The sequence below is a fragment of the Ruegeria sp. A3M17 genome, assembly GCF_003318255.1.
In the GTDB taxonomy this organism is placed as follows: domain Bacteria; phylum Pseudomonadota; class Alphaproteobacteria; order Rhodobacterales; family Rhodobacteraceae; genus Ruegeria.
In genome coordinates, this window is record NZ_QOCF01000035.1 from 286,621 (window position 1) to 341,739 (window position 55,119).

62 protein-coding genes (2 of these 62 cut by a window edge) are annotated in these 55,119 nt (G+C 58.0%); 20 read left to right on the forward strand and 42 right to left on the reverse strand.

Annotated elements, in window-relative coordinates; all coding sequences use genetic code 11:
- Positions 1-445, reverse strand: the 5' portion of a protein-coding gene (locus DS906_RS19920) for a ribonuclease HII (protein WP_113791866.1). Its footprint begins 173 nt before the window's first position; the window shows 445 of its 618 coding nt (coding positions 1-445); its start codon is at positions 443-445; its stop codon lies off the left edge, out of view.
- A 111-nt stretch (positions 446-556) separates the two neighbouring features.
- Positions 557-1,024: a hypothetical protein gene (locus DS906_RS19925; RefSeq protein WP_113791791.1), complete on the reverse strand. Its 468-nt coding sequence runs from the start codon at positions 1,022-1,024 to the stop codon at positions 557-559.
- 177 nt (positions 1,025-1,201) lie between these two features.
- On the opposite strand from DS906_RS19925, the gene DS906_RS19930 reads away from it, so the two are divergent.
- The 3 genes from DS906_RS19930 to DS906_RS19940 all read left to right on the forward strand — a co-directional run bounded on the left by DS906_RS19930 (position 1,202) and on the right by DS906_RS19940 (position 3,838).
- A complete protein-coding gene (locus tag DS906_RS19930) occupies positions 1,202-1,486 on the forward strand; it encodes a hypothetical protein (protein WP_058272591.1) in 285 nt (94 codons plus the stop codon).
- Entirely contained in the window at positions 1,458-2,159 is a 702-nt protein-coding gene (locus DS906_RS19935) for a helix-turn-helix domain-containing protein (RefSeq protein WP_113791792.1), read from the forward strand. The genes DS906_RS19930 and DS906_RS19935 overlap by 29 nt, the downstream gene beginning before the upstream one ends.
- 107 nt (positions 2,160-2,266) lie before the next feature.
- Entirely contained in the window at positions 2,267-3,838 is a 1,572-nt protein-coding gene (locus tag DS906_RS19940; protein ID WP_113791793.1) for a DUF427 domain-containing protein, read from the forward strand.
- An 87-nt stretch (positions 3,839-3,925) separates the two neighbouring features.
- Here DS906_RS19940 and DS906_RS19945 read toward each other — a convergent pair whose 3' ends face one another.
- The 6 genes from DS906_RS19945 to DS906_RS19970 form a co-directional block, all read right to left on the reverse strand.
- Entirely contained in the window at positions 3,926-4,717 is a 792-nt protein-coding gene (locus DS906_RS19945) for a DUF1217 domain-containing protein (RefSeq protein ID WP_113791794.1), read from the reverse strand.
- Positions 4,717-5,115, reverse strand: a complete 399-nt coding sequence (flbT, locus tag DS906_RS19950) for a flagellar biosynthesis repressor FlbT (RefSeq protein WP_113791795.1) — start codon at positions 5,113-5,115, stop codon at positions 4,717-4,719. Before flbT ends, DS906_RS19945 begins: the two co-directional genes overlap by 1 nt.
- Entirely contained in the window at positions 5,115-5,489 is a 375-nt protein-coding gene (gene flaF, locus DS906_RS19955) for a flagellar biosynthesis regulator FlaF (protein ID WP_113791796.1), read from the reverse strand. The genes flbT and flaF overlap by 1 nt, the downstream gene beginning before the upstream one ends.
- A gap of 77 nt (positions 5,490-5,566) precedes the next feature.
- Positions 5,567-6,778 (reverse strand): flagellin, encoded by a 1,212-nt coding sequence (locus DS906_RS19960; protein WP_113791867.1) that lies wholly within the window; start codon positions 6,776-6,778, stop codon positions 5,567-5,569.
- A gap of 211 nt (positions 6,779-6,989) precedes the next feature.
- Positions 6,990-7,349: a flagellar biosynthesis protein FlgN gene (locus tag DS906_RS19965; protein ID WP_113791797.1), complete on the reverse strand. Its 360-nt coding sequence runs from the start codon at positions 7,347-7,349 to the stop codon at positions 6,990-6,992.
- Complete coding sequence (locus DS906_RS19970; protein WP_113791798.1) at positions 7,333-7,614, reverse strand: rod-binding protein; 282 nt, start codon at positions 7,612-7,614, stop codon at positions 7,333-7,335. The genes DS906_RS19965 and DS906_RS19970 overlap by 17 nt, the downstream gene beginning before the upstream one ends.
- 111 nt (positions 7,615-7,725) lie before the next feature.
- Here DS906_RS19970 and DS906_RS19975 point away from each other — a divergent pair, with 111 nt between their 5' ends.
- The 3 genes from DS906_RS19975 to DS906_RS19985 are packed head-to-tail and all read left to right on the forward strand — an operon-like array spanning position 7,726 to position 10,526.
- On the forward strand, positions 7,726-8,937 hold the full coding sequence (locus DS906_RS19975; protein ID WP_113791799.1) for a flagellar hook-length control protein FliK: 1,212 nt from the start codon (positions 7,726-7,728) through the stop codon (positions 8,935-8,937).
- A complete protein-coding gene (locus DS906_RS19980) occupies positions 8,934-9,605 on the forward strand; it encodes a flagellar hook capping FlgD N-terminal domain-containing protein (RefSeq protein WP_233494850.1) in 672 nt (223 codons plus the stop codon). The genes DS906_RS19975 and DS906_RS19980 overlap by 4 nt, the downstream gene beginning before the upstream one ends.
- A 54-nt stretch (positions 9,606-9,659) precedes the next feature.
- Positions 9,660-10,526 (forward strand): aminoglycoside phosphotransferase family protein, encoded by an 867-nt coding sequence (locus DS906_RS19985; protein WP_233494851.1) that lies wholly within the window; start codon positions 9,660-9,662, stop codon positions 10,524-10,526.
- On the opposite strand, the gene DS906_RS19990 is transcribed toward DS906_RS19985, so the two are convergent.
- The 5 genes from DS906_RS19990 to DS906_RS20010 all read right to left on the reverse strand — a co-directional run bounded on the left by DS906_RS19990 (position 10,523) and on the right by DS906_RS20010 (position 15,817).
- Positions 10,523-11,833, reverse strand: a complete 1,311-nt coding sequence (locus tag DS906_RS19990; protein ID WP_113791800.1) for an FAD-binding oxidoreductase — start codon at positions 11,831-11,833, stop codon at positions 10,523-10,525. The two genes, DS906_RS19985 and DS906_RS19990, sit on opposite strands and share 4 nt — an antisense overlap.
- Positions 11,830-12,648, reverse strand: coding sequence for an ABC transporter permease (locus DS906_RS19995; RefSeq protein WP_058272596.1), 819 nt, complete (start codon positions 12,646-12,648; stop codon positions 11,830-11,832). Before DS906_RS19995 ends, DS906_RS19990 begins: the two co-directional genes overlap by 4 nt.
- Complete coding sequence (locus DS906_RS20000) at positions 12,645-13,535, reverse strand: ABC transporter permease subunit (protein ID WP_113791870.1); 891 nt, start codon at positions 13,533-13,535, stop codon at positions 12,645-12,647. The genes DS906_RS19995 and DS906_RS20000 overlap by 4 nt, the downstream gene beginning before the upstream one ends.
- Positions 13,535-14,662, reverse strand: a complete 1,128-nt coding sequence (locus DS906_RS20005; RefSeq protein WP_113791801.1) for an ABC transporter ATP-binding protein — start codon at positions 14,660-14,662, stop codon at positions 13,535-13,537. The genes DS906_RS20000 and DS906_RS20005 overlap by 1 nt, the downstream gene beginning before the upstream one ends.
- Before the next feature lie 69 nt (positions 14,663-14,731).
- The gene (locus DS906_RS20010; protein ID WP_113791802.1) at positions 14,732-15,817 is read right to left on the reverse strand and encodes a polyamine ABC transporter substrate-binding protein; all 1,086 of its coding nucleotides are present in this window, start codon (positions 15,815-15,817) and stop codon (positions 14,732-14,734) included.
- A gap of 140 nt (positions 15,818-15,957) precedes the next feature.
- Between DS906_RS20010 and DS906_RS20015 the strand changes: the two genes are divergently transcribed.
- Together DS906_RS20015 and DS906_RS20020 are read left to right on the forward strand one after the other, a co-directional pair.
- The gene (locus tag DS906_RS20015) at positions 15,958-16,641 is read left to right on the forward strand and encodes a GntR family transcriptional regulator (RefSeq protein WP_113791803.1); all 684 of its coding nucleotides are present in this window, start codon (positions 15,958-15,960) and stop codon (positions 16,639-16,641) included.
- Positions 16,642-16,717: 76 nt separating this feature from the next.
- On the forward strand, positions 16,718-18,115 hold the full coding sequence (locus DS906_RS20020) for an aspartate aminotransferase family protein (RefSeq protein ID WP_113791804.1): 1,398 nt from the start codon (positions 16,718-16,720) through the stop codon (positions 18,113-18,115).
- Between the two features lie 390 nt (positions 18,116-18,505).
- Here DS906_RS20020 and DS906_RS20025 read toward each other — a convergent pair whose 3' ends face one another.
- The 3 genes from DS906_RS20025 to DS906_RS20030 form a co-directional block, all read right to left on the reverse strand.
- Positions 18,506-19,690 carry a lytic murein transglycosylase gene (locus DS906_RS20025; protein ID WP_233494855.1) on the reverse strand — a complete coding sequence of 395 codons (1,185 nt, stop codon included), beginning with the start codon at positions 19,688-19,690 and terminating at the stop codon, positions 18,506-18,508.
- Positions 19,650-19,796: a hypothetical protein gene (locus DS906_RS22560; protein WP_233494856.1), complete on the reverse strand. Its 147-nt coding sequence runs from the start codon at positions 19,794-19,796 to the stop codon at positions 19,650-19,652. Before DS906_RS22560 ends, DS906_RS20025 begins: the two co-directional genes overlap by 41 nt.
- Before the next feature lie 71 nt (positions 19,797-19,867).
- Positions 19,868-20,581, reverse strand: coding sequence for a YafY family protein (locus DS906_RS20030; protein ID WP_113791806.1), 714 nt, complete (start codon positions 20,579-20,581; stop codon positions 19,868-19,870).
- A 1-nt stretch (position 20,582) separates the two neighbouring features.
- Between DS906_RS20030 and DS906_RS20035 the strand changes: the two genes are divergently transcribed.
- Both DS906_RS20035 and DS906_RS20040 read left to right on the forward strand, forming a co-directional pair.
- Positions 20,583-21,362: a glutathione S-transferase family protein gene (locus DS906_RS20035; RefSeq protein ID WP_369935437.1), complete on the forward strand. Its 780-nt coding sequence runs from the start codon at positions 20,583-20,585 to the stop codon at positions 21,360-21,362.
- The gene (locus DS906_RS20040) at positions 21,359-21,745 is read left to right on the forward strand and encodes a DUF1801 domain-containing protein (protein ID WP_113791807.1); all 387 of its coding nucleotides are present in this window, start codon (positions 21,359-21,361) and stop codon (positions 21,743-21,745) included. The genes DS906_RS20035 and DS906_RS20040 overlap by 4 nt, the downstream gene beginning before the upstream one ends.
- On the opposite strand, the gene rnr is transcribed toward DS906_RS20040, so the two are convergent.
- Genes rnr through dapE form a run of 3 tightly spaced genes read right to left on the reverse strand, consistent with a single transcriptional unit; the run spans position 21,736 to position 25,762 of the window.
- Complete coding sequence (gene rnr / locus DS906_RS20045) at positions 21,736-23,997, reverse strand: ribonuclease R (protein WP_113791808.1); 2,262 nt, start codon at positions 23,995-23,997, stop codon at positions 21,736-21,738. The genes DS906_RS20040 and rnr overlap by 10 nt on opposite strands.
- A gap of 46 nt (positions 23,998-24,043) precedes the next feature.
- Positions 24,044-24,619: a TIGR04282 family arsenosugar biosynthesis glycosyltransferase gene (locus DS906_RS20050; RefSeq protein ID WP_113791809.1), complete on the reverse strand. Its 576-nt coding sequence runs from the start codon at positions 24,617-24,619 to the stop codon at positions 24,044-24,046.
- Between the two features lie 3 nt (positions 24,620-24,622).
- On the reverse strand, positions 24,623-25,762 hold the full coding sequence (gene dapE, locus DS906_RS20055) for a succinyl-diaminopimelate desuccinylase (protein ID WP_113791810.1): 1,140 nt from the start codon (positions 25,760-25,762) through the stop codon (positions 24,623-24,625).
- A 209-nt stretch (positions 25,763-25,971) separates the two neighbouring features.
- Here dapE and DS906_RS20060 point away from each other — a divergent pair, with 209 nt between their 5' ends.
- A complete protein-coding gene (locus DS906_RS20060) occupies positions 25,972-27,030 on the forward strand; it encodes a transporter substrate-binding domain-containing protein (RefSeq protein WP_113791872.1) in 1,059 nt (352 codons plus the stop codon).
- Here the strand turns inward: DS906_RS20060 and DS906_RS20065 are convergent.
- The gene (locus DS906_RS20065; RefSeq protein WP_058279829.1) at positions 27,027-27,371 is read right to left on the reverse strand and encodes a hypothetical protein; all 345 of its coding nucleotides are present in this window, start codon (positions 27,369-27,371) and stop codon (positions 27,027-27,029) included. The genes DS906_RS20060 and DS906_RS20065 overlap by 4 nt on opposite strands.
- Positions 27,372-27,485: 114 nt before the next feature.
- Between DS906_RS20065 and DS906_RS20070 the strand changes: the two genes are divergently transcribed.
- Positions 27,486-27,821: a cupin domain-containing protein gene (locus DS906_RS20070; protein WP_113791811.1), complete on the forward strand. Its 336-nt coding sequence runs from the start codon at positions 27,486-27,488 to the stop codon at positions 27,819-27,821.
- Positions 27,822-27,877: 56 nt separating this feature from the next.
- On the opposite strand, the gene dapD is transcribed toward DS906_RS20070, so the two are convergent.
- From dapD to DS906_RS20085, 3 genes are all read right to left on the reverse strand, one after another.
- Positions 27,878-28,705, reverse strand: a complete 828-nt coding sequence (dapD, locus tag DS906_RS20075) for a 2,3,4,5-tetrahydropyridine-2,6-dicarboxylate N-succinyltransferase (RefSeq protein ID WP_113791812.1) — start codon at positions 28,703-28,705, stop codon at positions 27,878-27,880.
- Positions 28,706-28,814: 109 nt separating this feature from the next.
- Positions 28,815-29,414, reverse strand: coding sequence for a GntR family transcriptional regulator (locus tag DS906_RS20080; protein ID WP_058279708.1), 600 nt, complete (start codon positions 29,412-29,414; stop codon positions 28,815-28,817).
- Positions 29,415-29,458: 44 nt separating this feature from the next.
- A complete protein-coding gene (locus DS906_RS20085) occupies positions 29,459-30,376 on the reverse strand; it encodes a threonine/serine dehydratase (RefSeq protein WP_113791813.1) in 918 nt (305 codons plus the stop codon).
- A 79-nt stretch (positions 30,377-30,455) separates the two neighbouring features.
- On the opposite strand from DS906_RS20085, the gene DS906_RS20090 reads away from it, so the two are divergent.
- Both DS906_RS20090 and DS906_RS20095 read left to right on the forward strand, forming a co-directional pair.
- Positions 30,456-31,298, forward strand: coding sequence for a TIGR00730 family Rossman fold protein (locus DS906_RS20090; protein ID WP_113791814.1), 843 nt, complete (start codon positions 30,456-30,458; stop codon positions 31,296-31,298).
- 3 nt (positions 31,299-31,301) lie between these two features.
- Entirely contained in the window at positions 31,302-32,402 is a 1,101-nt protein-coding gene (locus DS906_RS20095) for a cystathionine gamma-lyase (RefSeq protein ID WP_113791815.1), read from the forward strand.
- Here DS906_RS20095 and DS906_RS20100 read toward each other — a convergent pair.
- Positions 32,397-32,786, reverse strand: a complete 390-nt coding sequence (locus tag DS906_RS20100) for a hypothetical protein (protein ID WP_113791816.1) — start codon at positions 32,784-32,786, stop codon at positions 32,397-32,399. The two genes, DS906_RS20095 and DS906_RS20100, sit on opposite strands and share 6 nt — an antisense overlap.
- A gap of 152 nt (positions 32,787-32,938) precedes the next feature.
- On the opposite strand from DS906_RS20100, the gene DS906_RS20105 reads away from it, so the two are divergent.
- Entirely contained in the window at positions 32,939-33,856 is a 918-nt protein-coding gene (locus tag DS906_RS20105; protein ID WP_113791817.1) for a DnaJ C-terminal domain-containing protein, read from the forward strand.
- Positions 33,853-34,197: a hypothetical protein gene (locus DS906_RS20110; protein WP_113791818.1), complete on the forward strand. Its 345-nt coding sequence runs from the start codon at positions 33,853-33,855 to the stop codon at positions 34,195-34,197. Before DS906_RS20105 ends, DS906_RS20110 begins: the two co-directional genes overlap by 4 nt.
- A 7-nt stretch (positions 34,198-34,204) precedes the next feature.
- Here the strand turns inward: DS906_RS20110 and DS906_RS20115 are convergent, their stop codons facing one another.
- The 5 genes from DS906_RS20115 to DS906_RS20130 all read right to left on the reverse strand — a co-directional run bounded on the left by DS906_RS20115 (position 34,205) and on the right by DS906_RS20130 (position 37,729).
- The gene (locus DS906_RS20115; RefSeq protein WP_113791819.1) at positions 34,205-34,831 is read right to left on the reverse strand and encodes a cytochrome P460 family protein; all 627 of its coding nucleotides are present in this window, start codon (positions 34,829-34,831) and stop codon (positions 34,205-34,207) included.
- A gap of 232 nt (positions 34,832-35,063) precedes the next feature.
- Positions 35,064-36,251 (reverse strand): 23S rRNA (adenine(2503)-C(2))-methyltransferase RlmN, encoded by a 1,188-nt coding sequence (gene rlmN / locus DS906_RS20120; protein WP_113791820.1) that lies wholly within the window; start codon positions 36,249-36,251, stop codon positions 35,064-35,066.
- A 79-nt stretch (positions 36,252-36,330) separates the two neighbouring features.
- Positions 36,331-36,708, reverse strand: coding sequence for a lysozyme inhibitor LprI family protein (locus DS906_RS20125; RefSeq protein WP_199528605.1), 378 nt, complete (start codon positions 36,706-36,708; stop codon positions 36,331-36,333).
- A gap of 147 nt (positions 36,709-36,855) precedes the next feature.
- Positions 36,856-37,023: a hypothetical protein gene (locus tag DS906_RS22330; protein ID WP_199528607.1), complete on the reverse strand. Its 168-nt coding sequence runs from the start codon at positions 37,021-37,023 to the stop codon at positions 36,856-36,858.
- A gap of 172 nt (positions 37,024-37,195) precedes the next feature.
- Entirely contained in the window at positions 37,196-37,729 is a 534-nt protein-coding gene (locus tag DS906_RS20130) for an invasion associated locus B family protein (protein ID WP_113791821.1), read from the reverse strand.
- 178 nt (positions 37,730-37,907) lie between these two features.
- Here DS906_RS20130 and DS906_RS20135 point away from each other — a divergent pair, with 178 nt between their 5' ends.
- Positions 37,908-38,906, forward strand: a complete 999-nt coding sequence (locus DS906_RS20135; RefSeq protein ID WP_113791822.1) for an asparaginase — start codon at positions 37,908-37,910, stop codon at positions 38,904-38,906.
- Between the two features lie 3 nt (positions 38,907-38,909).
- Here the strand turns inward: DS906_RS20135 and DS906_RS20140 are convergent, their stop codons facing one another.
- The 8 genes from DS906_RS20140 to hutI form a co-directional block, all read right to left on the reverse strand.
- Positions 38,910-39,230 (reverse strand): YciI family protein, encoded by a 321-nt coding sequence (locus DS906_RS20140; protein WP_113791823.1) that lies wholly within the window; start codon positions 39,228-39,230, stop codon positions 38,910-38,912.
- A 23-nt stretch (positions 39,231-39,253) separates the two neighbouring features.
- The gene (locus DS906_RS20145) at positions 39,254-39,682 is read right to left on the reverse strand and encodes an SRPBCC domain-containing protein (RefSeq protein WP_113791824.1); all 429 of its coding nucleotides are present in this window, start codon (positions 39,680-39,682) and stop codon (positions 39,254-39,256) included.
- Positions 39,670-39,999 carry a helix-turn-helix transcriptional regulator gene (locus DS906_RS20150; RefSeq protein ID WP_113791825.1) on the reverse strand — a complete coding sequence of 110 codons (330 nt, stop codon included), beginning with the start codon at positions 39,997-39,999 and terminating at the stop codon, positions 39,670-39,672. Before DS906_RS20150 ends, DS906_RS20145 begins: the two co-directional genes overlap by 13 nt.
- Before the next feature lie 40 nt (positions 40,000-40,039).
- Positions 40,040-40,918 (reverse strand): phosphoserine phosphatase SerB, encoded by an 879-nt coding sequence (serB, locus tag DS906_RS20155; protein WP_113791826.1) that lies wholly within the window; start codon positions 40,916-40,918, stop codon positions 40,040-40,042.
- 68 nt (positions 40,919-40,986) lie between these two features.
- Complete coding sequence (hutU, locus tag DS906_RS20160; protein ID WP_113791827.1) at positions 40,987-42,669, reverse strand: urocanate hydratase; 1,683 nt, start codon at positions 42,667-42,669, stop codon at positions 40,987-40,989.
- Positions 42,666-43,484 (reverse strand): N-formylglutamate deformylase, encoded by an 819-nt coding sequence (hutG, locus tag DS906_RS20165; RefSeq protein WP_113791828.1) that lies wholly within the window; start codon positions 43,482-43,484, stop codon positions 42,666-42,668. The genes hutU and hutG overlap by 4 nt, the downstream gene beginning before the upstream one ends.
- On the reverse strand, positions 43,484-45,019 hold the full coding sequence (hutH, locus tag DS906_RS20170) for a histidine ammonia-lyase (RefSeq protein WP_113791829.1): 1,536 nt from the start codon (positions 45,017-45,019) through the stop codon (positions 43,484-43,486). Before hutH ends, hutG begins: the two co-directional genes overlap by 1 nt.
- Positions 45,019-46,224 carry an imidazolonepropionase gene (hutI, locus tag DS906_RS20175; protein WP_113791830.1) on the reverse strand — a complete coding sequence of 402 codons (1,206 nt, stop codon included), beginning with the start codon at positions 46,222-46,224 and terminating at the stop codon, positions 45,019-45,021. The genes hutH and hutI overlap by 1 nt, the downstream gene beginning before the upstream one ends.
- A gap of 81 nt (positions 46,225-46,305) precedes the next feature.
- Between hutI and DS906_RS20180 the strand changes: the two genes are divergently transcribed.
- The 3 genes from DS906_RS20180 to DS906_RS20190 all read left to right on the forward strand — a co-directional run bounded on the left by DS906_RS20180 (position 46,306) and on the right by DS906_RS20190 (position 49,996).
- Positions 46,306-47,661: a formimidoylglutamate deiminase gene (locus DS906_RS20180; RefSeq protein ID WP_113791831.1), complete on the forward strand. Its 1,356-nt coding sequence runs from the start codon at positions 46,306-46,308 to the stop codon at positions 47,659-47,661.
- A gap of 29 nt (positions 47,662-47,690) precedes the next feature.
- On the forward strand, positions 47,691-48,395 hold the full coding sequence (locus DS906_RS20185; protein ID WP_113791832.1) for a GntR family transcriptional regulator: 705 nt from the start codon (positions 47,691-47,693) through the stop codon (positions 48,393-48,395).
- An 83-nt stretch (positions 48,396-48,478) separates the two neighbouring features.
- Complete coding sequence (locus DS906_RS20190) at positions 48,479-49,996, forward strand: malonyl-CoA synthase (protein WP_113791833.1); 1,518 nt, start codon at positions 48,479-48,481, stop codon at positions 49,994-49,996.
- Here DS906_RS20190 and DS906_RS20195 read toward each other — a convergent pair.
- The 5 genes from DS906_RS20195 to DS906_RS20215 form a co-directional block, all read right to left on the reverse strand.
- A complete protein-coding gene (locus tag DS906_RS20195; protein ID WP_113791834.1) occupies positions 49,983-50,720 on the reverse strand; it encodes a metallophosphoesterase family protein in 738 nt (245 codons plus the stop codon). The two genes, DS906_RS20190 and DS906_RS20195, sit on opposite strands and share 14 nt — an antisense overlap.
- A 118-nt stretch (positions 50,721-50,838) precedes the next feature.
- Positions 50,839-52,434 carry a phosphoglycerate dehydrogenase gene (gene serA, locus DS906_RS20200; RefSeq protein WP_058272633.1) on the reverse strand — a complete coding sequence of 532 codons (1,596 nt, stop codon included), beginning with the start codon at positions 52,432-52,434 and terminating at the stop codon, positions 50,839-50,841.
- A 58-nt stretch (positions 52,435-52,492) separates the two neighbouring features.
- Entirely contained in the window at positions 52,493-53,647 is a 1,155-nt protein-coding gene (locus tag DS906_RS20205; protein ID WP_113791835.1) for a phosphoserine transaminase, read from the reverse strand.
- A 159-nt stretch (positions 53,648-53,806) separates the two neighbouring features.
- Positions 53,807-54,904 carry a Gfo/Idh/MocA family protein gene (locus tag DS906_RS20210; RefSeq protein WP_113791836.1) on the reverse strand — a complete coding sequence of 366 codons (1,098 nt, stop codon included), beginning with the start codon at positions 54,902-54,904 and terminating at the stop codon, positions 53,807-53,809.
- A gap of 12 nt (positions 54,905-54,916) precedes the next feature.
- On the reverse strand, positions 54,917-55,119 hold the final stretch of the coding sequence (locus DS906_RS20215) for a GntR family transcriptional regulator (protein WP_113791837.1). It continues 508 nt past the right edge of the window; the window shows 203 of its 711 coding nt (coding positions 509-711); its start codon lies off the right edge, out of view; its stop codon occupies positions 54,917-54,919.

Here is a 55,119-nt window from a genome sequence, read left to right on the forward strand (position 1 = left end):
TTTTGGCAATGATCGAAGCCGCCGCAATCGACACGGAATGCGCGTCACCTTTGACCACCGCCTGCGCCGGGATCGTCAAACCCCGTGGGATCATGTTTCCGTCGATCAGCAGATAGTCGGGCGGCGGATCCAAGGCCGCAACCGCACGTTCCATCGCCAGATGCGAGGCACGCAAGATGTTGTGTTCGTCAATCTCGGCAACCGAGGCTTCAGCTATCGCAAAATCGGCCCGGTTCCGTACTTCGACGTCCAAAACGGTACGTCGTTTCGCCGTCAGTTTTTTGGAGTCGTTCAGCCCCTCGGGAATATCTTCGGGGTTCAGGATCACGGCGGCGGCAACCACTGGCCCGGCCAATGGCCCGCGGCCCACCTCATCCACACCGGCAATGCGCAGATACCCTTGCGCCACTGCCGCCTGTTCAATCGAATAATCTGGCGTTGTCATACCAACCGAAAACCGCGTTTCGCGCCCCACCGCAAGACAAAAAAGAGAGGGCGGCTTGTGCCACCCTCTCCTGCGCGGCGCTTCTGTGGCGCCGCTCCTGCTCGAAAGTGATTACTTGTAAACGACGCGGTATCCCTTCTGGCGCAGGCATGCGGGTTCATATGCCCGGTTCACCTTATTGCCGTTCCAGAAACCGACCTTGCACTCTTGCGGCAGGCTGTTGGCATGTTTGTAGTGCTTCTTGAGGCATTTCGGTGCCAGAAGCGGGTGATTGTTCGAATAGGCGCTAAACTTGCGCAGGCATTTTTGCGGCAAATCATACCGCGCAACGTGTTGTGGCAAGGGGCGCACTGGGTAACTGGGCTGGGCCACATAAGGCTGAGGCGTGTAGGTCTGATGACGCGTCGTCCGGTCCTTGCGTTTTTCCTTGTTGTAGTAGTGGACCCCGGCACCGATGATCGCGATGGCGGCAAGCCCGCCAAGGATGTCCTTGGCATCCGCCGCCCGCGCCTGCGAGGCTGAGACGCCGGTGATGGTGATAGCGGTGGCAACGATAAGGGCGATGAACTTCCGGTGCATAATGCGTGTCCTTCCTGGTGTTTCGGGGCGATCCGGCACAGACCGCAAACGTGATGCAACAACACTGGGTCCGCTCCCTTCAGACAAGCAATAACGGGCGGTTGTTATCCGATATCACACCCCTCAAACCCCTTATGTTATTGAATATCGTGCAAACCCATGCGCAGGATGCAGCCTATGAAACCAATCCTCTCTTCTCTGGCCGTTGCGGCCCTGATATCGCTTGGTACTGCTGCGTCGGCAGAGTGCTATGCGGATTACAAGGCCAAGCAGGATAATCCACTGCGGCTGCATTACGGCGTGATGCAGGTTTCGGCCTGTGACAAAGGCCAGGCTCAGCAAGAAGCCTCAAAACGCCTCAGCGCGTCAGGCTGGACATTGTTGAATGTCATGTCTGTTTTTGGGCCAGAAGGGTTGGATAAAAGGAAGGCCAATGCCGGACAATTCTATCTCCGTTACTGATACCCGGCGATCTGGCACAAGACTGGTCGGCGCAGGAATAGTGGCGATCGTACTGATTCTTGTCACGGCCGCCATCTTTCTGTTCTGGACGCTACCGGACGCCAACGCCTTTAACGCGCGTGTCGAACGGCTGTTTGTCGAAAGTGATCTGACCTCGCAGACCGAAATCCGGCTGTTGGAGATTTTGGCCCAGTCCGGCACCGCCTTTGCCGATACGCTATCCAGCTACCGCATGGTGATTTTCGTGCTGCTGGTCTTTGCCAGCGCCATGCTTGTGACGGCGCTGGTGTTTTTGGTGATGTTGGTGATGCTGAATCGACGGATGGCACAGATCGAGCGCACGGGTATTCAGGTCACGTCGCTGCTGATCAGTCGCGAGGAAAACACCGTCTATCTGAACAACATGGACTTTAAGCTGACCCCAGCTGCGATGGAGACCCTGTCTGTCCTCGCCGAATCCCGACTGGATGACGAGGTCCTGTCCGGCGTTCAGATCGAAGCGGTGATTTCGGGCAAAAGCGCCGCCGATTGTGACGAAGCCGCTGGTGCGACGCGGATCAAAAGGTTGCGCGATGCCTTGGGCAATCAGATGGTCAGCGAATTGCTGGTTAAGAACATCGCCAAGAAAGGCTATATGTTGTCCATCGAAAAAGACGTGATCCAGATGGTCTGATCCAATCGGGCCGCACAGCTATCGTGCAGAAAAATGCCGAGGCTGCCCCTTGGAAAACCTCTTCACAAGGCCCATCCTATAGGGACCCCGCGCCAGGGAGGATGAAGATGAACGTCCACGCCACAGCAAGACCAAAAGGCTATGGAATCTCGGTCGAACGGTTAGATGGTAAGATTGCGATTTACCGGGACCAGACCCTTTTAGCCGAAAGCAGCAACGCCAAAGTCATGTACGAAACACGGCTGCCGCCGACGATCTACATTCCGCGCGAAGACGTGCTGGTGGATCTCAGCGACGAAACCGAGCTGCAGACTTTTTGCCCCTTCAAGGGCACCGCAACCTATCACGACGTCATTCTTGGCGGCGAACGGCTCGCCAATTCCGTTTGGGCCTACGAAGAAGCCCTCCCCGAAAGCGCTGCCATTCAGGGGCATATCGGTTTTTTGCCCAATGCTTATTCCCGGATCGATTTGGGCGACAACCAGCTGCGGGAACCCCAAGACGGCAATATCAGCGGCCCCTTGATCGATTGGCTGATGCGTGGGGCGTCCGCAAACAACACGCCTGAGGCGTTCACCAAAGCGCTGGCCGAGAAAATGCTGGAACACGGGATTGCCATTCAACGCCTCAGCATTCTGACATGGTCCCTGCACCCTTTGATCGCCGGTAAACACTATATCTGGGAAAAAGACGAGGCTGAGATCTCGACCAATGTTCCGACCTATGAAATCCACGACCACCCAGCGTACATCAACAGCCCGTTGCGCCATGTGTCGAACGGGCTGGGCGGTGTGCGTCAGCGGTTGAACGCCGAAAACCCCCACAACAGCTTTCCGATCATGGAAGACCTGCGGGAGAAAGGGGCAACCGACTATGTCGCCATGCCGCTGCCGTTCTCGGATGGGCGGACCAACGTTCTGACCCTGACCTGTGATCACCCGGACGGTTTCACGACCGAAAACCTTGGGCTGGTGTTCGAATGTTCGCTGGTCATCGCCCGGTTCTATGAGGTTTTTATGCAGCGCGAAAACGCGCAGGTCCTGCTCGAAACTTATGTCGGCAAACGCTCGGGCGCGCGTGTTCTTGGGGGTGAAATCCGGCGCGGTGACGGCGATGAAATCGATGCTGCCATCATGTTCTGCGACCTCCGCAATTCGACCAGCCTTGAGGAACAGCTTGGGCGCGAGGCGTATATCAACCTGTTGAACGACTTTTTCGAAACCGTTTCTGGCATCGTGCATGAAAACGGCGGCGAGGTCCTGAAGTTCATAGGCGACGCTGTCCTTGCCGTGTTTCCAGCGGGCGAGGATGCAAAAGCTGCCCGCGATAATGCCCAGCGCAGCGCCATCGATATCGTCGAAAAGCTGGGAGAGCTGCGCCAGTCAGGATCCGATGCGCATTGCGATTGCTCTATCGGCGTTGCCTATGGGCGCGTGACCTACGGCAATGTCGGCTCGCGCGAACGGCTGGACTTTACCGTGATCGGACAAGCCGCGAATATCGCTGCGCGTCTGGGTGAATACGGAAAAACCAAAAACCACAGGATTGTCGTGTCTGCCGATATTTTGCCTGCCTGCGCCAACGCTTTGCCGCTTGGCGACGTCAAGCTGCATAACGTGTCGCAACCGGTCGAGTCATACGCTCTCAGAACTTCCGCGGATGCCGTTCTGAACGCTTGATTTCCGCGATCGGTTTGCATGTTTCAAAGCGTTGAGTGTTGGGATTTCTGATCAAGGTTCGGGCGCGTGACCAAGGGTTTCCATGCCTCACCCGCCGAGCAAAATAAGCGCGGTCTGCGCCGGGGAAATGATGCTTTCAAGCTGGGCGATCTGACTGCGGGCAAGGAACTGATCTGTCAGTCGCCCGACCACGGCCTCATCCTTGAACTGGGTCAGGTCGTCGGACCCGGTCAACCCTGACAACCTGTCTTTGAATACTACCAACTGTCTGTCGATGTTCAACTGGCCAAAGCTGGACGGCAACCCAAGTGCCGTTTCCATCATGCGCCGCAGCGGTGGCAGGCTCATCAAATCGAACCACTTGGTATCTTTGCTGCCCGCCTTTTGCGCCAGATCACCTAGCGCATGCTGGGCATACAAAGCGATACGCATCGTTTCATCTGACTCGCCCACCGCGATTTCAAAACGCGACACGACATTGTCGCGGGTAATGTCCTCCATGTTGGTGATCAGCCCGGTTTTGCGTACCTCGCCCGGCCCCAGCCCAAACGCCTCGGAAAACTGACGATACCTTTTGTCGGACAGTCGGTTGGACAGCGCATCCTGTGCCTTGGTCCCGTCGGACAGGATTTTCTGGATGAAGTAGCGATTATCCAGGTCAGACTCCAACCCAAAGGCGCCAAGCGCGACCTGCAACAGCCGGCGGTCGGACACCAAATCCTCTGCCGTTTGGACCTTTTTGATGTTTTCCAGAAAGTACTCGCTGTCCCTTTTATTGACGGAGGATGAGGAAAAGCTGTCGATCTGAGCATCATGGGTGCGCTGCAAAAATCGCCAACCGACAATCCCGCCCGAGGGTATGACCGGCTGGAAAGTCATTACTGATAGGCCATCAGGCGCTCTTCGCGCGGCAGCAGCGCGCGCAGGGCCTTGAGGCATTTGTAAAATTGCTGGTCCAGCAGTGCTTGGGTTGCCTCGGACAGAACCCGGCGGCTATCGGCGTCGTTAAAGACCTGGCTCAGCTCTTCGACGCGCCGCAACAATTGTTGGCGGGCCTGATCAGGTTCCATATCGCCAGACAGCACCAACTGAGCGGCGTAGCAGACGCGTCGAACCGGCGTATTTACCTGATCCGGGTGAATCGCATCCCGCAGGCGCAGTACGTTCGCCTCGGGCGTCATGATCGAAAACCGACTGCGCCGATCGCCATTTTCAACGACCACGCCGTTGATCAAAACCCGTTCTTTCGGTGCCAATTTCAAAACCAATCCCGCCATCAAGTCGCCCCCATTTGGCGAAGGCCACGCAGAACTGCCATGTTGATCTCTAACAAAGGTTCAACCGAGGCTTTGTTCCCAAGTACCTGACTGCTGTGCTGTTCGGTAAACTCGGCCAGATAGAATATCCGCGCACGCAGATCGTTGGGCAGCGCATTGTCAGAGTCGGTGACACCACTGGCCAATACGGTCCACAGGCGCCGGTTTTCATGCAGAGCCTGCACAAATGCGCCGAAATCGGACTGCTGACGGGCCGCGGCGGCCTTGAGCCTACGTGTGATTTTCGAAATCGCTTCGTATTCAGTGTCGCGCGGGGTACGCGTTGGCGCGGCGGTCTGTGCATATGCTCGTTGTGCAAGGGCTTGCGGTGTCACGTGAAATCCTCCCAGTAATCCGCCATTCGGCGGTTAGAATCAGGGCGCGTCACCGCGCCCCGACCATGGTTCTGAACTTAGCGGAACAGAGACAAAATCGATTGCGGTGCCTGATTGGCAATCGACAGCGACTGGGTGGCCAGCTGCTGCTGAACCTGAAGAGCCTGCAGACGTGCCGAGGTCTCTTCCATATCCGCATCGACCAAGGCGCCGATCCCGGATTTGAACGAGTCCGCCAGGTTCGAAATGAACTCTTTCTGCGTCTCGATCCGACCCTGCGAAGAACCGAAAGCGGCCGATGCGTCGATCGATGTGTCAATCAGCGTTTCGATTGTGGCCAACGCGGCCGTTGCGCCGGCACCGGTCGAAACATCAATGCCGGTCAACGCGCCAAGACCGCCCGAACCCGCGTTCACGTACTGAGCCGAGAACGATATGTCAGTGCCGGTCGCATTGGCAACGGACAAGGTGCCTGCCGTGCCCGAGTCGTAGTCGACCGTCAGACCCGAGATACCCAGCTCTTCAATCTTCGCCTTCAGGCCTATGGCAACAATATCACCGGTGGTCGCGGCAGCCGCATCTGTTGCGGAAACCGTGTAGGACACGACCTGATCGTCGATCGCCACGACAACTTTGTCTCCAGCCGCAAACGCGCCACTGGATTCGTCTGTCACCAGCGCCGCTGCCGAAGTTGCACCGTTGTCAATCGTTGCACCCACGCGGTCATTACCGGTGGAAGAGCCGGTCGATCCGTCAAAGACCTGTGCCGCCGTGTACCCACCGGTCGAAAGGTCCTGACCCGCAACAGTGATGGAAGACGCGGTTACGTTGCCTGCATTGTCCCGGTCAAGGGACGCGAGGATCGAAGCGGATCCGGCTGAACCGTTAACCAGGTTGAGACCGTTGAATTGCGCGGCGTTCACCACCGAGTTGATCTGGCCCTTCAACGCGGTGACATCGTCGTTGATCTTGTCGCGATCAACATTGTCTTCCTGTGCCGCAACGATCTTGCTTTTCATCTGAGACAGCAGATCAGTGACCGTTTCGGATGCGTTGCGCGCAACCGCCACGGTGGATTCACCCAGGGCCAGGCTGTCCTTGATCGCGTTAAAGCCTTTGACATCCGACTCCATGACCTTGGAAATCGCCCAGACGGCCGAGTTGTCTTTCGCAGTCGCAACGTCCTTACCCGTCGAGATCGCGTTCCGCGTTGCCCCAAGATCCTTGTTGACCGACTTGAGAGTTTGCAGCGCAACCATGGCGCCATTGTTTGTCAGAATGCTGGACATTAGCTTTCTTCCTTTTTCGTTCGGGCCCTTTGCGCCCATGCTCACCCCGCCACTGGTGCGGGCTTTGACGTCTTTCTGATCGGTGCGATCCGCCGTCGGGCTGTTCGCGCCACCTGATTTGTCCAGGTGCCCGAACACCTTTGACGTCGATCCCCTAACGGAGTGCTAAAGCGAGAAGGTCAGAAACCTCGGATTTGAATCAAACCCGTATCTATGCCCGTTTTTCCAGCTTGGCTTGATGGCGGACGGCAAATTCGCTGCGCTGCCCGTCCGCACCATAGGTGCTGAATTCCTGCCGCACGCGCCGCAACTCGGCCATGCGGTTGGCCACAGCGCGAATCCCTTCGGCGGCGCTGTTTAGCAACGCCTGATTCCGCTCGACCTTTCTTTGCAGGCGGATCAGCTCATCACTATCAAGGACGTCAAGATCATTGATCGCACCAATCAGCTTTTCCTTTTCCGGAGCCGTATGATGCAGGCAATCCAGATCGCCCTGCACCAGCGCGTTTCGCTCAAGCTCAAGAACGTCTTCGAGTGATTTTACTAGGTCGGATTCAGACGTCTTTGGCATCGTTTTTCTCCATCATGGATTGGAACAGGATTTCGGACAGGCCAACGCCACCGGATCTGGCCAGCGCACGGGCCTGATGCTGAACAAGAAATGAGGCAAACTGATCTTCACCCGCACCGCCGCCAAAGGATTGGCGCGCTTTGCCCAGCCCGGCGGATTTCAGCATCTCACTCAGAAACGCGGCCTCTAGTTCAATCGCCGCCTCCCGCAATTTCTGGGAATAGGCGGGGGGGTGAGACGGGGAAAGAGGCGGGGAAACCTTCATTGCTATCTCCAAAAATTACATCGAACTTTTTCGATCAAAAGCGAAAGCAGTTAAAATAAACGTAACTTCCTGCAGGCAGGTTTCCGGTCACACAACCGGAGTCGGAGCAAAATGCCCAACCCTCTTTCAGTGATGACATCCTCGTCGGCCGCAACCGCCAAACCCCACGGGGTCAATCCCGAGCAGGGGGATGAAAACGGCGCGACGTTTGAGGCCGTGCTCAATCAACACAAAGGTGAGAACAAGGAAGAAGCAGCCGTTCTTACAGGCGCTGAACCTGAACAGGACGTCGACGTTGAAACGGACGAGGCTGTCTTGCTTGAAAATACAGAAGTGCCCGCTGATCCCACCCAGAGTGAGCGGACACCCCTTCTGGACACGCGTCTTGAAGTGAGCACAAAACGCGATCCCGCCGAAACACCCGTGTCAGCTGCGTTACCCGACGCGCGCAGTCCGAAAGTGCCTGAAACCGAACAAACCGGCCAGGCCAACACGGTCGATGGACTGGATGCAGGCATCAATGAATCGCGCAAAGTCACCCCGGATTTTCGGCACAGCGCGGTTTTGAGTCCTGCGTCACAACCAATAGCAACGCGGGCAAAGGCGGACCTCGCGACTTCTGTGTTGCAACCTGTGGGCATATCCCCAAAAGTGACCGCAGACCTGACCGTTCATCCAGCGCAGCACCAGCGTGAAACGCAACGTCCGCCGCAAAGCAATCTTGCCCCACCGCAAACGACCAACCCGGATCGCGCACCAAGCATCGCTCAATTGCAGATGTTCGCGCCGGAAAAAACCCGTTCTCAGGCTGACGTGCCAGCATTTCACGAGGTGGAAGACATTCACCCCCTCAGGGCAGATTCGCCCGTTTCGGCGGGTCGGGACTCGGTATCTTCTGCGCAAGTCATGGCTCAGACAGCCCGAGCCGAGACAGCGCGCGCCGTTGCCGGGCAAATGGCCGCTGTCATCAATGCTCAGCCAAAATCCGGTTCCGTTGAAATCGCGCTGAACCCCGAAGAACTGGGGCGGGTTTCCATCATGTTGAACGGCCGCGATGACGGATTGCATCTGACAATTTCCGCCGAGCGCCCGGAAACCCTGGAGATGATGCGGCGTCATTTGGCGGTGCTGGAGGAAGAGTTCAAAAATTTTGGCTTAGGCGATCTGTCATTTGACCTCGGGACATCCGAAGACGCCGACCAGAACCAGGCCGGCCATCAGGAAGGATCGCCTGCTGAGACCGCGCAACTCACCGATTCCTCTTCAAACGCGTCACCCATTCCAAAAACCGGCCCCGTTGGCCGCATCGACATGAGGTTGTGAAATTGATTACCCCGACCCAACCCAACGCCCAACCGTCAGCCACAGCGCAATACAAAGACGCGCCAAAGCAAACAGGTCTGGCTTCAGACTTCGAGACATTCCTGCAGATGCTGACCGTACAGGCCCAGAATCAGGACCCTTTGAAACCTTTGGATGCCTCGGAATATGCATCGCAACTGGCGCAATTCTCGATGGTCGAACAACAGGTTCAGACAAATGATTTGTTGGCGATACTTGGACAGGCGCTGGGTGGCGCAAATCTGGATAGACTCGGCAAATGGATCGGGATGGATGTGCGGGCACCCTCGGCTTTCCAATATGAGGGCGAGCCCGTGACGCTGTTTGCCACACCTGCACCCGCGGCTGACAAGGCGGTCATAGTCATCCGCGACAGTGACGGTGCCGTTGTCGATCGTGTGGCTGTTTCCACGACCGACGATAAAACAGTTTGGACTGGTCAGGGAAGCGATGGGCAGCCTCTGGCGGCGGGAAGTTACTCGGCCACACTGGAAAGTTATGATAGCGACGAACTGTTATCGACACAGGTGGCAGAGACCTATGGCGAGGTTGTCGAAGCACAGGTTACGGACAATCAGGTTATGCTGACCCTCGAAAGCAGGCAGGTTGTCGCCGCCACGACGGTGACCGGGGTCAGAGCCGGAACTTGATCTGCCGGGCAGGACAGTTCAAACCTTGGCAGATTCGACTCGCTAACTGCATTGGTGACACTCCTGCCTGCCCCAACCCGCCCCCCTTCTGATCTGGTCGACGATCTGCGTACCCGAGGCTTAGTTCAGCCCGGCGCAGAGTTTCAGACGTTGTATGGGGGGCGCACAAATCAGGTCTGGAAAGTACTGGGTGGCAGCGGTGACAAGGTTCTGAAGCTGTATCGCGCAACACCGCGCAATCCGCTGTTTCGCAACGACCCGGAACTCGAAGCGCAATGCCTGCGCGCCCTTGAGCCCACCGGATTTGTTCCCCGCCTGCGGGCGACCGGAACACATGATACAGGCCATTGGGTGTTCTACGATCATGCCCCGGGATCACCGTGGCAAGAAGGGTCTGAAGGTGTCGCCGGTTTGCTGCGTGAACTGCACAGGCTTGAAGTTTCGGTCCAAGCGCCGGATGGCTGCAATGGCAGCCGGGACCTGGCTGAACATGCCGAACGAATTCTCAGCGTCTGCACCTCTGATACACGAGCACGGCTCGCGCAGCTGCGCCCAAAAGGCCATGTGCCCGCGACCACACACACATGCCTGATCCATGGCGATACCGTGGCCGGAAATATCCTTGTCGCGCCGACCGGCATAACCCTGATCGACTGGCAATGCCCGGCTTGGGGCGATCCGTGCGAGGACATTGCAATGTTCCTGTCCCCGGCCATGCAACGGCTTTATCGGGGCGCACCCCTGAGCGTGACCGAGGAAGAGCGGTTTCTGGCAGCATATGGTCACGATGAAACTGTCGCGCGATACCGGGATTTGCGCCCGTGGTATGCATGGCGCATGGCTGCCTACTGTTTGTGGCGCATCGAAAACGGGGCTGCGGATTATGCCCAAACGCTCGAACTGGAAATCGCCGCGCTTTAGAGCGATAGCCGATCCGCGATTGCCATCGCAGCATAGGCGGCCGGCATCAAGGCGCGCCGACAGAACCCAAGGGGAAACCGTCCCGGCCGCTGTGCAATCGGCGCGGGCAACTCAGTCTGTTTATCCAAAACCACGCGGGCAAGGGCGCGCCCGCAATACGTCCCCATGGCGACGCCGTTCCCGTGATAGGCAAAGGCGGCAAACATTCCGGGTTGATCGGGAACTGGCCCGACATAAGGCGTCAGCTTGCGCGACAGGCACACCATTCCAGACCACATATGGGTCACATCCACATCTTTCCACTCCGGAAACATGTCCTGAAAGTCCCGGCGCATTGTCCGGCGAATGGAGGCCTCGGCCCGAGGGGACGACCACAACCCTCCGCGCATGCCGAACAGGAACCTCCGATCAGGCATCAGGCGGAAATAATGCAGCAGGTTTCGGGTGTCATAACACATTTGCTTCGAAGTCCACCCTTGCGCTTGCAACTCAGCGTTTGACAATGGCCGGGTCACCAGAACCGTGGATTGCGTGGGCATGTAGCGTCCCGACAACCAGAGCGGCATATCCTCGCTGGAGTATCCGTTCGTACAAATCAGAACATTCGTGGCGCGGGTGTGACCTGATCCGGATTCAATATCGAACCCGGCCTGAGTTTTACTGATGGTTTCAACCGGCGATTTCTGGAAAACCTGTACGCCCCGCGCCTTGGCGGCACTTGCCAAGCCAAACAGATACTTTCGAGGGTTAAGAGCGAAACCAACCGGATTTGTATAGGCACCATGAAAGGAACCGCCCAGACCCAGGCGCTGCAGGTCATCAGAATCGTGCAAGACACCTGATGCTTCTGCGTTACGACGTAGCTTTTCCATCGCCCGTGCCGAATGGGCCAGTTGGGTTTCCCCTTTCGAATGGGTATCGGCGTCGATCTGATGCTGTTCCAGCAAATCTGCGACAAGCTGAACAGCGTCTTCTTCCGCTTGTTCGTAAGACTGTGCAGCCTCAGCACCAAACCCACGGACCAAAGACCCATGGCTCAGCTTGGACCCTCCGAGACAGCAAAATCCTCCATTCCGACCCGAGGCACCCCACCCCGGGGTTGCGGCCTCAAGAACCGCAACTTTCACACCTGCCTCGGCCAGATGCAGGGCTGCCGAAAGCCCCGTGAAGCCGCCTCCGACGATTGCGACGTCAACGTTCAGATCACCTTTATGGGTCGGCCAATCAGGTGCCGAAATTGTCTGATCCCACCAGCAGTTCTGACGGGGACCAGGCCCATAGGTATAGTCCGGAAAAAGACGTTTCATTCGGTGCGCGCAGCGGCAAGTTCATCCTGCTTTTGCCGCACCATTGCGCGTTTCGTCACCAGCGAGGCGGTTATGACGCCCACGGTAACAACTGCAATCATGATGGTGGACAGCGCGTTGATCTCGGGGCTGACACCCAGACGCACGGCCGAGAAGATCTTGATTGGCAGCGTTGTGGCCGACGGGCCCGAGGTAAAGGACGCGATGACCAGATCGTCCAGCGATAGGGTAAATGCCAGCAGCCAGCCTGAAATCACTGCGGGCGCAATGATCGGCAGCGTCACAAGACGGAACGCCTGCGCTGGCGAACATCCCAGATCCAAAGCGGCCTCTTCCAGCGACTTGTCAAAAGTCACGAGGCGCGAGGATACGACGACCGACACAAAGCACATCGAAAAGGTCGTATGGGCCAGAACGATGGTCAGAATGCCCCGATCCAGTCCAATACCGATAAACAACAGCAGCAGCGACAGGCCGGTGATCACTTCGGGCATTACCAGAGGTGCGTAAATCATACCAGAAAACAGTGTCCTGCCGAAAAACCGCCCGCCACGGACCAGAACATATGCGGCAGCGGTGCCAAGAACCGTGGCCAATGTGGATGAGAACACCGCAACGCGTATCGTCACCCAGGCCGCGTTCAGAAATGCCTCGTTCTGGGCAAGCTCGCCGTACCATTTGGTCGAGAACCCCGCCCATACTGTGACCAGCTTGCTTTCGTTGAAGCTGAAGATGATCAGGATGACCATCGGGATGTAAAGGAACGCAAATCCCAGTGTCAGAGACACCGCGTTGAACCAACTCAGCCTGTTCATTGCTCGGCCTCCGTCTGTTTCTGCTGGTTGCGCTGGAACAGCACAATCGGGATCACGAGGATCAGCAACAACACAACGGCAACGGCACTGGCCACCGGCCAATCGCGGTTCGAGAAGAACTCTTCCCACAACACCTTGCCGATCATCAGCGTGCTGGACCCGCCCAACAGCGACGGGATCACGAATTCACCGATCACCGGGATCATCACCAGGAAACAGCCGGCGATGATGCCGGGACGCGACAGCGGTATAGTCACCAGCCAGAACGCTTTCAGACGGGAACAGCCCAGATCTTCGGCTGCTTCGATCAGGGATTCATCCATGCGCTCCAACGACGAATAAATCGGCAGGATCATGAAGGGCAAATAGGTATAGACGATACCGATGTAGACGGCTGTGTTGGTGTTCAAAATGGTCAGCGGGGTCGAAATGATGCCCAGCCACAACAGAATCTGGTTCAGATAGCCTTCATTGCTGAGAATTCCCATCCACGCGTAAACGCGGATCAGGAACGAGGTCCAGAAAGGCAGGATCACCAGCATCATCAGCGTCGGACGCCATTCGGCTGGCGCGCGGGCCATCCCATAGGCCATCGGGTAGCCCACTAGCAACGTCAGAACGGTCGCAATCAACGCGATCTTGACGCTGGACAGATAGGCTTTCCAGTAAAGGTCATCTTCGGTCAGCCAGACGAAGTTTTCGAAATCCAGCTGGCTGAAAAAGTCGGTTATCCCAGCCCAACCCTGCGACAGATCCAGAGTCGGCGTATATGGCGGGATCGCCAGCTCGACGTCCGACAGCGAAATCTTCAGAACGATAAAAAACGGTATCAGAAACAGGGCCAGCAGCCAGACATAAGGAACAGCGATCAGAAGGGCGCGGCGCATCAGTTTGCCAACAAAACCGCAGCCGTTGCCGTCCACGACAGCCAGACCGGGTCTTCCCATGTAAACGAACGGCGCGAGATTCGGCGCGTGTTGGCCGATTGCGCCTTGATGATCGTGCCATTCGGCAGTTCCACGTAGTAGGTGGACAGGTTGCCCAGATAGGCGATGTCAAGCACCTTGCCCTGTACCGCGTTGATGGCATCCGCCGGGCGATCGGCCGAGATCGTCACTTTCTCGGGGCGGATCGCAAGATGGCAGCTTTGCCCGTTTGTAAATTCTGTCGACGAGGTTGCCGTCAGCGGCGACTGCCCTTCGGCCCAGTCGATCTGATAGGCTTCATCGCCGTTCGCGGTCGCCCGGCCTTCGATGATATTCACATCCCCGATAAAGTCAGCGACATAGACCGAGTTCGGGTTTTCATAAATCCTGTCCGGCGTCGATACCTGCATCAGCTTGCCCTGATCCATCACGGCGACGCGGCTGGCGACAGTCATCGCCTCTTCCTGATCGTGGGTTACGATCACAAAGGTGGTGCCGGTCTTTTCCTGAATATCCATCAGCTCGAACTGAGTGTCCTGCCGCAGTTTTTTGTCCAGCGCACCCAAGGGTTCGTCCAGCAACAGCAGTTTAGGCGCTTTGGCCAGTGACCGTGCCAGCGCTACCCTCTGCCGTTGGCCACCAGAAATCTGGTGCGGTTTGCGGCGGGCGAATTGCTCAAGCCGGGTCAGGCGCAACATCTCTTCCACGCGGTCTTCAAGATCCCGCTTGGGCATGTTGTCCCGGCGCAAACCGAAGGCAATGTTCTCCCAGATACTGAGGTGAGGAAACAGCGCATAGGACTGGAACATCATGTTCACAGCCCGCTTGTTTGGCGGGATCGGGTCGATGTCCTGCCCGCCCAGCATGATGTGCCCTTCGGTTGGTTTTTCAAACCCAGCCAGCATCCTCATCATGGTCGTTTTGCCGCAACCGGATGGGCCGAGCAAAGCAAAGAACTCCTGTTCGAATATGTCCAGTGACAGGGTGTCGATCGCCGTGAATCCGCCAAAACGCTTGGTCACATTCTGGAATTGGATCAATGGTTTCGCCTGTGGATCTTCCCACGGCGCAAAGACGTTTGTGTTCAAGGCGGCCCCCGTTCGACGGTCTGATTGAAAGGGCAAGGCGGTCGGGCCGCCTTGCTCAGATACTTCGGTTCAGGTGCCCGATTTGATTTTGGTCCACAGGCGGGTCACGCTCCGCTGCGTTTTGACCGGATAAGGCGTAGTGATGTAGAGATTCTGCATCGTGGCATCACTCGGATAAATTGCCTGATCACCAATCACGTCTTCCTCAAGGAACTCCTGAGAAGCCTTGTTGCCATTGGCATAGTACACATAGTTCGATGCGGCAGCCATGTTGTTGGCGTCCAGAATGAAGTTCAAGAACTGGTGTGCGCCTTCCGGGTTCGGAGCATCCGCCGGGATGGCCATCTGGTCGAACCACATCAGCGAACCTTCAGCGAATGGGTGGTATTCAATTTCCACGCCATTTTCGGCCTCGGCCGCGCGATCTCGCGCTTGCAGGATGTCACCTGACCAACCGACAGCTACGCAGATATCGCCATTTGCCAGCGCGTTGATGTATTCCGAGCTGTGGAATTTCTGGATATGCGGGCGAACGCCAGCCAGGACTTCTTCGGCTTTACCGATCACATCGGTGTCATGGCTGTCCGGATCTTCACCGATATACTGCAGCACCATCGGAATAATCTCGGCCGGAGCGTCCAGGAAATGGACGCCGCACGAGGCCAGCTTTTCCATATTCTCCGGCTTCAGAACCAAGTCCATGCTGTTCAGAGCAACGTCGTCGCCCAGCACTTCCTTAACCTTACCAACGTTAACGCCGAGGCCGGTCGTCCCCCACATGTAGTTGATCGAATAGGCGTTGTTCGGGTCATAGCCTGCGGTACGTTCCTGAATCACGTCCCATAGGTTTCCTGAATTCGAAAGCTTTGCTTCGTCCAGTTCCTGAAAGGCGCCAGCCTGAATCTGACGCTGTAGAAACGTGCCCGACGGCACAACCACGTCATAGCCTGATCCACCGGCCAGCATCTTGGTTTCCAGAACCTCGTTGCTGTCAAACACGTCGTAGATCAGGGTCAGCCCTGTCTCTTCTTCGAATTTTTTCAGTAGATCCTCGTCGATATAGTCGGACCAGTTGTAGACGCGCACCTCTTCGGCAAAAGCCGCCGAAGTCCCCAGCGCGACAATCGCTGTCATCGTCAGCGTTTTGATTGACATATTTCTCTCCCTGCAAGTGTACGGGTATTCTCCCGTTTTTTTTGATTTGATCAAGTTTTGCGTTTTCCCCCGATCCATCGTATGGTTTCACGAGGTCAGGCGTCTGGCAAGTCGACACCACGCGAAACAGGGTAAACCATTTGGATTTGATCAAAAATAAAGCATCCAGCTCGAAGGTGGATGAGGGAAAAAGACCGGCGCATGAACAGGTGTACCAAACCCTGAGATCGCAGATCATGTACGGTGATCTGGTCCCGGGACAACCGGTCACGATACAGGGTTTGACCGAATCGCTCGGGGTTGGGATGACCCCCGTCCGCGAGGCGATCCGGCGGCTGATTTCGGACGGCGCGCTGGTGTTTCAGGGCAATCGGCGCGTCAGCGTGCCTTTGTTGTCGGGCACCGATGTCGAGCAGATGATTTTTGCCAGAATATCAATAGAATCAGAGCTTTCCAGACGGGCAACCGCGAATCTAAAACCTGCTGATATCGATCAGCTCGAGAAGCTTGATCAGCGATTGGATCAGACCATCACAGACGGCGACGTCAGTGGTTATTTGCGCTTAAACCACCAGTTTCATGAAACGCTCTACACGCATGCGGATGCTCCGATTCTCAACGATCTGGCCGAGCGGCTTTGGCTGCGGTTCGGCCCCTCACTACGCGTTGTCTGCGGACGTTTCGGAACACATAGCCTGCCGGATCGGCACAAGGACATCATCGCAAGCTTGCGGGCGAAAGATGCGGAAAAGGTCGCGAAAGCAACCGCTCAGGACATTGAGCAGGGTATGGAATTGATGTCGGACGCTTTGATCTCCGCCTGATTCAGGTTGATTCGATTGACACGAAAAAATTTGATCATATTGTGACGGGTAACCGCCTTTTGCAGGAGATTCTCTGATGTCGACCATCACCAATCACATGCCTACCGCCGAATTGCAGGCGCTGGATGCGGCGCATCATATGCACCCGTTTTCGGCCAACGGATCATTGGGCGAGGAAGGCGCGCGCGTCATCACTCGTGCCAAAGGCGTGTACCTGACCGATAGCGAAGGCGAAGAGATTCTGGACGCCATGGCAGGTCTATGGTGCGTCAATATCGGTTACGGTCGCGATGAACTGGCCGAGGTTGCTGCCCGCCAGATGCGTGAACTGCCCTATTACAACACGTTCTTCAAAACGACCCATATTCCGGCCATCGCTTTGGCAGCAAAGATCGCAGAACTGGCGCCGGGGGATCTGAATCACGTGTTCTTCGCGGCGGGCGGGTCCGAGGCAAATGACACCAACATTCGCCTGGTGCGCACCTATTGGGCTGAGAAGGGTCAGCCGGACAAGAACATCATCATCAGCCGCCACAATGCCTATCACGGGTCCTCCGTCGGTTCGGCCTCGCTGGGCGGTATGGCGGGCATGCATGCGCAGGGCGGCATCCCGATCCCGAACATCCACCACATCAACCAGCCGAACTGGTGGGCCGAAGGCGGCGACATGGCGCCGGAAGAGTTTGGCCTGGCCCGCGCGCGTGAGTTGGAAGAAGCCATTCTGGAACTGGGCGAAGACCGCGTCGCGGCCTTTATTGCCGAACCCGTGCAGGGTGCGGGCGGGGTGATCGTTGCCCCCGATACCTACTGGCCCGAGATCCAGCACATTTGCGACAAATACGATATCCTCTTGATCGCCGATGAGGTGATCTGTGGATTTGGACGCACAGGCAACTGGTTCGGGTCCGAAACAGTTGGTATCAAACCGCATATTATGACGATCGCCAAGGGGCTCAGCTCGGGCTACGCACCCATCGGCGGGTCCATCGTGAATGACGAGATTGCCGCGGTGATCGGCGGCACCGAGTTCAATCACGGCTATACCTATTCCGGCCACCCGGTTGCGGCGGCTGTCGCGCTGGAGAATCTGCGCATCCTCGAAGAAGAAGGGATCGTCGACCACGTCCGCGATGTGGCCGCACCCTATCTGAAAGAGAAATGGGAGGCACTGGCCGACCATCCACTCGTCGGAGAGGCCAAGATTGTTGGCATGATGGCCTCGATCGCGCTGACGCCAGACAAGGCAAGCCGCGCCAAATTCGCGTCGGAGCCCGGTACGGTCGGCTACATCTGCCGCGACCGTTGCTTTGCCAACAACCTGATCATGCGCCACGTGGGTGACCGGATGATCATCTCACCCCCGCTGGTCCTGACCCCTGCGGAAATCGATGAGATGTTCGTGAGGATTCACAAGTCACTGGACGAGGCGCAGGCCGAGATCATCGCGCAAGGGCTGATGAAGGCAGCTTCGTAGTCCAGATTGCTGCTTTTCAGGTTTGAGGGGTGCATTAAAATGCGTCCCTTTTCACTTTCTGTGTCGCAATTGCCCGTCAATCGATCCAGCTCAATTGCTGAACACAACTAGATTGAATCAAATCGAGCGACAAAAAGAAGTAATTATGTATCGCGCGGCAACAATAAATCTTTCGCGCGATAAATATCTTGATTTGATGTGACTCAGATTCAAGTATGCGAATGCGACTCGGTTACTTGTATTACCTCTACCGGCGTCGCGACCCGCTCTACTGCTGGGTCCACCTCCCGTCTATCGTAGTGAGTGCCGATAGTCGGGAGGTTGCACAGCCAATAACTGAGAGTGTAATTGCGATGCATACTCAGGCAATAGATCAACGCCCTTCCATTGTCACCGCAACGTTTCCAAGAGGTTCAGGCTGGCATATCCGTCTGGCAGCAACCCCTGCGCCAATTGATACGCCCGAACAGCTTTGACCGTGTTTGGCCCTGTGCGTCCATCGATGCCTTGGGTATCAAATCCAGCCTGGGTCAGACGGGATTGCAGTTCCTTTTTCTCGGTGAAACTCAGCACCCTGTCACCACGCGGCCATTCGGTCAGGAACGACCCCCATCCGGCCAGACGGTCAGACAGGTGTCCTATCCCGATCACATAGGCGTCGGCACCGTTGTATTTCTCAATCACCTTGAAATTGTCAAAGATCATCAGCGCGACGCCCCGCCCTCCGGCAGGTAACAGGATCGCCGCTTGCCCGTGATCCGAAATGTGGGCGCCACTCGCCGCAACCACACCACGTGCGGCCCATAGTGAGGGCATCAATGTGTGATCCCGCCTTGCGGTGGAGTAGTCGAACCCTTTGGGCAGGGTCACCTCGACGCCCCACGGCTGCCCCTTAGTCCACCCATGCCGCGCCAGATAGGCGGCGGCCGAGGCCAGCGCATCGGTTGGATCTTCCGACCAGATATCGCGCCGCCCATCCCCGTCGAAATCAACCGCGTGGTCCAGAAATGAGGTTGGCATGAACTGTGTATGCCCCATCGCCCCGGCCCAGCTACCCATCATGTTGCGCGGGCTGACGTCGCCCGCCTGAACGATCTGTAAGGCAGCGATCAACTGGGTTTCGAAAAACCGCGCGCGCCGCGCGTCAAACGCCAATGTTGCCAGAGATCGGATGGTGTGGTCGTTGCCCCGAAACGTTCCGAACGACGTCTCAAGCCCCCAGATCGCTGTCACAACCTCTTTTTCGACGCCGTACTTGGCTTCGATGCGGGTCAGCGCGTCGCGATGGCGCTCCAACCCCGCCCGGCCGTTTCTGATGCGCGTGTCCGAGACGGCAGAATCCAAATACTCCCAAATGGGTTTCGAAAACTCTGCCTGGTTGCGGTCGCGTCTGATCACGTCCTTATCGTAGGTCAAACCTGCCAGCGTCCTGTCCAGTGTTGAGGCTGATATCCCCTGCTCGGACGCCCGTTCACGAAATGCTCCAAGCCACGCCTGAAACCGCGCGTTTCCTTCCGTCGACACCCGGTACTCCTTAGCTGAGGGTCGTAAAGCTGGCCGGATCGATATCGCCACGCCAGCTGACGCCAGCTGTATGGCCTGTGACCCGCCCAGAGTATTGATAGATTCCGCCTGCACAATGGATGCCCATAATGCGGCGGTCATAACGCCACCTATGCATTTACGCATTCCGAATTTTCCTGGTTACTGCTCAACCTCAGAGTACCGCATAATTTGCGTTTTCCAAAGCGTTCAGCTTGACCCCTCGCGATCTTTTGCTTCGTGTTTAGCTCGAATCTGGGCAAGTGCCTCACGCAGCAAAGGGATGCGGTTTGGCCTAAAGCTTTCGCCTGTCACGGACATTTCGCGTATCCGGTCCAGCCGAAAGACGCGAAAGTCCTGCCTCAGATGGCACCAGGAAATCAAAACGCTGGCGCGGTCCATATAGACGATACTCAGCGGGTTCACCTTGCGGCGCGTGTCATCGCCCTTGGCATCAGTGTAGGCAAACTCGATCGTGCGTTCGTCCCATGTGGCCTGCCGCAAGTCAGCCACCGCGATGGTGGGCTTGGCTGGGCGATCAAAGCGCGTTGCTGTCAGCACTGCATGGGACAGGCGGTGTGATTGGCGCTGTGGCAATCGCCCCTGCAATTTGCGCAACGTATTGCTGGCGGCGTCTGCCAACCCAGGATCACCAATGGCCTGAACCTCTCGCAGCCCCAAAACCAGCGCTTCAAGTTCATCATCTGTGAACCCAAGCGGCGGCAGGGTTGCGTCTTCGATCAGGGTAAAGCCAAAACCGGCCTCACCGTCGATCACCGCTCCAAGCCCACGCAACGATTCAATATCGCGATGGACTGTGCGCGGCGAGACACCCAGATCCTGCGCCAGTTGTTGGGACGTCTTCGGCGAAGGACCAGAGCGCAAGGCTTGCATCAATTGGAACAGGCGGGCGGTTCGGGACATAGTGCAGATTAATCTAAACCTGATGACAGAAACTGTCATCAGGCAAAGCTATTCCTCGGGCATCCCGAATTTGGAGCCTCCGATGTTGACCCTTATGATTTACCCTTCGGCCTTTGGCCTGTTCAGCGCCAGCCCCTTTTGCGTCAAGGCCGCTTACATGCTGGAACATGCGGGCCAGCGTTGGCAGCGGTCTGATATGTTGGACCCCCGCAAGATGCCCCACCAGAAACTACCGGTTCTGCGCACGCCAGAACGCCTTGTCCCCGATAGCGACCTGATCCGCGATTGGCTTGAGGCGCAGGGCGCAAACTTCGACGCCGGGCTAAGCGACATACAAAAGGCGCAGGCGCGGACGCTGATTCGCATGGCAGAAGAACATATCTATTTTCAGGTCGTCCAGGACAGATGGACCAATGACGAGGTTTGGCCAATTCTGCGCAAGACCTTCTTTTCGGTTATTCCTGCGTTGATCCGAACGCCGGTGTCGAACTCAATCCGGAGAAAGGTCGTCCAGGGATTGGTGTTTCAGGGTGTCGGCCGCTTCTCTCCCACTGAGCGTCAGGATCGATTGGAGCGGGACCTTGAAGCGATATCCGCTTATTTGTGGCAATCGCCGTACCTTCTGGGCGACCGGCCAACATCAGCAGATATGAGCGTTGGGCCCATGTTGGCCGCAATGCGCGCAACACCGGTGGAAACCCCGCTGACCCAGCGGATCAAACAGGATAGGCTGCTCAACGACTACGTGGACCGAATGGAGCAGGCGATACCGCTGCCATGACACCTTTTGACGACCCTGCGGTACAGACCGCCTTTGAAGCGTTTCCCGAAGACACCCGTTCGGGTGTCCTCGTCTTGCGCGAGCTGGTGTTTTCAACGGCCAGGACTTTGCCTAAAGCCCAGCCATTGAATGAAGCATTGCGGTGGGGTCAACCCGCCTATCTGGCGCCCAAGGGGTCGACCATCCGGCTGGGCGGGCACAAAGCGGCATCGTTTGCCCTGTTCGTGCATTGTCAGAGCCGACTAATGGGTGATTTCACCACTGCCTTCCCCGGCGAGGATCGGTTGGACGGCAACCGGGCCATCCTGTTTGATGACCCGGATCAGATTGATGAAACCCGTCATGGCTGGCTGATCGCACGGGCGCTGACCTATCACCTTTGACGACGTTTGCGTTCGACCTTGCGCTTGATCTTGTCCTTCTTGCGCTTTGTACTGACCGCCTTACGCCGTGCGCCCCCCCGCTTAGCGGGCCCGCCTCCGCGCGGCAGGGCTTGGTCATCGATGGACAGCAGCTCCAACTCAAGCCCGCCGGTAACGGGCGTGGCCTCGGTCAGGCGAACGGTGACACGCTGGCCGATGGCAATGATCAGCCCTGAGTCCGATCCCATAAGCGTGCCGGCTTCGCGGTCGAAATGGAAAAACTCGCGCCCCAGTGATCGGACGGGCACCAGCCCATCCGCGCCGGTTTCGTCCATCTTCACAAATGCACCGAACCGCGCGATGCCGCTAATGCGACCACTGAATTCATTGCCCACACGCTCGCTCAGATAAGCGGCAAGGTAGCGATCCGTCGTGTCCCGCTCGGCCATCATTGAGCGGCGCTCGGTGTCCGAAATATGCGTGGCCGTTTCATCAAGGCGCGCGATCTCATCCTCGATCAGCCCGTCGTCGCCCCAGCCATGCGCCGTGATCAGTGCGCGGTGCACGATCAGGTCCGCATAACGACGAATGGGAGAAGTGAAATGCGCATAGTTCCGCAGCGCCAGACCGAAATGTCCGAAGTTTTCCGAATTGTAATAAGCCTGTGCCATCGAGCGCAGGGTTGAAAGGTTGATCAGCTCTGCATCCTCGGTCCCGGCGGCCGCGTTCAGCAATGCATTCAGGTGCCGGGTCTGCAGCACCTGACCCTTGGCCAGATTGAGGCCCGCAGCCTGCGCGGTTTCCCGCAGGCTTTCCAGCTTTTCTTGCGCCGGTTCCTCATGCACGCGGAACAGCAACGGGCGGCGCTTGGCGATCAATGTCTCGGCGGCGGCCACATTGGCGAGGATCATGAACTCCTCAATCAGCTTGTGCGCGTCCAGCCGGTCGCGGAAGGCCACGCTTTGGACCTCGCCAGCATCGCTGAGAATGATCTTGCGTTCGGGCAAGTCCAGTTCCAGTGGTTGCCGTTCTGCCCGCGCTTTCTTAAGCGCGGCATAGGCGGCATAGAGTGGCTTCAACACAGGCTCTAACAAAGGCCCTGTGCGGTCGTTTGGATTGCCGTCGATAGCGTCTTGAACTTCGGCATAGTGCAGCGAGGCGGCCGAGCGCATCAGACCACGTACAAAGCGATGACCAATCTTGTTTCCATCCGCATCGATTTGCATCCGAACAGCGATACAAGCGCGCGGAACGCCTTCGTGCAGCGAACACAGGTCTCCAGAGAGGCGATCCGGCAGCATTGGCACCACCCGGTCCGGGAAGTAGCTGGAGTTGCCGCGCTTGCGCGCCTCACGATCCAGCGCGGTACCGGGCTGCACATAGGCGGCAACGTCGGCGATGGCGACCCAGATCACATGCCCGCCAGGGTTCTTGGGGTCATCGTCGGCATGGGCATAACAGGCATCGTCATGATCCCGCGCATCTGACGGATCGATGGTCAGCAAAGGTATATCCCGCAGGTCTTCGCGGCCTTTTAGACCAACCGGTTTGGCCTTATCGGCTTCGGCAATCACCTTGTCGGGGAAATCATCCGGAATGCCGTGCTGATGAATTGCAATCAGTGACACGGCCTTGGGCGCCGATGGATCACCCAGCCGTTCCACTATACGCGCAGGTGGCAGGCCCATGCGATTCTTTGGCCCGGCCTGTTCAGCCTCGACCAATTCTCCATCCTTGGCACCCAATACGGCCCCATCAGCAACCAGCCATTCGGTTTGGCCAGCCTTGTCGATCGGCACGATCCGTCCGCCTTCCGCCCCTTTGCGAAAGATACCTACGATCTTGCGCGGGTTCGTCCCGACACGTCGGATCAGGCGTGCTTCGTAATTGTGGTCTTCTTCATGCACAACCGTGAGGCGGGCCAGAATGCGGTCGCCCTCGCCCAGTGCCGGATCACTGGCACGGGTGATGAGCAGAATGATCGGCTCGACCCCCTCGCCATGCCATTCCAGGGGGCGCGCGAAAAGGTCACCATCCGAGTTCGGGGCCTTCACCTGCAACACGCTAACCGGTGGCAGGCGATCCGGATCGCGATAGCTGCGCTTGCGCTTTTCCAGATGCCCTTCGGCCTCAAGCTCTTTGAGGATGCGTTTCAGGTCAATCCGATCCGCGCCTTTGATGCCAAAGGCTTTGGCGATATCGCGTTTCGAGGTCAGGGTGGGGTTCGCCGAGATCCAATCGAGGACCTCCTGCTTGGTAGGTATGCGAGTCATATCTCCGGCCTATCACGGGTATGCGACCGCGTCATGACCAAAAAGTTCAGGGCATCAAGTCGGCCACCGTATCCACGTCGCGCAAATGGTCCAGCAATCCGACGCGGCACCTCGGAACTGAGGCCAGAGTGTCAGCCAGCGCGGTTTCAGTAGACCAGCGTACTTTACGGAACAGGCTTGTCGGCAACGCCTTGTACCGCTGAGCCCCTACCAACCAATAGCCACCGTCCGGCGCAGGGCCAAATACAAATTCCGACTGTCCCAATTCCTTGAAGGCTCGTGCGATATGCTGGGATGTGATCCCGGGAATGTCCGCGCCGATCAGACAGACCGGTCCCTGCGGCATGCCGCGCAACATGCGCCCCATGCGGTCGCCCAGATCGCCTCGCCCTTGCGCCGCGCGGGGCAGATCAACGGGCCAGATGCGGCTGGTCAGGCCTTCCCGATCCGGGGTAACTGCCAGCACAATCTGCCAGCGTGGGTCCCGCAATCGCCGGATCAACGCGCGCGTCTGGTGACGGAACCACCACGCCGCGCCAACCATGCCAATGTCACGCCCCAGCCGCGTCTTGACCCGTCCCGGTCGGGGTTCTTTCACCATGATGACCAATGTGCGTTGCATGCTTCAGGCGAAATAGTCCCAAAGGATGCGCGTGTAGATCGCCTTGAGCTGTTCGATCTGCGCGACCTCAACACATTCATCGACCTGATGCATTGTTCGGCCGACAAGGCCAAACTCAACCACCGGGCAATGATCTTTGACAAACCGCGCATCAGATGTGCCACCTGTTGTCGACATCTCGGGGCGCACACCGGTTTCGGTCTCGACCGCTTTCGCGACCAGATCAGACAGGGGGCCGGGTGGGGTCAGAAAGCTCTCGCCTGAGATCTTGATCCGGACGTTGATCGCGACATCGTAGGTTTCAGCCACGGCTTTGGCTTCCGCTTTCAGCCAATCGCTGAGGCTGGCACCCGAATGCAGATCGTTAAAGCGAATGTTCACCGCCCCGGTACATTGCGCGGGGATCACGTTGGTAGCTGCGTTGCCCGTGTCAATACTCACAACAGCCAGGGTTGAGGCATCGAAATGGTCCGATCCCTGATCCAGTTCCTGGCTGGCTAGCTGATGCATCAAACGCGCCATGGCGGGCAAAGGGTTCTTGGCCCGGTGCGGATAGGCCGAATGCCCCTGCACACCGGTCACCGTGAACCAGGCGGTCATCGAACCACGCCGCCCGATCTTCATCATCTCGCCCATTGTGTTGGGGCAGGTCGGCTCGCCCACCAAACAGGCAGACATGCGTTCTCCGGCCTTGGACATGTAATCAAGCAGTGCCGTGGTGCCGTCCACCGCGTCCGCCTCTTCATCGCCGGTGATCGCAAGAATAATCGCCCCGTCCGGGGGGGTGTCGCGCACGAAATCCACGGCGGCCGCCGCAAAGGCCGCCACGCCGGATTTCATGTCCGTGGCCCCGCGCCCATACATCACACCTTCGCGGATTTCTGCACCGAACGGAGGCATCGTCCAGGCCGCTTCGTCCCCCACTGGGACAACGTCAGTATGCCCGTTGAACCCAAAGCTGCGCGTATGGTCTTTCGCCCCCCAGCGCGCGTACAGATTGCTGACATCGCCCCGGTCCACGCGGGTGCAGTCGAAGCCTGCGTCGGACAGAAGCTTCTCCAACAACACAAGCGCGCCACCTTCCTCAGGTGTGACTGATGGGCAACGGATCAGGTCCGCCGTCAACTTCACCGGATCTGTCATTTCTGGGCCCTTTTGGTTGGTTCAATCGCGGGATCGTGCACAGATTCAACGAATTGGACCAATTGCCAACCCCTCGCCACCGGATTCCGGGCGCTTTTTTTTGCGAGTCTTGAAATGACACCCCAATAAAACATGGCGGTTTACCTTGCGGCCACCTTGCCGTGCCTTTCAAATCTGCGTTAGAGGGCCGCGAAACAGGTGAATTGACGATGATACGTGCGCTTCTCGTTTGGATCTGCCTGACTTTCGCCGTTCTTGCACAGCAAAGCCAGGCGCAGACGCTTTCGGTCACGACCGTGACCCGCCCCCCGTTTTCCTATGTCGAGGACGGGGCCCAAACCGGTTTTTCAATGGACCTGTTGCAAGCCCTGTCTGAGGCATTGAATTGGGACTACTCAGTCACCAGGGTCGAGGCGTTCAGCGATATGCTGGGTGCCGTGCAGGATGGAAACGCGGACCTGGCTGTGGCCAATATCTCGATTACGGCTGCGCGAGAAACGCAGATGGACTTCAGTCAGCCCATATTCGAGGCCGGCTTGCAGATCATGGTGCCGTCGGATGCAGCCCGCAGACCTTCGCTGCTGCACGCTTTGCTGTCTGTTGAATTGTTCATCGCCATCGGTCTGGCCTTTGCAATCCTGCTTGGCGGAGGGATGCTGATGTGGGGGTTTGAGCGTCGAGCCCAGCCCTATTTCGACCGCAAGCTGAATGAGGCATGGTTCCCGTCTTTTTGGTGGGCGCTGAATCTTGTGGTCAATGGAGGGTTCGAGGAACGCATGCCACGCACTCCGTTCGGACGGTTGCTGGGCGTGGTTCTGGTTGTGTCCTCGCTGTTCATCGTATCGGTCTTCACGGCGCGCATCACGTCAGTCATGACCGTGGATGCCATCAGCGGCAACGTGAACTCGGTCAACGATCTTTATGGCAAACAGGTGGGCACAATCTCGAACTCGACTGCGGCAAACTTCTTGAACCGGCGCGAGATCGAATTTTCCGGTTATGAAAACCTGGATGATGTGCTGACCGCATTCCGAGATAAGGAGTTGGACGCCGTTGTCTTTGACGCGCCGATCCTATCCTATTTTGCAGCGCATGAAGGTCGCCGAATCGCATCGATGACTGGCGGTGTTTTCCTGCGAGAGAATTACGGGATCGCGTTCCCAACCGGCTCGCCATTGGTCGAGGACGTGAACCAAGCCCTGTTGGCGCTGCGCGAAGACGGCACCTATGATGAAATTTACCGCAAATGGTTCGGGGTGCGGAACTAAGCCGGTTCTTCATCCCCGAAAAACGGCGTCATTTGCGCCACGATAACGGCGTTTTCGTCCAAGGCCCGCTGCATCAGGTCGCGTTCGTCCGGATCGATGTCATGCCCCTGCGCCTCACGCTCGGCCAGAGTTCCATAGCCGGTGACGTCCAGTGGCGCGGTGTCGGCCTGTTTCAGGATCGCCACAGTTTCACGTACCGCTTCGGCCTCATCCACCCCACTGGCAAAACACATCAGCGCTGCTCCGGTCGCGCCTTCGGGCAAGCCGTCGCCTTCTTTGCGGCCAATCTGAACGAGCAATGTATAAACTTGCTGACGGGACGGTTTCTTTTGCTTTTCCATGCAGGGGGCCATAGCTGCGCGTCTGCCCTTGGTCAAGCAGCCGGGAATTGCGGGAAGCCCCCAGCGCGTCCATAGTACCCGCGAAAACCCATTTCAAACTGCAAAGGATTTTTAATGGCCTATCCTGATTTCATCACAGATTTCCCAAGCCTCGACGTCCCATTCCCCGAGGACGTGGTGCAAACCGCCGTCATCCGGTCAGATGCGGGTTTGGTCGCGTTCTTCACCTTCCTCAAAGATTTCGAATTGCCATCGCATTCGCACAAGGCGCAATGGGGCACAGTGGTCGAGGGCGAAGTTGAACTGACAATCGGCGGGGAAACCAAGACCTATCGCCCCGGAGACAGCTATTCGATTCCGTCGGGTGTTGAACATGGCGGAAAAATCAAGGCCGGAAGCCGCGTGATCGACGTGTTTGAGGAACCCGACCGCTATCCAGTCAAAGGGTAAACAAAAAAGGGCTGCAGCGAGATACGCTACAGCCCCATTTCATACCTGCACTTGCTTTAGTCGCGCAGCAATTCGTTGATCCCGGTTTTCGAACGGGTTTTCTCGTCCACGCGCTTAACGATCACGGCGCAATACAGGTTGACGTTGTTCTTGGACGGCATCGAGCCCGCGACAACCACCGAATAGGGCGGCACTTCGCCATAAGTGACTTCGCCGGTTTCGCGATCCACGATCTTGGTGGATTTGCCGATAAAGACGCCCATACCCAAAACCGAGCCTTCGCGCACGACGCAACCTTCGACCACTTCGGACCGTGCGCCGATAAAGCAATTGTCTTCGATGATGGTCGGGCCGGCCTGCATCGGTTCCAGAACGCCGCCGATGCCAACACCGCCTGACAGGTGTACGTTTTTACCAATCTGCGCGCAGGAACCCACGGTAGCCCAAGTGTCGACCATGGTGCCTTCGTCGACATAGGCGCCCAGGTTCACGAAAGACGGCATCAGAACCACACCGGGTGCGACATAGGCCGATTTGCGCACAACGCAGTTCGGCACTGCGCGGAAACCGGCTGCGCGCCACTGGTTTTCACCCCAGCCGGCGAACTTGCTGTCCACCTTGTCCCACCAGCCGCCGTCCTGCGGGCCACCGGTCTGAATTTCCATATCCTTGATGCGGAAGCCCAGCAGAACCGCCTTCTTGGCCCACTGGTTCACATGCCAATCACCGCTGTCCAGCTTTTCAGCTACCCGCAGCGAGCCGCTGTCCAGTGCGGCCAGCGTATCCTCGATCGCTTCGCGTTGTTCGCCGGTGGTGGCGGGCGTAATAGTGTCGCGCGCCTCCCAGGCGGCTTCGATAGCGGTTTCCAGTTGCGCGTTGGACATCGGATGGCTCCCTGCAGAATCTGTTCACGTTTGTTTGGCCTATACGCAACTGCACCTCGCGGTGCAATGCGACGCAGGAGGTACGATTTGCGGCTAGGTTGACCTGTGATCAGCTTGCGCGGCGGATATGACGCGTCAGAATGGCCGTCGCCGTGGCCGCGTCCTTGCGCTTGAGCGCCTGAACGATGGCTGCGTGGTCACCATCCGCACGGTGTACCCACTTGGGGCGCCAATGGGCAAACAGGTGGCGCGCGCCGGCGATATGCAAGTCATCAATCGCATGCAGCAGGCGTGGCAACCCGCATGGCGTCAGGATCGAGCGGTGAAAGGTACGGTTGCACGCTTCCCACTCGGGCATCGTTTGCGCAGCATCACAGGCGATCCGGGCATCATCCGCCTCTTTAAGCGCGCCAGGCGTCATATTCTGTACCGAATGCTGCAAGGCGAGAGATTCCAACGCGACGCGCATTTCAACCACTTCGCGCACTTCTGCCGGGTCGAGCGCTGAAACACGCATACCGCGGCGCGGCTCACTTTGGGCCAACCCGTGCGCTTCCAGACGTAGCAAAGCCTCGCGCACAGGTACATGACTGGTCTCAAAGGCCCGCGCGATGTGATCCTGACGCAGCTTTTCGCCGGCAAGCAATTCGCCGGTGATGATCTTCTGTCTAAGGTTTTGGTAGATTGTGTCGGCGATCGTAGTGGTCATAGATTATCGATAAAATCCTTAACCACCTTCCACAAGCCGATAATTCACCCCATCAGCGGGTCCGGGGCAATATTTCCCCCGCACACCAGAACCGCCACGCGTTCGTCTGGTTCTGGTTTGTATACACCTGAGGTCAAAGCCGCCAACGCAGTCGCCCCGGCCGGTTCGACCAATATGCGATGGGTCTGCCACAGCGCCTTTTGCGCGTCGGCAATCGCCTCGTCTAAGACAAGAACAGATGTCATTCCTTGCGCAAGATCGAAACAAATTCCTCCGATCCGCCGCGCGCCCAGCGCACTAGCTGCAATCCCCGAGACCGAGACATCCACCGGTTCACCCGCCTGCAGCGCCGCGTTCAGCGCGCAGGAGGTTTCAGGTTCGACCGCTACGACCTTGCGCGTGCCATCAAACCAACCCAAAGCCCCGCCAATCAAGCCACCGCCGCCCACGGCCACCAGAACGGTGTCCGCCTGCAGCCCCTGTGCCTCCCATTCGGTAAAACACGTGCCCTGCCCTGCTACGGTTGCCGGTGCATCATAGGCGTGGATTTGCATCGCCCCGGTCGCAGCCTCATGCGCTTTGGCCTCGCTCAGCGCGTTTGCGTATTCACCCTGTACAACTGTCAGATCTGCGCCCGTCTGTTCAATCAGGGCGATCTTGGATGGTCCGGCAAGGTCTGGCACGAAAATCTTGGCCGGATATCCCAGCGTTTGTGCCGCATACGCCGCCGCCGCACCGTGATTGCCTCCCGAAGCCGCCACAACGCCAGCCTCGGGCACGTCCAAACTGAGCAGCGTATTAAACGCCCCGCGCGCTTTGAAACTGCCCGTGTGCTGCATATGCTCCAGCTTCATTTCGACCGGATAATCCAATCCGGGCATGCGGCTTTCAATCACCGGGGTCACCTGCGCATAACCATTGATCCGTTCGGCGGCGGCGGAAATTTCACTCTTCCAATTCATTCTTGTTCTTCCGTGACTGGCACTCTGCCTGCGAACCCTATAGCTGTTTTGTGAACACGCAAGCAGGGAACCATCACACATGAGAGAAGACCGCCTCAGCCCTTTCCGCGACGCCCAGACTGACCGCTCGACCGCGAGCGAGGTGCCGGACACGCCGCAGACGCGCTCACCCGCCTATCGCCTTGCCTTTGCAGACGATGATTTCCTGTGCCGGGATGAGCTGCGCCCCGTGCGTCTGCAGCTGGAATTGCTGAAGCCCGAGATGATCATGACCGAGCGTGAGATCACCTCGACCGTCGTCATGTTCGGTGGCGCGCGCATTCCTGAGCCGTCGCAGAAACACACTGCACGAACGCAGACGCTGGCCAACCTGTCGCAATATTACGACGAAGCGCGGGAATTCGCCCGTCTGATGACTGAAAAATCCAATGAAACCGGCTGCCGCGAGAACGTGATCGTCACCGGCGGTGGCCCCGGCGTGATGGAGGCCGGAAATCGCGGTGCCCAGGATGCTGGCGGCTGTTCCATCGGTCTGAACATCGTACTGCCGCACGAGCAGGCGCCGAACCTGTATGTAACGCCCGATCTCAGCTTTAATTTCCACTATTTCGCCATTCGCAAGATGCATTTCCTGATGCGCGCCCGCGCAATCACCATCTTCCCCGGCGGCTTCGGCACGATGGACGAGCTGTTCGAGTCGCTGACGCTGATCCAGACTGGCCGGATGGAACGTGTACCGTTCCTGCTGTTCGGTCGCGATTTCTGGGAAAAAGTCATCAACTGGGAGGCGCTGGCCGATGCGGGCACCATCTCGGACGAGGACCTCGACCTGTTCCGCTTCGTGGATACCGCGCAAGAGGCGGTCGATACTATTGAAAACTGGGAACCGGCCCCACCCCGCGATGAAATTCCGGGGCGCTGAGACATGAAGCCGCCTAAGACCGGTGAGATGTTGCACCTGCGCGGGAACGCGCTGAACAAGGGCGATCCGGTGGCCCTGCCGCTGACGCAAAGCAGCATGTACCACCTGCCCGGCGCACCGGAGGGGCATCCGACCTATGGCCGGGTCGACAACCCGACCTGGGTGCATCTGGAACACGTGCTGTCCCATTTGGAAGACGCGCCCTGTCTGACCTTTCCGTCAGGTATGGGGGCGATCTCTGCGGCTTTGTTCGCGACGGTCAAAGCCGGGTCCCATATCCTGATCCCCTCGGACGGGTATTATGTCACACGACTGCTGGCCGATCGGTTCCTGTCCAATCTGGGCGTCTCGGTTACCGAGCGTCCGACGACAGCGTTCGCAGAGGGCGGGTTTGACGGCTTCGACGTGGTCTTTTTGGAAAGCCCCTCGAACCCCGGTCTGGATATGATGGACTTGCCTGCGATCGCCACTGCCGTTCGCGCGGCGGGCGGTCTAACGATTGCCGACAACACAACGATGACCCCACTGGGTCAACGCCCGTTGGAATTGGGCATCGACGTGGTGGTCGCTTCGGATACCAAGGCAATGGGCGGGCATTCGGACCTTCTGATGGGTCATGTCGCCAGCCGTAACGCGCAGATCATGGAACGGGTCGAGGAATGGCGGCGCGTTTCCGGCGCGATCCCCGGCCCGCACGAAGCATGGCTGCTGCATCGCGGGTTGGAAACGCTGGACGTTCGTTTCGACCGGATGTGTGCATCGGCGCAAGTGCTCGCGGAACGGTTGGCAGAACATAAGGCCGTGAAACAGATCCGCTATCCCGGCCTGTCAGGTGACCCTTCCTATGCCCTGGCCAAGGCGCATACGTCCCGGTTCGGGTTCTTGTTGTCGATCACGTTAGAGACCGAGGAAAAGGCCGAAACTTTCATCAACACCTGCCCGATGCTGCGACCGGCCACATCGTTCGGCGGTGTTCACAGTTCTGCCGAACGACGCGCACGCTGGGGCGATGACGTCGATCCGGCCTTTATCCGTCTTTCAATAGGTTGCGAACCGACGGATGAACTGTGGCAGGCGATGGAAACCAGCCTGAACGCGCTATGATTTCTTCTTTGGCTCGCGCAGTTCAGTGAACACATAGATCGGCAGCACAATGCTGGCGATCAGTGCCCCCAACCAAACAAGCAGAGTCGCCGCCAACAGGTTGGCAACGCCGCCAACGGTCAACCCGGCCGTAATCAGATCAGTCACCAACAGGCCGACAAACGTCACGATCAAGGCAATCCCACCCTTGATGGAGGGGGCTTTTTTCTCACCCAGTTTCAGGATCAGCGGCTCGGCCACCACCTGCACCAGAGTGAACACGATCACCACGACGATGAATGATATCGGCTTGATCGCAAACCCCGACAACAACAGCGTAGCAAGCAGTAGCCCTATGGCATTGCCGGCCAAAAGGGCCAGTGCGGACTTGATTCTGCGCGTCATGGGGTTCTCCGTGAATGTTCAGTTAGAAACATGCAGATATTAACAGGCTCGCGCGATTTTGCGAGCGGTTTCAAAAGCCGCTTTCTTTTGGATCATTGAAATCGCATGATAAAACACATTCATCCTGTTCAGACCGACCTGCGAGAGGTGAGATGAGCGACGATCCCTATACCATCCTTGGCGTCGCCAAAGACGCCAGCGCCGCCGAGATCAAAAAGGCTTATCGGCGCATAGCAAAAGAATGCCACCCGGACCTGAAACCCGGGGATGCCGAGGCCGAAGACAAGTTCAAGGCGGCTGCGTCCGCCTATGACCTGCTGAAAAACCCGGAAACACGTGAGCGATACGATAATGGCGAGATTGATGCATCGGGTCAGGAAAGGCCACAGCAGCAATATTATCGTGAATATGCCGAGGCCGCCGGAAATCCCTATCGTGGTCGAGCGGCAGATCCGGATGACATGTCCGACATCTTTGCCGAGTTCATGCGGGGCCGGGGGGGGCACCAGCAGCGTACGCACGAATTCCACGCGCCGGGTCACAACCGCGCTTATAACCTGCAGATCAGTTTTCTGGATGCAGTGTTCGGGGCCAGCCAGAAGCTGACCCTGCCCGACGGCGACCGGATTGAGGTCAAGATCCCCGCTGGCATCACCGACGGGCAGACCATCCGCCTGCGCGGCAAAGGCGACGCGGGGTTTGGTGAAGGACCAGCCGGCGATGCGTTGGTAACTGTATCAGTGGCAAAACATCCGGTTTTTGATCGTCGAGGCGACGATATCCATATCACCCTGCCGATCACGATTGATGAGGCCATTCTGGGTGGCAAGGTGCCCGCCCCCACCATAGATGGCGGCGTCAACGTCAGCGTTCCGGCTGGCACCAGCAGCGGCAAAACCCTGCGACTGCGTGGCAAGGGAGTTAAGAAACGCGGCTCGCCCGATCGTGGCGATCAGTTGATCGAACTGACGGTCTCGATGCCGGACCAGATTGATGATGATCTGAAGCAATTCATGGAGACATGGCGCGAAACCCACAGCTATGATCCGCGGAAAGGAATGCCGTCATGACCCGCACCCTGACCGAAGAGCAGCTGATCGCAACCGTCACGCGCCTGACCTCGACCCGCCTGACCGAATACCTGGCTGCCGAGATCGTCATTCCCGAGCAAACCGAGCAGGGGCTGGTGTATCACACCCTCGACGTCGCGCGGCTGGAACTGGCGTGCGAATTGCACGACCAATACGAGATGGAGCCTGATGCGCTGTCGATGATGATCTCGCTGATCGACCAGATGCACGGCCTTCGGGCCGAGTTACGAGAGGTTCTGAATGCGGTAGACACGCAACCGGAGCCGGTGCGTCAGACATTGATCGAGGTGATCGGAACGGCGCGGTTCGGTCGCAAGTGACCCGCGCTTAGTTGCCGACAACATACTCTTCGGGAACGAAGAACGTGTAATCCCGATCAGCCACCGCTTCGTGGCAATCATGGCAATAGACGACAGCGTCCGAACGCGCGCCCATCGTGTCACCAAACAAAGACCCGTCCGGCATGACCATGATATAGCGCCAGTCCGCCGTTTCCGGGCTGGTGCCTTCAGCGAGTTTTTCCATCACGAACAAAGCCCCGGGATGGACATTGCCCTCGTCCGTGACCGTGACGCTGTCCTTGGCCAGCACTGACCCCATCGGCAGCTTTTCACCCTCGGCCAAAGTGCCATAGTTGTGCGCCATTCGGTTGGCATAGCTGTTCACATAGCGCTGCCCATGGGTTGCCGAGATGTAAGGCGCGTCGTTGAACAGCGGCCATGCCTGATAGTTCATCAGCAAATCCAACTGCGCGGTGGCATAGCCCCGCTCCATCCGGCGCTGCAGGGACTTGTAGATGCCCAAGGCTTCTTCTTTGGACAGCTCAGCAGGATTTTCAATGGCAAGGTGAGCATCCTCACCACTGGATTGAGCGCCAGCCTGGTGCACAGCAAGACCCACCACAAACAAAGCCACAAGAGATGTCGGAAACAGTCTTATAAATCGTACAAACATGTATTTGGCCCACCTGGTTCAAAAGGTTCGCCTGAACGCCGCAAGTTACGTGTAAAATGATAGCGGCCATGAACAAACGCGCCACGACCGGAATGCGACTCTCACTGCTTTGTGCGCAAGCGTGAGGCCAAGGCAGCCGGTTTCAGCCCCCAAAACATATCAAATGTTGCATACAAATAACAGCGGCCAGAACATTAATTTCTTGGCGTAGTTTGCGCGAAAGTTGGGTGTGTTAGCTCTGCAATCCCGCTTCGGCTTCGATCTGCTTGCGCGACTTGCGCGCGCGCTCTGTGGCCGATTTTAACTGACCACAAGCCGCCATGATGTCCTCGCCACGCGTCTTGCGAATGGGAGAGGCATAGCCTGCCTGATAAATGATGTTCGCAAACGCCCGGATGCGGTTGTTCGAGCTGCGCTTGTAAGGCGCGCCGGGCCATTCATTGAACGGAATCAGGTTGATCTTGGCGGGAATGTTGTGGCTTTTGATGTGGTCGATCAGGCGATACGCATCTGCGTCGCTGTCATTCACACCATCCAGCATCACGTATTCAAAAGTAATCCGCTCGGAATTGGACACCTTGGGATAACTTGCCAGCGCCTGCAGCAGCTCTTGGATGTTCCAGCGCTTGTTGATGGGCACCAGAAAATCGCGGGTTTCATCCGTTGTCGCGTGGAACGAGATCGCCAGCAAACAGCCGATCTCGTCAGCTGTGCGCGCAATTTCCGGCACCACGCCGGACGTCGACAAGGTGATCCGACGGCGTGACAGAGAAATGCCTTCGGGGTCCATGGCTATCTTCATCGCGTCGCGCACGTTTTCGAAGTTATAAAGCGGCTCACCCATGCCCATCAGAACGATGTTCGACAACAGGCGGGTTTCGTCCTTTGGCGCACCAGGGGTTGGCCATTCGTCCAGATCGTCGCGGGCCATCATCACCTGACCGACGATTTCCGCCGCCGTCAGGTTCCGCACCAGTTTCTGCGTGCCCGTATGGCAGAAAGAACAGGTCAGCGTGCAACCAACCTGAGACGAGATGCACAGTGTCCCGCGATCCTCTTCGGGGATGTAGACAACCTCAACCTCATGGCCACCCGCGATGCGGCACAGATACTTGCGCGTGCCGTCCTCGGACACCTGCCGGGTCACGACCTCGGGGATTTCAACAACGAAATTCTCAGCCAGTTGCGCACGATAGGCTTTGGCGAGGTTGGTCATCTCGGCAAAATCGCGCACGCCCCATTGATAGATCCACTGCCAGATCTGCCCGGTCCGCATCTTGGCCTGCTTTTCCGGCGTACCATGTTCGATCAGAGCGTCACGCAACTTATCACGGGTTAACCCTACAAGGTTGATCTTCCCCTCGGGCAATTTGCGGGGGATGGTCATGACATCTTGAGTGATCGGCGCTTTGGGCGACATGTTGCTATCTCAACGAATTCGGGCTTGGGATGCGCCTCTATATAGGATCGCGCGCAAAGATCAAAAGAATTCGTATCATTTATTTTGCCATGCGCAGCAATTCATCCACACGCGCCCGGCCTAGATCGACACGGCAGGACGCAATGGCAATACCGGTGCCAGAGCCGCCACCGTATGAAGCACCCACAGCTTCGCACTGCGCATCGCGATACCTGCCCCATGCCTCTTGCGCAGCCTCAAGCGCCGGTTGTGCGACCACACGGCCTGTTACCTCGTCCAACTCGACTGCGGACTGCACGGCAAAGCCGTAGCTTGCCTCAACAGCCATGTTCACGCGTTTCTCCATTTCCCCAACGCAGGTTCCGATTTCGACCTGCGAACCTGCGTCGAAACATTCCAGGCTGGGATCTGCCCACGCGGCCGAAGAGAAAAGCACTGCAATCAATACGTAACGCATTATCCGTTTCCACATATGAACCCTTGTATGTGGCCACCGTAGCACGCGTTGCGCCGTAGTCCCAATTGCAAGTCGGCCGCAAAGGCCAAGCCGATGCGACCGAACTATCTGCATTACGATTTCGAGGAATCAGATCAGGCAAACATATCAGATCCCTGCTGGCAGGATGTCGCAATCATCCGCGTCCAAAGTTTGCACGGGATCTTTCGGACCGCATTGCTCGCCGGATACCGGATACATTTCGTTGTTTTTTTCACATGCACTCAGAAATACGGCGGCGACCACCAACACAGCAGCAAGAGGTTTGTTCAGCATGGATAAGCTCCTTCCAAATATTTGAACTGATTGGTTCAGAAAAATGGATCGCTTGCCTTGATGCGGATCAATTTGGGGGGGGTAGACGTGGCGTAAAGATCAATTGGCATGCACGATCGCCTACGAAAAAGCCCCGCCAAATGACGGGGCTGCGTAAACCTGTTGTCCTTGCTTATTGGGTGCAGCGCTTTTCGGCGTCTTCGATCGCCGCACTGAAACCCAGCAGCGAGAACGTGTCTTTGGTCTGGGTTCCGCGCTCGGACCGGGCGATCAGAACGGCCTCGGTGCCGCGCTTCATCGCTGCGACGACCTTCAGGTCTTCGCCTTCGGTTGCCGGCCAGGCCCATTCACCTTCGGTGATCAAAGCGAACTCGGTGCCGTCAATCTCAAGGGTGACCGTCGATCCTGCCGCGAAAGGATAGCCGCCGGTAAAGGTCACCTGACCTTTGACTTCGGCATTCGGGCGGTAGAACACGAACAACAGGATGTCGCTGCGGCGCACCGAAACCACGCGTCCACCTTTTGTGTTCACAGTCTCTTTGGGCGCGGATACGCTCCAGCACTCTGTGGGATCTTTCTCCACAAAAACGCTCCAGTCGGTCTTCGCAGCAACCCGATTGGTGCTGGTCGCCTGCTGAGCGATTGCGGTTGTGGCCATTCCTGCCACGCACAGACCCGCAATTGTGCGGACGAGTTTTAATCCCATCTGTCCAGCCTCCTAGCTCGACCTAATACCTCATACCCATCGAGACCGCATTCGAACTCTGTCGGTTCGTCTGTAAGTTGCGTATTCCGATGATTGTCGACATACACACACTAACGCAGGTTTCGCCACAGGCGAAAGGGCGATTGGCAGATTTTTGCGCATATAATGGAGGGGCCAGATGACGCAGCCGGTACCAATGACAGAACTATGGCGAGGCCCCTTACTGGAAAGCCTGCATCTGGGCCACGCAGTGATCTGCGACGACAGCGGTCAAATCGTACGCAGCTGGGGTGATCCGGACGCGGTGATTTACCCCCGATCGTCTGCGAAAATGATCCAGGGGCTGCCGCTGATCACGTCGGGTGCGGCCGCCAAATATGGCCTGAATTCCGAGCATCTGGCCCTCGCCTGTGCCTCGCATAGCGGCGCACATATCCATACTGACAGGGTTACTGCCTGGTTGGATCACTTGGGTTTGACCGAGCACGATCTGCGCTGCGGTCCGCAAGAACCGCAGGACATGGCCGCGCGCGATGGGCTGATCCTTGCCGATGACACGCCCTGCCAGATCCACAACAACTGCTCGGGCAAACATTGCGGGTTTCTGACGGTCGCACAGCACATGGGCGCGGGACCGGAATACCTTGAGATCGACCACCCCGTACAGCAAGCCTGCCTGTCCGCGCTGGAAGAAACCACCGGGGAAACCAGCCCTGCTTATGGGATCGACGGATGCTCGGCCCCGAACTTTGCGACGTCACTGGTGGGACTGGCGCGTTCGATGGCGTGGTTTGCCTCAGCCGCTGACCGGTCGGACCGTGCCAGCGACGCGGCGCAACAGCTTACGGCGGCCATGATCAAGCACCCCGAACTGGTGGCGGGCGAAAGCCGCGCCTGTACCGAGCTGATGCGCGCTATGGACGGTCGCGCCGCAATCAAAACCGGGGCTGAGGCGGTGTTCATTGCCATCATCCCGGAAAAACGAATGGGTGTTGCGCTGAAAATCACTGATGGCACGACCCGCGCCAGCGAATGCGCAATCGCCGCGATTCTGGTAGGCCTTGGTGTGCTGGAGACCGATCACCCGGCCACCCGCAAATTCATGAACGCCACGCAATACAGCCGTCGCGGGCTGGAATGCGGCGAGATCAGACCTGCGCCGGGCTTCCCCGGCTAAAGATCACATCTCGATTTCATGCACCTCGGCCACCTCGACCGAGCCTGAACCGTTGACCACCATGGGACAGCCCTTGGCCATTTCGGTCGCGGCATCAATGCTGTCGGCCTTAACGACGGTAAAGCCGGACGCTGGGTTTGCTCCGCCATTGTCGACGACACTGCCGTTGCTGACCGTATAGGACTGACCGACCGGGTTACCGGGAATTTCCAGCGCCTCGCCCATGCCTTGGAACCATGCGCCCCACGCGGCCATGGTTGCTTCGACTTCGGCGGGGTCTGTTGGCGTGGATCCACCGTGATAGACAAACAAAAATTGTGGCATTTTATTTCCTCCGTGATGAAAACCTACTGAAATTGTGCTTCGAGCTTACTCAGCGACGACGTCCAACCCATGTTGTGGTTCGCCGCAGCATCGGCATCGGCCAGTTCGCGGTGTTCCACGACCAGCTGTGCACCATTATCCGTTGCGACAACCGAAAACGTGACGTGGCTTTCCGCCCCGCGCTGATCCTGATCGTCATGCCAGGCCCAGGTGAACCCAACCGAATTGGGCGGATCAACATGGGTGACATGACCGGACACTTTGAATGTCTGGCCTTCTGCATTCTTCATTATAGAATACCAGGGCCCCTTGCGTGAGAAATTCAGGTCATGCTCGGGAACATGCACCCCTTCGGGGCCCCACCACTGCAACAACTTCGCCCCATCGCTGATCCAGGCAAACAGGTTTTCCGGGGTGGTCGGGAACTCACGTTCCAGTTTCAGGTCGGCCATGAGTTTTCCCTTTCAATGAGGTCGCCCAGACGATCAAGGCTGTTTTCCCAGAACTGACGTTTCGAAATCGTCCATTCGGCAATCGCCCGCAGCCCGTCAGGCTGGACAGAATACATCCGCTGGGTGCCGTGGACGCGCTGTTGCACCAATCCGGCCTCGCGCAGCACTTTCAGGTGGCGCGAAATTGCAGCGCCCGACATGCCGCGTCCTTGGATCAGGTCGCCAGCAGGCATCTCTCCGTCCTGCATCAGTTGCTCAACAATCGAGAACCGAGTGGAATCGGACAAAGCAGAAAAAGCGTTTATCAGAGTGTTCATAGCTTTTATTTAACACGTGCGTTAAATAAAGGGAAGGCCTTTAGCTGGGCACAAATTCCGAGCGGCTATAACCCTGTACATACAGCAGTGCCGTCAGATCGCCATGGTTGACCCGAACCTCGCATTGCTCGGCAACCGTGGGCTTGGCATGCAGGGCAACGCCCGTTCCCGCCCGGTGCAGCATCCCCAGATCGTTGGCACCGTCGCCTACGGCAATAACGTCTTCTTCACGCAGACCCAGTCGCGCGGTGATCTGTTCCAAGGCATCCACCTTGGCTTGTCGCCCCAAAATAGGTCGCGCCACATCCCCGGTCAGTTTTCCGTCTTGGGCCAGCAGGGTGTTGGCACGGTTCTCGTCAAAGCCCAGCACCTCGGCCACTTTCGCGGTAAACGCCGTGAACCCGCCCGAGACCAAGGCGGCATAGCTTCCGTTCTGGCGCATCGTTGCGACCAGTTCCTTGCCGCCCGGCATCAGAGTGATGCGCTCGTCCAGTACTTTGCCGATCACCGCCTCATCCAGACCTTTCAGCAGGCCAACCCGTTCGGTCAACGCGCCTTCAAAGTCCAACTCCCCATTCATCGCACGTGCGGTAATGTCCTTGACGCGTTCCCCGACGCCGGCCTCATCCGCAAGTTCGTCAATACATTCCTGTTGGATCATGGTGCTGTCCATATCGGCCAACAGCATCTTCTTACGGCGGCCTTCGGCCGGTTGGACAACCAGATCAACGCTCATTTGCTGCAGGTCCGCCCAGACATCCCACCGGTTGCCCGGCATTTCGCTAAGATGGAACTCTGTAGCTTCATCCGGGCTGAGCCACACGATTTCATCGCCGCCCCAGGCGTTCCGCAATGACTCGACCAGTGACAAATCCAGATTAGACACATCGGGGTTGGTCAACAGGGTGACAACGTACATATTCGATCTCCGGCAAGCTCACCTGCGCATATCGCAGGTGCAGCATTTTCGCCAGAGTCTGTTTCGAACTAGCCCAAAATACCCGGCAGACGCAGCCCGTGAGCCCGCGCGCAATCCTTCGCGACGTCATACCCAGCATCCGCATGGCGCCAAACGCCCGAGGCCGGGTCATTCCAGAGAACCCTCTCCAACCGACGCGCGGCATCTTCGGTGCCATCGGCACAGATCACAACACCCGCATGTTGGCTAAAGCCCATCCCGACGCCACCACCGTGATGCAGAGACACCCATGTCGCCCCGCTCGCTGTGTTGATCAGCGCATTCAGCAACGGCCAATCACTGACCGCATCCGAGCCATCCAGCATCGCCTCAGTCTCGCGGTTGGGGCTGGCCACCGATCCCGAGTCCAGATGGTCGCGTCCGATCACCACCGGCGACTTTAGCTCGCCATTGGCGACCATCTCATTGAACGCCAGCCCAGCCCGGTGTCGGTCACCCAATCCAATCCAGCAGATACGCGCAGGTAGACCCTGAAACGCGATCCGCTCTTGCGCCATGTCGATCCAGCGATGCAGGTGCTCATTCTCGGGGAACAGTTCCTTCATCTTGGCATCGGTTTTGTAGATGTCCTCGGGGTCGCCCGACAGAGCACACCAGCGGAACGGGCCGATGCCTTTGCAGAACAGCGGGCGGATATAAGCGGGTACAAAGCCGGGGAAGGCAAAGGCGTTCTCAAGCCCTTCGTCCTGCGCGACCTGCCGGATGTTATTGCCGTAATCCAGCGTCGGAACGTCCGCATTCCAGAAATCCACCATCGCCGCAACATGCTGCTTCATCGAGGCACGAGCGGCTTTTTCCACCGCTTTAGGCTCTGCTTCACGCTTCTCACGCCATTCGCCCATGGTCCAGCCCAATGGCAGGTAGCCGTTGATCGGATCATGCGCGCTGGTCTGGTCGGTGACGATATCAGGACGCATCCCACCCGCCTGCATCCGAGCGTAGATCTCAGGAAAAACCTCTGCCGCATTGCCCAGCAGACCAACGGACTTCGCTTCGCCCGCCTTGGTCCAGCGGTCAATCATCTCCAGCGCTTCGTCCAGCGTTTCGGCCTTTTCGTCGAGGTATTTGGTCCGCAGGCGGAAATCGATGCTGTCCGGGTTACACTCAACAGCCAGACATGAGGCGCCTGCGAACACGGCCGCCAGCGGTTGCGCGCCGCCCATTCCACCCAGACCTCCGGTCAGAATCCACTTGCCTGTTAGGTCACCGTCGTAGTGCTGACGACCTGCCTCGGCAAAGGTCTCATACGTGCCCTGAACGATACCCTGCGTACCGATGTAAATCCACGAGCCAGCGGTCATCTGGCCGTACATCATCAGGCCCTTCTTATCGAGCTCGTTGAAGTGATCCCAGGTCGCCCAATGTGGGACGAGGTTGGAATTGGCGATCAGCACCCGCGGCGCATCCTTGTGCGTGCGGATGATCGCGACCGGCTTGCCGGACTGGACGATCAGCGTCTCATCTTCCTCCAAATCCTTCAAACCCGCAACTATAGTGTCGAAATCTTCCCACGTGCGGGCCGCGCGGCCGATGCCACCATAGACGACCAGTTCGTGCGGATTCTCGGCGACATCCGGGTGCAGGTTGTTCATCAACATCCGTAGCGGGGCCTCGGTCATCCAGCTTTTGGTGTTCAACTCGGGGCCGGTCGGCGGATAGATGTCGCGGGTGTTTTTGCGCGGATCGCTCATTTCTGGGCTCCTTGTCTGGTCAATGCGCCCGAGAGGGCAAGATCGTTGAGGCGGGTCAGCATAGTTGTCAAATGATGGCGCAGTTTCGCAGCGCGGTCCTCGCGCCATGTCCATGGGGGTGTCTCGTCCATGTAAGCCCGCTGCGCGATCTCCATCTGAATGGCGTGTATGCCCTCCGAAGGGCGACCATAGTGGCGGGTGGTCCATCCCCCGCGAAACCGGCCATTCAGGACCGAAGTGAACCCTTTGGCCTTGCAGGCCACGTCGTGCACGGCTTGCTCAATGGCCGTGTCACACGTCAGCCCATCATTGGTTCCAGTGTTGAACACCGGCAATTCACCTTCAAATAGAAACGGGATGAGCGACCGGATCGAGTGGCAATCAAACAGGATCGCCACACCGTGCCGATCCCGCACGCGGTTCAGTTCATCCAGCAGGGCAGCGTGATAAGGTGCGTGATATATGCGCCGTCGATCTTCGACTTCATCCTCGGACGGTGATTGCCCGTTATTCCAGATCTGCCGCCCGTCGAAATCGGTTAGGGGCACAAGGGTGGTGGTATTCTGGCCCGGATATAGCGAGGCGCCGAACGGATCACGATTGGCGTCGATGACATAGCGATGAACATGCGACTGAACGACCGTCACATTATCCAATATCCCTTTATAGAGCCTATTTATGTGCCAGTCCGTATCGGCCAATCCGCGCCCGGTGTCATTCAGGCGGGCCGTTATTTCGTCTGGCACATAAGTTCCGCCATGAGGCTGCCCCAGCACAATGGGACCGTCCCCGCGCTGAACGCTGGACACCTGCATCAGAACAGCCCCGGCATCTGGGCACCCACTGCCCCAAGGATGTCACCCTCAGCCACCAAGCACTTGGACGTTTCCAGATCGGGTGCCAAATAGCGGTCTTCGTTCAGTGTTGGGATCTCTGCCCGTACCCTATCCATGACCCGTTGCAACGGTTCGCTGGTTGCCAGCGGTGCGCGGAACTCCACCCCTTGAGCGGCACAAAGCAACTCAACACCAAGAATGTAGTTCAGGTTCTCGACCATCCGCGTCAGACGCCGCGCGCCATGTGCAGCCATCGACACGTGATCCTCCTGGTTGGCCGAGGTCGGTGTACTGTCAGTCACGCAAGGATTGGCAAGGTGCTTGTTCTCGCTCATCAAGGCGGCGGTCGTGACTTCGGCAATCATCAGACCCGAGTTCAGGCCGGGATCAGGCGTCAGGAACGGCGGCAGATCAAAGCTGAGCGTCGGGTCGACCATCAAGGCAATGCGCCTCTGTGCAATCGCGCCGACCTCGGACACCGCCAGCGCAATCATGTCTGCGGCAAAGCCAACCGGTTCGGCATGGAAGTTCCCGCCTGAAACGATGGCACCCGCCTCAGTCAGAACCAGCGGGTTGTCGGTGGCCGCGTTCGCCTCGATCTCAAGCGTGGTCGCCGCTTGGCGCATGACATCCATGGCCGCGCCGGTGACTTGCGGCTGACATCGGATGCAATAAGGGTCCTGAACGCGTGTGTCGCCATCCCGGTGGCTTTCGCGGATCTCGGACCCGGCCAGTGTGGCGCGCATGGCGCTGGCGGCCTCGGTCTGTCCACGGTGCCCACGCAGGGTATGGATTTCGGGCTGCAAGGGCGCAGTCGACCCCATGATCGCATCCGTCGACAGGGCCGAGATGACCAGCGCGCTTTGCGCTGCACGCCAGGCTTCGAACAGGCCAGCCAGCGCAAATGCAGTCGAAAATTGCGTGCCGTTGATAAAGGCAAGCCCTTCCTTTGGACCTAGTTGAACAGGCTCTAATCCAACTGATTTAAGCGCTTCTTCGCCTGACAGGATGGTACCGTCAACCTCGGCTTCACCAGCGCCGATGACTACGGCTGTCATATGCGCCAGGGGCGCAAGATCGCCCGAAGCCCCAACCGACCCCTGCGCGGGAATAACCGGGGTCACACCCTTGGCCAGCATCTGCTGCAACAGCTCGATCAGTTCCCAACGCACGCCCGATGCCCCACGGCCGAAAGACAACAGCTTTAGCGTCATCATCAGCCGGGTGATACGCCGAGGCACGGCCGAACCAACGCCACAGCAATGACTGAGGATCAGGTTGCGCTGAAGGGTCGAAGTATCCTTGGCCGCGATCTTGTGGCTGGCCAGCTTGCCGAACCCGGTATTGACGCCATAAACCGGGTCTTCCCCGGCCGCAGCTTCGAGAATGCGTTTGGATGCGGCCTCTACCTTGGGTTTGCACCCGTCATCCAGCGATACTGCGGGCTGTGACCAATACACTTCGGACAGATCCGACAGCGTAACCTGACCGGGCACAAGCGACAGGGTCTTCATTACAAACCTCCGAAAATGCGGGTGTGCAGCGGGTTGAAGCCGATCCGGTACGACAGCTCAGCCGGGTGCGTGACATCCCAAACAGCCAGATCCGCGCGCTGGCCGGCCGCTATAGTGCCAGTGTCAGTCAGGCCCAAGGCTTGCGCCGCATTGCGGGTCACGCCAGCCAATGCCTCTTCCGGCGTCAGGCGGAACAGGGTGCAAGCCATGTTCATGGTTAGCAACAGCGACGTCAGAGGAGACGAGCCGGGGTTGCAATCCGTCGCCAGCGCAATCGGCACCCCATCCTGGCGCAGCAGTTCAACCGGCGGCGCCTGCGTTTCGTGCAGCGTATAGAACGCCCCCGGCAACAGCACGCCCACGGTTCCGGCCTGTGCCATGGCGGCCACGCCAGCCTCGTCCAGATATTCGATATGATCTGCCGACAACGCCCCGTACGAAGCCGCCAGGACTGCCCCTCCAAGGTTCGAAAGCTGCTCTGCATGCAGCTTGACCGGAAGGTTCAGTTCTTTCGCCACATCAAAGACCAGAGCGATCTGAGACGGATCAAAGGCGATCCCCTCGCAAAAGCCATCAACGGCATCCACCAGCCCCTCTTCATGCGCCAAACGCAGAGTCGGGATGCACACATCGCGAATGTAGGCATCGGCGCGCCCCTGAAATTCAGGCGGCACCGCATGTGCTCCTAGAAAACTTGTTTTCACTCGCACCGGGCGCACGTCGCCGATCCGGCGCGCAACGCGCAGCATCTTGAGCTCTGTGTCGGTGTCCAGACCATAGCCCGACTTGACCTCGATGCACGACGCGCCCTCGGCCAGCAGGGCGTCCACTCGCGTCAGGGCATCCTTTAACAGGGCCTCTTCGCTGGCCGAACGGGTCGCAGTGACAGTCGACAGAATTCCACCACCTGCGCGCGCAATCTCTTCATACGAGGCACCATTCAGGCGCATTTCGAACTCGACCGCCCGGTTGCCGCCAAAGACGACATGGGTGTGGGCGTCGATTGGCGCCGGCGTTATCAGACGGTCGCCATAATCCACGGTCGACCAGTCAGAATAGTCAGCAGGCAGCGCATTCCGAGGCCCGATCCAGGCAATTTTCTCACCATCAACAGCAAGCGCCGCGTCCTGAACAATCCCATAAGGTTCGGCGCCATTGTCCATGGTCGCCACCCGCGTGCACAAAAGGACAGATTTTTTGGCCATATCGATTCTTTTGGGCTCCCTTTGTCGTTAGATTTTTCGTATACGTATAAAAGTTTAAAGTCTACACAAAATGGAATTACGATGACCATCCATGCGAAAACGGCTTTATTAGGCTCTGATTGGGTCAGTAACTTGCGGGTAGAAATCGCGCACGGTCAGATCCAAAGCTTGGAATCACAAGCGACCGCGCGATCCGGAGACACTCAGGTTGATGTCTTGCTGCCAGCCTTGGGAAACCTGCACAGCCACGCCTTTCAGCGTGCTATGGCCGGTATGACAGAAGTGCGCGCTGCCGGGCGCGAGAGCTTTTGGACCTGGCGCACCCTGATGTACCGGTTCCTGGACAGATTGACGCCAGATCACGTAGAGGCCATTGCCGCTTTGGTCTATCTGGAGATGCAAGAAGCCGGATATGCCTCGGTCGGTGAGTTTCACTATGTCCATCACCAGCCGGGCGGCGGGCGCTACGACCACGTGTCGGAGCTGAGCCAGCGCATATTTGCCGCAGCCAGCCAAACTGGAATCGGGCTGACGCACCTTCCGGTTCTCTACACCTACGGCGGTGTCGAACAACAACCCTTGGCGGGTGGTCAGCTACGCTTTGGCAATTCTGTGGATCAGTTTCTGAACCTGGTTGAGGAATGCCGCTTGGCCCCACCGCATGCGGATTCTGTGATCGGCATCGCCCCGCATTCTCTGCGGGCAACATCGCCTTCGGACTTGCGCAAGGTTCTGAATGCCACTTCTGATGGTCCCGTCCACATCCACATTGCCGAACAGCTCAAGGAAGTGGCCGATGTCGAGGCCGCGCTTGGACAGCGCCCAGTTGAGTGGCTGCTGGACCATGTCGACGTCGATGACCGGTGGTGCCTTATCCACGCAACTCATATGACAGATGCCGAAACACGCGCCGTTGCGCGTTCGGACGCTGTTGCCGGGTTGTGCCCGATTACCGAGGCCAATTTGGGCGACGGTATATTCAATGGGGCTGTTTACGTCGAAGAAAGTGGTCGATTTGGCGTCGGATCAGACTCTAACGTGAGGATTTCCCTGCCCGAGGAACTGCGGACTTTGGAATATTCCCAACGCCTGCGTGACCATGCGCGGACGGTTTTGGTCAAAAATGAAGGCTCAGTCGGTCAGGCGTTGTATACAGGTGCCGCACAAGGGGGCGCGCAGGCACTGGGACGAAACGCCGGGGAAATCGCCGTCGGTAAGCTGGCTGACCTTGTCGCGATCGACCGATCTCATCCCACGATCTGCGCACTGACTGACGAACAGGTGCTGGACGGTCTGTGCTTTGCAGCGCCGGATGGGTTGGTGACGGATCTTTGGTCAGCGGGGCGCCACATGGTGCAGCAAGGCCGCCACATCGAACGGGATCGGATCATTCCCGCGTACCGGTCGGCGATTGCTGATCTTGTGGCCGACGTCTAAACGAACCTATTCAGGTAACCAGAGGCACCATGACCCAACCGAACGAAACCACCAGCTACAGGGACATCAAGGAAACCGTGCTGGCGCGCATTCGGTCGGGTGAGTGGCAGCCGGATTCGCTGCTGCCCAACGAGCAGGACCTGGCCCTCGAATTCTCGTGCACCAGAACGACCGTGAACCGCGCAATGCGAGAGCTGGCGGACGAAGGGTTTCTGGAGCGTCGCCGCAAAGCCGGTACACGGGTTCTAAGCGCGCCGCAAAGGCAGGCCCGTTTCACGATCCCCATGGTGCGGGACGAGGTTGAGGCGTTCGGCGGAATCTATCGTTATGCGCTGGTCTCGTCAGTTGCTGGCCATGCGCCAGACTGGCTGTGCGCTAGACTTGCACTGAAACCGGACCAACACGTGATGCACGTGCGCTGCATGCATTTTAACGGCAATACTCCGTTTCAATACGAAGACCGATGGATCGTCATAGACTCGGTTCCGCAGGTGGTGAACGCGGACTTCGCCTCAATAGGACCGAATGAATGGCTTGTGCAAACCGTTCCCTTCACCAATGTCGAGCTGAGCTTCCTGGCCAGTCGCGCCGATGATTCGGTGGCCGCGTTCCTGGACCTGCCCATCGGCGAGCCGGTGTTTACTGGCGAACGGATCACGTGGCTTGAGGGCCAGCCAGTCACCTTTGCAAAGATGTACTTCGCCGCCGGTTATCGCATGACCACCCAGTTCTGAACCTGAACGCGATTTCTGCTTTACCGTATCCCTAATCCACGCCAGATTCAGCGTAATCTGATCCTGCGAGAAGGAAGTATGGGATGGGTAACCCGCTCTATGATCGGTTGTTTGGTATCCATGCGGGCAAGGATACGCCGTTCCTTCACCTGCCTGACGGCCAAACCATCACCCATGCAGCTTTTCTGGACATGGCGTCGCGGATTGCAAACGCGTTGAACGGGTTTGAGCTTGAGCCCGGAGACCGAGTTGCTGTTCAGGTGGAAAAGTCACCTGAAGCGCTGGCTCTCTATGCGGCATGCGCCCAAACCGGTTTGATTTTTTTACCTTTGAACACAGCCTACACATCCGGCGAGCTTAGCTATTTCATCGAAAACAGTGGGGCTGCGCTGGTGGTCTGCGACACCGCCAAACAAGCGGAACTGACGCCCATCGCCGAGGCGCAAAACGCTAGGTTAGAGACGCTCAACGCCGATGGCTCGGGCAGCTTGATGCGGCGGGCATTGGGCATGCTACCCGCGTTCGAGCCGGTTAAGCGGGCAGAGCATGATCTTGCCGCATTCCTCTACACCTCTGGCACAACCGGGCGCTCCAAAGGTGCGATGCTGACGCAAGCCAACCTGGTATCCAATGCCGAGACTCTAGTGCGGGAATGGCGGTTTACGCAGGATGATGTACTGCTGCACGCCTTGCCGATCTTTCATACCCACGGACTGTTTGTAGCGACGAACATTATTCTGGCCTCGGGCGGGTCTATGCTCTTTCTGCCGAAATTTGATCTGGATGACATCCTGCGCCTGATGCCCAATGCGACCTCAATGATGGGCGTGCCGACCTTCTATACCCGGTTGCTGGCGGATGAACGGTTCACCGGTGATCTGGCCCGGCACATGCGACTGTTCATCTCGGGTTCGGCCCCCCTGCTGGCCGAAACACATGAGCGGTTCGAGGACCGGACCTGCCACCGCATCCTGGAACGCTATGGTATGACAGAAACCAATATGAACACCTCGAACTCTTATGACGGTGAACGTCGCGCGGGAACTGTCGGGTTTCCACTGCCGGGTGTCGAACTAAAGGTAACCGATCCTGAAACCGGCGAGGCATTACCGCAAGGCGAGATTGGAATGATCGAAGTGCGCGGACCAAACGTCTTCGAAGGCTATTGGCAAATGCCGGAAAAAACCGCCGCGGAGTTGCGCGAAGACGGGTTCTTTATCACTGGTGATCTCGGGCGCGTGGATGCGGATGGTTACGTACATATCGTGGGTCGCGGCAAGGATCTGATCATTTCGGGCGGGTTCAACATCTACCCCAAAGAGGTCGAGCTGGTTCTGGACGACCAGCCCGGTGTCCTGGAAAGCGCCGTGATTGGCGTACCACACCCCGATTTCGGCGAAACCGTTCTAGGTATTCTGGTGGCCGAGCCGGATAGTTCTCCTGACCTTGATGCCATTCTGGCCAACATTCAGAACCAACTGGCGAGGTTCAAACATCCCCGCAGGCTGATCGTTGTTGATGAACTGCCGCGAAACACCATGGGGAAAGTGCAAAAGAACGCCTTGCGCGAGCACTACAAAGACCTGTTTACCGCGGATTAGGCTCTAACAGGACCCGGCCGGCGTCCGTCAGCAACCAGCACGTGCGCCCTTCGAACACAGCTGTGGCCAGCGGTCGGCCATAGCCAGCCCCCGCGTCCAGATTGATCCGGTTTCCACAGTGCTCCGCCGCATCCACGGGGGTGTGCCCATGCACGATCAGCCAGGGGTGCGGGCTGGATTCGTTCAAGAACTCTTGTCGTATCCAAACCAGATCATCCTCGGATTGCTGCGCCAAGGGGATACCGGGCCGGATGCCAGCGTGAACGAATAAAAGCTCACCCTCTTGATGATAGGCCGGTAGAGCATTGATTAAATCCAAATGTGCCGGCGGCACAGCGGCGCATGCCCGTTCGTGAACCTGAAAGATCCGGTCATTGTCAGTGACCTCGACACCGTAGGATGCCAGCGTCTCTTGGCCCCCAAGCCGGGGATTCAGCCAGTTCAAAATGATCGGCAATTGCTTGTCTGCGATCTCGCAATCCTGCACGAAACGGACCATCATCCGGTCGTGGTTGCCTTTGACCATGACCCAGTTCCGCCCCGCCTTGCTCCCTTCGATCAGCAGATCCAGAACCTCGCGGCTGTTCGGGCCACGATCCACATAGTCCCCCAGAAAGACAACGCGCGCATCCGGCCCGCCATCCGCCTCAATCCGGGATAGCACGTTTTGCAGCATGCCCAGTTGCCCATGGATATCGCCGACCGCGTAAATTGGGATGCTCAAAACGCTACCTCTTGGAATATGTCAGGCACTTTGTGCAACAACTCGATTGCAGAAAAAAGGCAATGCCCGCACATTTTTTGCACGGGCATCACCAAGGTCACAATTTTCGGGCCAAAACTCAGGCCACGTCAAATTCCAGCGGTTTGATCTGTGTGAATAGCCCCGTTTCCGCCAGTTTCGCCCGCGCTTCGGCTGGAACAGGTTCGTCCACGTACAGTAAAGCAATCGCTTCTCCGCCCGCTTCGGCACGGCCCAGCGTAAAGTTAGCGATGTTCACGTCGTTCTCGCCCATGGTCTGACCCAACGCGCCGATGATACCCGGAACGTCTTCGTTGGTGGTATAGAGCATATGGGCACCGACCTCGGCGTCGATGTTGATGCCTTTGATCTGGATAAAGCGCGGTTTGCCATCGCTGAAAACCGTGCCCCCGATCGAGCGTTCGCGCTTGTCGGTTACCACAGTCACCTTGATGTAGCCGTCAAAGACACCGGTCTTGTCCTGATTTGTGGTCGATAGCTGAATCCCGCGCTCTTTCGCTACAACCGGGGCCGACACCATGTTCACTTCCGGGTTGAACTTTTTCATGATCCCCGCAACCACAGCGCAGTTCAGGGCAGCCAGGTTCATCTCAGCCGCGACACCGTCATACAGGATGTTGATTGCCTTAACCGGTTCATCGGTCATCTGACCAATGAAACTGCCAAGGTGACCGGCCAGCTTGATCCATGGACCCATGACCTTGGCCTCTTCGGCGGTGACGCTGGGCATGTTCAGCGCGTTTTCCACTGCGCCTGTCAGCAGGTAGTTCGAGATCTGCTCAGCCACCTGCAGGGCAACATTTTCCTGCGCTTCGGTCGTTGCAGCGCCAAGGTGCGGCGTGCAGACGACGTTCGGCAAGTTGAACAGCGGGTTGTCCTTTGCCGGTTCTTCTTTGAACACGTCAAACGCGGCCCCTGCGACATGACCGGATTGCAGCATCTCGGCTAGCGCTTCTTCATCAACCAGACCACCACGGGCACAGTTGACGATACGTACACCAGGTTTGGTCTTGGCCAGATTTTCCCGGCTCAGGATATTGCGCGTTTGGTCGGTCAACGGCACGTGCAGAGTGATGAAATCGGCGCGGGCCAGCAATTCGTCCAGCTCGACCTTTTCGACGCCCATCTTGGCGGCTTTCTCTTCGCCCAAAAAGGGATCGTAGGCGACGACCTTCATCTTCAGGCCCAGCGCGCGTTCACAGACAATACCGCCAATGTTGCCCGCACCGATGACGCCGAGGGTCTTGTTGGTCAGCTCGATGCCCATGAATTTGGACTTTTCCCACTTGCCCGCGTGGGTGGACGTGCTGGCCTCGGGGATTTGACGCGCGACGGCGAACATCATTGCAATTGCGTGTTCGGCAGTGGTGATCATGTTGCCGAATGGTGTGTTCATGACGATCACACCCTTTTTTGACGCGGCATCCTTATCGACATTGTCGGTGCCGATACCAGCGCGGCCGATAACCTTCAGATTGTCGGCTTTTTCCAGCAGTGTCGGCGTGACCTTTGTGGCCGAACGGATAGCCAGACCGTCATATTGGCCAATCAGCTCGGCCAGCTTGTCCTTGTCCTTGCCCAGGTCGGGCATGAAATCCACGTCGATGCCGCGGTCGCGGAAGATCTGCACGGCGGTTTCGCTGAGTTTGTCGGATACGAGTACTTTGGGGGCCATGTTTGTGGTCCTTGAATGTCATGAAAAATCCGGGCCTGAGACGGCCCGGTAAAAAGGGTCAGGCAGCTTCTGTCTGGGCAGCGATCTCGGCCTCGAAAGCCCATGCCAGCCAGGGCAACATCGCCTCGATATCCGAGGTTTCAACCGTGCCACCGCACCAGATACGCAGGCCCGCAGGCGCGTCGCGGTAGGCTCCGATATCCAATGCGATTTCCTCGGCCTCGAGCCGCTTGGCCACGGCCTTGGCGAATGTCGCACCGTCCTGAATGCGTGTGTCGGTGAACTTCAGGCAGACCGAAGTGTTCGACTGTGTCGCCGCATCCTCTGCCAGATTGGCGATCCAGTCGTTTTGGTCGCAGAACGCGTGAACCGCACTAGCGTTGGCATTCGCACGGGCGATCAGGCCCTGCAAACCACCAACCGAGCGCGCCCAGTCCAGCGCAAAAAGGTAATCTTCGACCGCCAACATCGAGGGCGTGTTGATCGTTGCACCGGTAAAGATACCTTCGATCAGCTTGCCGCCCTTGGTCAGGCGGAAAATCTTCGGCAGGGGCCATGCAGGGGTGTAGCTTTCCAACCGCTCCACTGCGCGGGGGCTAAGGATCAACATCCCATGCGCCGCTTCACCGCCCAGCACTTTCTGCCAGCTAAACGTGGTCACATCCAGTTTGTCCCAGGGCAGGTCCATCGCAAAAGCTGCCGAGGTCGCGTCACAGATCGTCAGACCCCGACGGTCATCCGCGATCCAATCGCCATTGGGAACCCGGACGCCCGAAGTCGTGCCGTTCCACGTAAAGACAACGTCATTGGCAAAATCAACCGAGGCCAGATCAACGAGCTGACCGTAATCCGCGGTCTTCACCTCGGCGTCGATCTTCAGCTGTTTGACTACGTCGGTCACCCAGCCAGAGCCAAAGCTTTCCCAGGCCAGCATCTCGACCTTGCGTTCGCCCAACAGCGACCACAGGGCCATCTCAACCGCGCCAGTGTCCGAGGCGGGAACGATGCCGATCTTGTAATCCGCCGGAATGCCCAGCACTTCGCGCGTGCCTTCGATCGCGGCCTTCAGCTTGTCCTTGCCGACAGCTGCACGGTGCGACCGGCCCAGCGCGGCATCGGCCAGTTTGGTCAGATCAAATGTGGGGGGTTTGGCGCAGGGGCCCGAGGAAAAACGCGGATTTGCCGGCCGCGTCGCCGGTTGTTTAATGCTCATGTGTATTACCCTTACAGATACACGCCCCTCGTTGGGGAGGGGTGTCCCACAGACAGAGCTATTGCCTCGAGCGACGCCCAGCAAGCGGAAAAGACGCATCGGGTGCCAAAAACGACACCCGATTATGTGCGTATCTGGAACGCGGGTTTCCTATCGGCATCAAGACGAGAGGCGCACAGTCTCTCCGGTTTCCAAAGCCTGTTGCGCCGCCAAACCGATGCGCACGGCCCAAAGGCCATCGTTCAGGGTGACGTCAGGTTTTGCCTTTTCGCCTCGTAGAACAGCTAAGAACCCCTGATGTTGGTAGAAAGTCGAACCATTGTGGTCCCCGGCGGCCAACAGGCGCGGATCGACGGGGATCTCTTTGGTGACCGGACCTTTTGGGGCACGTGGGCTGACAATGATCTGCGGGACCGGCGGGGCGCCCAGATGATCCGGCCAGAACCGCCCCGGCCCCGGCACCAACGCTTCGATCTTGGCGTCTGGCCCAACGACCGAGATTTCCTCTTGATACCGTGATCCTTCGGCAAACATGCAAAGTTCCAGCATCGCGCGCGCGCCCGAGGCGAAGTCCACGATGACGTAGCCATGGTCCAAGATATCCGGCGTTTGCCCTTCGTAGTCTTCATCCAGATGATTGACCGCCTGCCCACCACTTGCAGTGACGCGCACCGGGTCGGATTGCAGGATTAGGCGCATGAGATCGAAGAAGTGACAGCATTTTTCGACAAACGTGCCGCCGGTGTTCCGGTTAAACCGGTTCCAGTTCCCGACTTTTTCCAGAAACGGAAATCGATGCTCGCGGATCGACAGCATCTTGACGCCGCCTGTTGCCTCGACCTCGGCAATCAGCGCGGCAATGGGCGGCATATAGCGGTATTCCATCGCCACCCAGATCGGGTGGGGATAGTCACGCTGCAGCGCCTCAAGCCGCGCCGCATCTGCCGGGTCGGTGAACAGAGGCTTCTCGACCAACAACGGCAAAGGGCGCGTTCGGGCGATTCCCTCAATTTGATCCACGTGCAGGTGATTGGGGCTGACGATGACAACGCAGTCCAGATCGTCGACCGCAAGCAATTCCTGCACCGAGGAAACCATCACCGCATCCGGCGCAATCGCTTGTGAGGCCTGTGCCATCTCGGCGTCCGGCTCAAAAATCGCTGAAACGCACGTGTCGTCCAGCAGGGCAATATTGTGCAGGTGTTCCTGCCCCATCATTCCGCATCCGATCAGCCCGTAGTGAATGGTCCGGGTCATGCGCAGTTCCTTTTATTTCAGTCGTTGGACATAGGTAGCCCGATCGGGGTCGAACCATGTTTTTGAAAACTCAACGGGTTCGGGTCGCTCAGACCAACTGAACCGTTCGATATAGCCAACCGTTTCTCCGGCCGGCTTGGTGAAATCAGGGGGCGTCCAATCTGGCAGCGCCCCAAGCGAAACCCTGTCTTCCGCCCGTGTTATCCAGAACCCCA

Excerpts from the sequence above, each read along its gene's own strand:
- DS906_RS19925 (WP_113791791.1), bottom strand. The coding sequence starts at position 1,024 with ATGCACCGGAAGTTCATCGCCCTTATCGTTGCCACCGCTATCACCATC.
- DS906_RS19930 (WP_058272591.1), top strand. The coding sequence starts at position 1,202 with ATGAAACCAATCCTCTCTTCTCTGGCCGTTGCGGCCCTGATATCGCTT.
- DS906_RS19935 (WP_113791792.1), top strand. The coding sequence starts at position 1,458 with ATGCCGGACAATTCTATCTCCGTTACTGATACCCGGCGATCTGGCACA.
- DS906_RS19940 (WP_113791793.1), top strand. The coding sequence starts at position 2,267 with ATGAACGTCCACGCCACAGCAAGACCAAAAGGCTATGGAATCTCGGTC.
- DS906_RS19945 (WP_113791794.1), bottom strand. The coding sequence starts at position 4,717 with ATGACTTTCCAGCCGGTCATACCCTCGGGCGGGATTGTCGGTTGGCGA.
- flbT (WP_113791795.1), bottom strand. The coding sequence starts at position 5,115 with ATGGCGGGATTGGTTTTGAAATTGGCACCGAAAGAACGGGTTTTGATC.
- DS906_RS19960 (WP_113791867.1), bottom strand. The coding sequence starts at position 6,778 with ATGTCCAGCATTCTGACAAACAATGGCGCCATGGTTGCGCTGCAAACT.
- DS906_RS19965 (WP_113791797.1), bottom strand. The coding sequence starts at position 7,349 with ATGCCAAAGACGTCTGAATCCGACCTAGTAAAATCACTCGAAGACGTT.
- DS906_RS19970 (WP_113791798.1), bottom strand. The coding sequence starts at position 7,614 with ATGAAGGTTTCCCCGCCTCTTTCCCCGTCTCACCCCCCCGCCTATTCC.
- DS906_RS19975 (WP_113791799.1), top strand. The coding sequence starts at position 7,726 with ATGCCCAACCCTCTTTCAGTGATGACATCCTCGTCGGCCGCAACCGCC.
- DS906_RS19990 (WP_113791800.1), bottom strand. The coding sequence starts at position 11,833 with ATGAAACGTCTTTTTCCGGACTATACCTATGGGCCTGGTCCCCGTCAG.
- DS906_RS19995 (WP_058272596.1), bottom strand. The coding sequence starts at position 12,648 with ATGAACAGGCTGAGTTGGTTCAACGCGGTGTCTCTGACACTGGGATTT.
- DS906_RS20000 (WP_113791870.1), bottom strand. The coding sequence starts at position 13,535 with ATGCGCCGCGCCCTTCTGATCGCTGTTCCTTATGTCTGGCTGCTGGCC.
- DS906_RS20010 (WP_113791802.1), bottom strand. The coding sequence starts at position 15,817 with ATGTCAATCAAAACGCTGACGATGACAGCGATTGTCGCGCTGGGGACT.
- DS906_RS20020 (WP_113791804.1), top strand. The coding sequence starts at position 16,718 with ATGTCGACCATCACCAATCACATGCCTACCGCCGAATTGCAGGCGCTG.
- DS906_RS22560 (WP_233494856.1), bottom strand. The coding sequence starts at position 19,796 with ATGCATAGGTGGCGTTATGACCGCCGCATTATGGGCATCCATTGTGCA.
- DS906_RS20030 (WP_113791806.1), bottom strand. The coding sequence starts at position 20,581 with ATGTCCCGAACCGCCCGCCTGTTCCAATTGATGCAAGCCTTGCGCTCT.
- DS906_RS20040 (WP_113791807.1), top strand. The coding sequence starts at position 21,359 with ATGACACCTTTTGACGACCCTGCGGTACAGACCGCCTTTGAAGCGTTT.
- rnr (WP_113791808.1), bottom strand. The coding sequence starts at position 23,997 with ATGACTCGCATACCTACCAAGCAGGAGGTCCTCGATTGGATCTCGGCG.
- DS906_RS20050 (WP_113791809.1), bottom strand. The coding sequence starts at position 24,619 with ATGCAACGCACATTGGTCATCATGGTGAAAGAACCCCGACCGGGACGG.
- dapE (WP_113791810.1), bottom strand. The coding sequence starts at position 25,762 with ATGACAGATCCGGTGAAGTTGACGGCGGACCTGATCCGTTGCCCATCA.
- DS906_RS20060 (WP_113791872.1), top strand. The coding sequence starts at position 25,972 with ATGATACGTGCGCTTCTCGTTTGGATCTGCCTGACTTTCGCCGTTCTT.
- DS906_RS20065 (WP_058279829.1), bottom strand. The coding sequence starts at position 27,371 with ATGGAAAAGCAAAAGAAACCGTCCCGTCAGCAAGTTTATACATTGCTC.
- DS906_RS20070 (WP_113791811.1), top strand. The coding sequence starts at position 27,486 with ATGGCCTATCCTGATTTCATCACAGATTTCCCAAGCCTCGACGTCCCA.
- dapD (WP_113791812.1), bottom strand. The coding sequence starts at position 28,705 with ATGTCCAACGCGCAACTGGAAACCGCTATCGAAGCCGCCTGGGAGGCG.
- DS906_RS20080 (WP_058279708.1), bottom strand. The coding sequence starts at position 29,414 with ATGACCACTACGATCGCCGACACAATCTACCAAAACCTTAGACAGAAG.
- DS906_RS20085 (WP_113791813.1), bottom strand. The coding sequence starts at position 30,376 with ATGAATTGGAAGAGTGAAATTTCCGCCGCCGCCGAACGGATCAATGGT.
- DS906_RS20090 (WP_113791814.1), top strand. The coding sequence starts at position 30,456 with ATGAGAGAAGACCGCCTCAGCCCTTTCCGCGACGCCCAGACTGACCGC.
- DS906_RS20095 (WP_113791815.1), top strand. The coding sequence starts at position 31,302 with ATGAAGCCGCCTAAGACCGGTGAGATGTTGCACCTGCGCGGGAACGCG.
- DS906_RS20100 (WP_113791816.1), bottom strand. The coding sequence starts at position 32,786 with ATGACGCGCAGAATCAAGTCCGCACTGGCCCTTTTGGCCGGCAATGCC.
- DS906_RS20105 (WP_113791817.1), top strand. The coding sequence starts at position 32,939 with ATGAGCGACGATCCCTATACCATCCTTGGCGTCGCCAAAGACGCCAGC.
- DS906_RS20110 (WP_113791818.1), top strand. The coding sequence starts at position 33,853 with ATGACCCGCACCCTGACCGAAGAGCAGCTGATCGCAACCGTCACGCGC.
- DS906_RS20115 (WP_113791819.1), bottom strand. The coding sequence starts at position 34,831 with ATGTTTGTACGATTTATAAGACTGTTTCCGACATCTCTTGTGGCTTTG.
- rlmN (WP_113791820.1), bottom strand. The coding sequence starts at position 36,251 with ATGTCGCCCAAAGCGCCGATCACTCAAGATGTCATGACCATCCCCCGC.
- DS906_RS20125 (WP_199528605.1), bottom strand. The coding sequence starts at position 36,708 with ATGCGTTACGTATTGATTGCAGTGCTTTTCTCTTCGGCCGCGTGGGCA.
- DS906_RS22330 (WP_199528607.1), bottom strand. The coding sequence starts at position 37,023 with ATGCTGAACAAACCTCTTGCTGCTGTGTTGGTGGTCGCCGCCGTATTT.
- DS906_RS20130 (WP_113791821.1), bottom strand. The coding sequence starts at position 37,729 with ATGGGATTAAAACTCGTCCGCACAATTGCGGGTCTGTGCGTGGCAGGA.
- DS906_RS20135 (WP_113791822.1), top strand. The coding sequence starts at position 37,908 with ATGACGCAGCCGGTACCAATGACAGAACTATGGCGAGGCCCCTTACTG.
- DS906_RS20140 (WP_113791823.1), bottom strand. The coding sequence starts at position 39,230 with ATGCCACAATTTTTGTTTGTCTATCACGGTGGATCCACGCCAACAGAC.
- DS906_RS20145 (WP_113791824.1), bottom strand. The coding sequence starts at position 39,682 with ATGGCCGACCTGAAACTGGAACGTGAGTTCCCGACCACCCCGGAAAAC.
- DS906_RS20150 (WP_113791825.1), bottom strand. The coding sequence starts at position 39,999 with ATGAACACTCTGATAAACGCTTTTTCTGCTTTGTCCGATTCCACTCGG.
- serB (WP_113791826.1), bottom strand. The coding sequence starts at position 40,918 with ATGTACGTTGTCACCCTGTTGACCAACCCCGATGTGTCTAATCTGGAT.
- hutU (WP_113791827.1), bottom strand. The coding sequence starts at position 42,669 with ATGAGCGATCCGCGCAAAAACACCCGCGACATCTATCCGCCGACCGGC.
- hutG (WP_113791828.1), bottom strand. The coding sequence starts at position 43,484 with ATGCAGGTGTCCAGCGTTCAGCGCGGGGACGGTCCCATTGTGCTGGGG.
- hutH (WP_113791829.1), bottom strand. The coding sequence starts at position 45,019 with ATGAAGACCCTGTCGCTTGTGCCCGGTCAGGTTACGCTGTCGGATCTG.
- hutI (WP_113791830.1), bottom strand. The coding sequence starts at position 46,224 with ATGGCCAAAAAATCTGTCCTTTTGTGCACGCGGGTGGCGACCATGGAC.
- DS906_RS20180 (WP_113791831.1), top strand. The coding sequence starts at position 46,306 with ATGACCATCCATGCGAAAACGGCTTTATTAGGCTCTGATTGGGTCAGT.
- DS906_RS20185 (WP_113791832.1), top strand. The coding sequence starts at position 47,691 with ATGACCCAACCGAACGAAACCACCAGCTACAGGGACATCAAGGAAACC.
- DS906_RS20190 (WP_113791833.1), top strand. The coding sequence starts at position 48,479 with ATGGGTAACCCGCTCTATGATCGGTTGTTTGGTATCCATGCGGGCAAG.
- serA (WP_058272633.1), bottom strand. The coding sequence starts at position 52,434 with ATGGCCCCCAAAGTACTCGTATCCGACAAACTCAGCGAAACCGCCGTG.
- DS906_RS20205 (WP_113791835.1), bottom strand. The coding sequence starts at position 53,647 with ATGAGCATTAAACAACCGGCGACGCGGCCGGCAAATCCGCGTTTTTCC.
- DS906_RS20210 (WP_113791836.1), bottom strand. The coding sequence starts at position 54,904 with ATGACCCGGACCATTCACTACGGGCTGATCGGATGCGGAATGATGGGG.